General features: G+C 67.7%; 50 protein-coding genes and 1 pseudogene (1 of these 51 running past the window's edge). 34 read left to right on the top strand and 17 right to left on the bottom strand.

What is annotated here, in order from left to right:
* The 4 genes from AC1DO7_RS18990 to AC1DO7_RS18975 all read left to right on the top strand — a co-directional run.
* Positions 1–693: the final stretch of a caspase family protein gene (locus AC1DO7_RS18990; protein ID WP_441612201.1), read on the top strand. It extends 1,101 nt beyond the left edge of the window; 693 of the gene's 1,794 nt are visible here — the last part of the coding sequence; its start codon lies beyond the left edge, outside the window; the stop codon is at positions 691–693.
* A gap of 277 nt (positions 694–970) precedes the next feature.
* The gene (locus AC1DO7_RS18985) at positions 971–1,480 is read left to right on the top strand and encodes a helix-turn-helix domain-containing protein (protein ID WP_441612202.1); all 510 of its coding nucleotides are present in this window, start codon (positions 971–973) and stop codon (positions 1,478–1,480) included.
* Between the two features lie 217 nt (positions 1,481–1,697).
* Positions 1,698–3,296, top strand: a complete 1,599-nt coding sequence (locus AC1DO7_RS18980; RefSeq protein ID WP_441612203.1) for an MFS transporter — start codon at positions 1,698–1,700, stop codon at positions 3,294–3,296.
* A 118-nt stretch (positions 3,297–3,414) separates the two neighbouring features.
* Positions 3,415–3,879, top strand: coding sequence for a MarR family winged helix-turn-helix transcriptional regulator (locus tag AC1DO7_RS18975; RefSeq protein WP_441612204.1), 465 nt, complete (start codon positions 3,415–3,417; stop codon positions 3,877–3,879).
* Positions 3,880–3,885: 6 nt separating this feature from the next.
* Here the strand turns inward: AC1DO7_RS18975 and AC1DO7_RS18970 are convergent, their stop codons facing one another.
* The 3 genes from AC1DO7_RS18970 to AC1DO7_RS18960 all read right to left on the bottom strand — a co-directional run bounded on the left by AC1DO7_RS18970 (position 3,886) and on the right by AC1DO7_RS18960 (position 7,147).
* Positions 3,886–5,235, bottom strand: coding sequence for a cobyrinic acid a,c-diamide synthase CobB (locus tag AC1DO7_RS18970; RefSeq protein ID WP_441612206.1), 1,350 nt, complete (start codon positions 5,233–5,235; stop codon positions 3,886–3,888).
* Positions 5,236–5,314: 79 nt separating this feature from the next.
* The gene (locus AC1DO7_RS18965) at positions 5,315–6,007 is read right to left on the bottom strand and encodes a response regulator (protein ID WP_441612207.1); all 693 of its coding nucleotides are present in this window, start codon (positions 6,005–6,007) and stop codon (positions 5,315–5,317) included.
* A 183-nt stretch (positions 6,008–6,190) separates the two neighbouring features.
* Entirely contained in the window at positions 6,191–7,147 is a 957-nt protein-coding gene (locus AC1DO7_RS18960; protein ID WP_441612281.1) for a LysR substrate-binding domain-containing protein, read from the bottom strand.
* A gap of 902 nt (positions 7,148–8,049) precedes the next feature.
* Here AC1DO7_RS18960 and AC1DO7_RS18955 point away from each other — a divergent pair.
* Together AC1DO7_RS18955 and AC1DO7_RS18950 are read left to right on the top strand one after the other, a co-directional pair.
* Positions 8,050–8,343: a transposase gene (locus AC1DO7_RS18955; protein WP_441612208.1), complete on the top strand. Its 294-nt coding sequence runs from the start codon at positions 8,050–8,052 to the stop codon at positions 8,341–8,343.
* A 105-nt stretch (positions 8,344–8,448) separates the two neighbouring features.
* Positions 8,449–8,814 carry a hypothetical protein gene (locus AC1DO7_RS18950; protein ID WP_441612209.1) on the top strand — a complete coding sequence of 122 codons (366 nt, stop codon included), beginning with the start codon at positions 8,449–8,451 and terminating at the stop codon, positions 8,812–8,814.
* Positions 8,815–8,844: 30 nt separating this feature from the next.
* Here the strand turns inward: AC1DO7_RS18950 and AC1DO7_RS18945 are convergent, their stop codons facing one another.
* Positions 8,845–9,369, bottom strand: coding sequence for a hypothetical protein (locus tag AC1DO7_RS18945; RefSeq protein ID WP_441612210.1), 525 nt, complete (start codon positions 9,367–9,369; stop codon positions 8,845–8,847).
* 571 nt (positions 9,370–9,940) lie between these two features.
* Between AC1DO7_RS18945 and AC1DO7_RS18940 the strand changes: the two genes are divergently transcribed.
* On the top strand, positions 9,941–11,098 hold the full coding sequence (locus AC1DO7_RS18940; RefSeq protein WP_477116442.1) for an extracellular catalytic domain type 1 short-chain-length polyhydroxyalkanoate depolymerase: 1,158 nt from the start codon (positions 9,941–9,943) through the stop codon (positions 11,096–11,098).
* 79 nt (positions 11,099–11,177) lie between these two features.
* Here AC1DO7_RS18940 and AC1DO7_RS18935 read toward each other — a convergent pair whose 3' ends face one another.
* A complete protein-coding gene (locus AC1DO7_RS18935) occupies positions 11,178–12,488 on the bottom strand; it encodes an MFS transporter (RefSeq protein WP_441612212.1) in 1,311 nt (436 codons plus the stop codon).
* A 456-nt stretch (positions 12,489–12,944) separates the two neighbouring features.
* Between AC1DO7_RS18935 and AC1DO7_RS18930 the strand changes: the two are divergent.
* Positions 12,945–16,777 (top strand): annotated as a pseudogene (locus AC1DO7_RS18930) (DUF748 domain-containing protein).
* Positions 16,778–16,882: 105 nt separating this feature from the next.
* Positions 16,883–17,068: a rubredoxin gene (locus AC1DO7_RS18925; protein WP_441612214.1), complete on the top strand. Its 186-nt coding sequence runs from the start codon at positions 16,883–16,885 to the stop codon at positions 17,066–17,068.
* Positions 17,069–17,171: 103 nt separating this feature from the next.
* Here AC1DO7_RS18925 and AC1DO7_RS18920 read toward each other — a convergent pair whose 3' ends face one another.
* Together AC1DO7_RS18920 and AC1DO7_RS18915 are read right to left on the bottom strand one after the other, a co-directional pair.
* Positions 17,172–17,330, bottom strand: a complete 159-nt coding sequence (locus AC1DO7_RS18920; protein WP_441612215.1) for a hypothetical protein — start codon at positions 17,328–17,330, stop codon at positions 17,172–17,174.
* A gap of 62 nt (positions 17,331–17,392) precedes the next feature.
* On the bottom strand, positions 17,393–17,575 hold the full coding sequence (locus tag AC1DO7_RS18915; RefSeq protein WP_006163669.1) for a hypothetical protein: 183 nt from the start codon (positions 17,573–17,575) through the stop codon (positions 17,393–17,395).
* 307 nt (positions 17,576–17,882) lie between these two features.
* On the opposite strand from AC1DO7_RS18915, the gene AC1DO7_RS18910 reads away from it, so the two are divergent.
* The 17 genes from AC1DO7_RS18910 (at position 17,883) to AC1DO7_RS18830 (ending at position 36,390) form a co-directional block, all read left to right on the top strand.
* Positions 17,883–18,653 (top strand): FadR/GntR family transcriptional regulator, encoded by a 771-nt coding sequence (locus AC1DO7_RS18910; protein WP_477116441.1) that lies wholly within the window; start codon positions 17,883–17,885, stop codon positions 18,651–18,653.
* The gene (locus AC1DO7_RS18905) at positions 18,653–19,696 is read left to right on the top strand and encodes an L-idonate 5-dehydrogenase (protein WP_441612217.1); all 1,044 of its coding nucleotides are present in this window, start codon (positions 18,653–18,655) and stop codon (positions 19,694–19,696) included. The genes AC1DO7_RS18910 and AC1DO7_RS18905 overlap by 1 nt, the downstream gene beginning before the upstream one ends.
* Before the next feature lie 89 nt (positions 19,697–19,785).
* Positions 19,786–20,787: a sialic acid TRAP transporter substrate-binding protein SiaP gene (locus tag AC1DO7_RS18900; protein ID WP_441612218.1), complete on the top strand. Its 1,002-nt coding sequence runs from the start codon at positions 19,786–19,788 to the stop codon at positions 20,785–20,787.
* 211 nt (positions 20,788–20,998) lie between these two features.
* The gene (locus tag AC1DO7_RS18895; RefSeq protein WP_441612220.1) at positions 20,999–21,622 is read left to right on the top strand and encodes a TRAP transporter small permease; all 624 of its coding nucleotides are present in this window, start codon (positions 20,999–21,001) and stop codon (positions 21,620–21,622) included.
* 16 nt (positions 21,623–21,638) lie between these two features.
* On the top strand, positions 21,639–23,042 hold the full coding sequence (locus tag AC1DO7_RS18890; protein ID WP_441612221.1) for a TRAP transporter large permease: 1,404 nt from the start codon (positions 21,639–21,641) through the stop codon (positions 23,040–23,042).
* Positions 23,039–24,148 carry a mandelate racemase/muconate lactonizing enzyme family protein gene (locus tag AC1DO7_RS18885; RefSeq protein WP_441612222.1) on the top strand — a complete coding sequence of 370 codons (1,110 nt, stop codon included), beginning with the start codon at positions 23,039–23,041 and terminating at the stop codon, positions 24,146–24,148. Before AC1DO7_RS18890 ends, AC1DO7_RS18885 begins: the two co-directional genes overlap by 4 nt.
* A 46-nt stretch (positions 24,149–24,194) precedes the next feature.
* Positions 24,195–24,950, top strand: coding sequence for an SDR family oxidoreductase (locus tag AC1DO7_RS18880; protein WP_477116440.1), 756 nt, complete (start codon positions 24,195–24,197; stop codon positions 24,948–24,950).
* Between the two features lie 12 nt (positions 24,951–24,962).
* Entirely contained in the window at positions 24,963–26,522 is a 1,560-nt protein-coding gene (locus tag AC1DO7_RS18875) for a UxaA family hydrolase (protein ID WP_441612224.1), read from the top strand.
* Positions 26,523–26,581: 59 nt separating this feature from the next.
* On the top strand, positions 26,582–27,673 hold the full coding sequence (locus tag AC1DO7_RS18870; protein ID WP_477116439.1) for a D-galactonate dehydratase family protein: 1,092 nt from the start codon (positions 26,582–26,584) through the stop codon (positions 27,671–27,673).
* A 17-nt stretch (positions 27,674–27,690) separates the two neighbouring features.
* Positions 27,691–29,247, top strand: coding sequence for a mannitol dehydrogenase family protein (locus tag AC1DO7_RS18865; protein WP_441612226.1), 1,557 nt, complete (start codon positions 27,691–27,693; stop codon positions 29,245–29,247).
* Between the two features lie 258 nt (positions 29,248–29,505).
* Positions 29,506–30,009, top strand: a complete 504-nt coding sequence (locus AC1DO7_RS18860) for a hypothetical protein (RefSeq protein WP_477116438.1) — start codon at positions 29,506–29,508, stop codon at positions 30,007–30,009.
* 344 nt (positions 30,010–30,353) lie between these two features.
* Positions 30,354–31,550 carry a c-type cytochrome gene (locus AC1DO7_RS18855; protein WP_441612228.1) on the top strand — a complete coding sequence of 399 codons (1,197 nt, stop codon included), beginning with the start codon at positions 30,354–30,356 and terminating at the stop codon, positions 31,548–31,550.
* A gap of 17 nt (positions 31,551–31,567) precedes the next feature.
* Entirely contained in the window at positions 31,568–33,322 is a 1,755-nt protein-coding gene (gene ctaD / locus AC1DO7_RS18850) for a cytochrome c oxidase subunit I (protein WP_477116437.1), read from the top strand.
* Positions 33,319–33,966 carry a cytochrome c oxidase subunit 3 family protein gene (locus tag AC1DO7_RS18845; protein WP_441612230.1) on the top strand — a complete coding sequence of 216 codons (648 nt, stop codon included), beginning with the start codon at positions 33,319–33,321 and terminating at the stop codon, positions 33,964–33,966. The genes ctaD and AC1DO7_RS18845 overlap by 4 nt, the downstream gene beginning before the upstream one ends.
* A 33-nt stretch (positions 33,967–33,999) precedes the next feature.
* Entirely contained in the window at positions 34,000–34,707 is a 708-nt protein-coding gene (locus tag AC1DO7_RS18840) for a heme-copper oxidase subunit III family protein (RefSeq protein ID WP_441612231.1), read from the top strand.
* 8 nt (positions 34,708–34,715) lie between these two features.
* Entirely contained in the window at positions 34,716–35,075 is a 360-nt protein-coding gene (locus tag AC1DO7_RS18835) for a cytochrome C oxidase subunit IV family protein (protein ID WP_441612232.1), read from the top strand.
* A 61-nt stretch (positions 35,076–35,136) separates the two neighbouring features.
* Positions 35,137–36,390, top strand: a complete 1,254-nt coding sequence (locus AC1DO7_RS18830) for a DUF2252 family protein (protein WP_441612233.1) — start codon at positions 35,137–35,139, stop codon at positions 36,388–36,390.
* 46 nt (positions 36,391–36,436) lie between these two features.
* Here AC1DO7_RS18830 and AC1DO7_RS18825 read toward each other — a convergent pair whose 3' ends face one another.
* Positions 36,437–37,864, bottom strand: a complete 1,428-nt coding sequence (locus AC1DO7_RS18825; RefSeq protein WP_477116436.1) for an NAD-dependent succinate-semialdehyde dehydrogenase — start codon at positions 37,862–37,864, stop codon at positions 36,437–36,439.
* Positions 37,865–38,198: 334 nt separating this feature from the next.
* On the opposite strand from AC1DO7_RS18825, the gene AC1DO7_RS18820 reads away from it, so the two are divergent.
* The 3 genes from AC1DO7_RS18820 to AC1DO7_RS18810 are packed head-to-tail and all read left to right on the top strand — an operon-like array spanning position 38,199 to position 40,770.
* Complete coding sequence (locus tag AC1DO7_RS18820) at positions 38,199–39,377, top strand: CaiB/BaiF CoA transferase family protein (protein ID WP_441612236.1); 1,179 nt, start codon at positions 38,199–38,201, stop codon at positions 39,375–39,377.
* Between the two features lie 20 nt (positions 39,378–39,397).
* Positions 39,398–40,003, top strand: a complete 606-nt coding sequence (locus AC1DO7_RS18815; RefSeq protein WP_441612237.1) for a cysteine dioxygenase family protein — start codon at positions 39,398–39,400, stop codon at positions 40,001–40,003.
* A gap of 2 nt (positions 40,004–40,005) precedes the next feature.
* A complete protein-coding gene (locus AC1DO7_RS18810; protein ID WP_441612238.1) occupies positions 40,006–40,770 on the top strand; it encodes an enoyl-CoA hydratase/isomerase family protein in 765 nt (254 codons plus the stop codon).
* A gap of 135 nt (positions 40,771–40,905) precedes the next feature.
* On the opposite strand, the gene AC1DO7_RS18805 is transcribed toward AC1DO7_RS18810, so the two are convergent.
* The gene (locus AC1DO7_RS18805; protein ID WP_441612239.1) at positions 40,906–41,223 is read right to left on the bottom strand and encodes a hypothetical protein; all 318 of its coding nucleotides are present in this window, start codon (positions 41,221–41,223) and stop codon (positions 40,906–40,908) included.
* Between the two features lie 339 nt (positions 41,224–41,562).
* Between AC1DO7_RS18805 and AC1DO7_RS18800 the strand changes: the two genes are divergently transcribed.
* The 4 genes from AC1DO7_RS18800 (at position 41,563) to AC1DO7_RS18785 (ending at position 46,191) form a co-directional block, all read left to right on the top strand.
* A complete protein-coding gene (locus tag AC1DO7_RS18800; RefSeq protein WP_441612240.1) occupies positions 41,563–43,098 on the top strand; it encodes an MATE family efflux transporter in 1,536 nt (511 codons plus the stop codon).
* A gap of 600 nt (positions 43,099–43,698) precedes the next feature.
* Positions 43,699–44,160: a tripartite tricarboxylate transporter TctB family protein gene (locus AC1DO7_RS18795; RefSeq protein ID WP_441612241.1), complete on the top strand. Its 462-nt coding sequence runs from the start codon at positions 43,699–43,701 to the stop codon at positions 44,158–44,160.
* Positions 44,161–44,172: 12 nt separating this feature from the next.
* A complete protein-coding gene (locus tag AC1DO7_RS18790; RefSeq protein WP_477116435.1) occupies positions 44,173–45,675 on the top strand; it encodes a tripartite tricarboxylate transporter permease in 1,503 nt (500 codons plus the stop codon).
* A 219-nt stretch (positions 45,676–45,894) separates the two neighbouring features.
* A complete protein-coding gene (locus AC1DO7_RS18785) occupies positions 45,895–46,191 on the top strand; it encodes a transcriptional regulator (RefSeq protein WP_441612243.1) in 297 nt (98 codons plus the stop codon).
* A 197-nt stretch (positions 46,192–46,388) separates the two neighbouring features.
* Here the strand turns inward: AC1DO7_RS18785 and AC1DO7_RS18780 are convergent, their stop codons facing one another.
* The 8 genes from AC1DO7_RS18780 to AC1DO7_RS18745 form a co-directional block, all read right to left on the bottom strand.
* Complete coding sequence (locus AC1DO7_RS18780; protein ID WP_441612244.1) at positions 46,389–47,171, bottom strand: DUF4397 domain-containing protein; 783 nt, start codon at positions 47,169–47,171, stop codon at positions 46,389–46,391.
* A 388-nt stretch (positions 47,172–47,559) separates the two neighbouring features.
* Positions 47,560–48,570 (bottom strand): diguanylate cyclase, encoded by a 1,011-nt coding sequence (locus tag AC1DO7_RS18775; RefSeq protein ID WP_441612245.1) that lies wholly within the window; start codon positions 48,568–48,570, stop codon positions 47,560–47,562.
* Positions 48,571–48,600: 30 nt separating this feature from the next.
* Positions 48,601–49,629 carry a chemotaxis-specific protein-glutamate methyltransferase CheB gene (gene cheB / locus AC1DO7_RS18770; protein WP_477116434.1) on the bottom strand — a complete coding sequence of 343 codons (1,029 nt, stop codon included), beginning with the start codon at positions 49,627–49,629 and terminating at the stop codon, positions 48,601–48,603.
* Positions 49,626–52,064 (bottom strand): hybrid sensor histidine kinase/response regulator, encoded by a 2,439-nt coding sequence (locus AC1DO7_RS18765; protein WP_441612247.1) that lies wholly within the window; start codon positions 52,062–52,064, stop codon positions 49,626–49,628. The genes cheB and AC1DO7_RS18765 overlap by 4 nt, the downstream gene beginning before the upstream one ends.
* Positions 52,061–52,822, bottom strand: coding sequence for a chemotaxis protein CheW (locus tag AC1DO7_RS18760; protein WP_441612248.1), 762 nt, complete (start codon positions 52,820–52,822; stop codon positions 52,061–52,063). The genes AC1DO7_RS18765 and AC1DO7_RS18760 overlap by 4 nt, the downstream gene beginning before the upstream one ends.
* Positions 52,815–54,119, bottom strand: a complete 1,305-nt coding sequence (locus AC1DO7_RS18755) for a CheR family methyltransferase (RefSeq protein ID WP_441612249.1) — start codon at positions 54,117–54,119, stop codon at positions 52,815–52,817. The genes AC1DO7_RS18760 and AC1DO7_RS18755 overlap by 8 nt, the downstream gene beginning before the upstream one ends.
* Entirely contained in the window at positions 54,116–54,583 is a 468-nt protein-coding gene (locus AC1DO7_RS18750; protein WP_441612250.1) for a chemotaxis protein CheW, read from the bottom strand. The genes AC1DO7_RS18755 and AC1DO7_RS18750 overlap by 4 nt, the downstream gene beginning before the upstream one ends.
* A gap of 25 nt (positions 54,584–54,608) precedes the next feature.
* On the bottom strand, positions 54,609–56,240 hold the full coding sequence (locus tag AC1DO7_RS18745; RefSeq protein WP_441612251.1) for a methyl-accepting chemotaxis protein: 1,632 nt from the start codon (positions 56,238–56,240) through the stop codon (positions 54,609–54,611).
* Positions 56,241–56,567: 327 nt separating this feature from the next.
* On the opposite strand from AC1DO7_RS18745, the gene AC1DO7_RS18740 reads away from it, so the two are divergent.
* A partial coding sequence (locus tag AC1DO7_RS18740; protein WP_477116433.1) for a putative bifunctional diguanylate cyclase/phosphodiesterase occupies positions 56,568–57,671 on the top strand: 1,104 nt, incomplete at its 3' end.

Here is a 57,671-nt window from a genome sequence, read left to right as displayed (position 1 = left end):
GAATGCCTGGTTCCCTACGATTTCGACTGGACCCCCCAGCACGCCGTCACCGACAAGCAGTTCGCGGAGCTCTACAGCCAGATTCCTTACGATGCCTACTTCGCCGCCATCTTCGACTGCTGCCACGCCGGCGGCATGACCCGCGAAGGCGGACGCCGGGTGCGAGGCCTCACGCCGCCCGACGACATCCGCCACCGTGCGCTGCGCTGGAACCCCAGTCTTCAGGTGTGGGAGGACCGTCCGTTGCCAAGTCCAAATCCGTCGCTGACGGACAGCAGGCAGGGGGTCGACTTCCTCGGCTCCGACGGCGCCACCTATCGGATGGGGCGGGCGATCCGCCTGCGCACGCTGCCCCAGAAGACCTATGACAGCGTGCGCAGCAAGCTCAAACACCACGGCCCATACCTTCCCGTCCTCATGGAAGCTTGCCAGGAGAGCCAGCTCTCCTACGAGTATCGCGACGGCGCGCAATCCTATGGCGCATTTACCTTCTGCCTTGCGGCCAGCCTCCGGGCTGCCCGCGCCAAGAACAAGAATCCGACTTTCACGCAACTCATGGACGATGTGAGTACCCGGCTCGCCGTCATGAAATATGACCAGACGCCAAATCTGCTTGGTGCGAAAGATATCCTGGGGAGCAAGGTGCCATGGACCAGGCCGGCCAGCCCGCCGCGCGGAAAGAGAAAGCCGTAGGGCTGTGCCGGGCCGGGGATTTGTGGATTCGCAGATGGGGAGCGCGCCGGCATGAAGGCACTGTCAACCTCCGCGTTCGGCGCCCACGCAAAAAAAAGGACCGCGGCCGCGGTCCCCGGGAAAAAGCTGATCCCAAAGGGGGTCAGAAGGATCAGTTCCTCCAATATCGACTTCTTTGATCGAGATGACCAGGTGGTGATTTGCTTGAGGTCAAGAATGTGTCGAGTCTGGCCGGACGGCCTCAATATGCACTCAATGCTCCGCGTGTGGCCGGGACGTGGAAGACCGAGACGGCGTCGCTCATCCGCTCCGCCTGTTCCTCCAGCGATTGCGCTGCGGCTGCGGATTCTTCCACCAATGCAGCGTTCTGCTGGGTAACACGCTGTGTCGCATCAATGTGCCGGCACTGCGGGCCCTTGCCAGTAACCTGCCGTCGCTGCACAACAATATCCTGCGCCTGCTCTCCACCGAGGTGCAGCGCGACCACCGGATGCTCTCGACGCTTGGCGTGATGAGCGCGGAGGAGCGGCTGATCTGCTTCCTGCTTGATTTGTCGGTCCGCCTGTCGGCGCGCGGCTTTGCGTCGAGCGAGTTCCGGCTGCGCATGACGCGCGAGGAGATCGGGCGCTATCTCGGCCTGCAGCTGGAAACCGTCAGTCGACTGTTCTCGCGGCTCTCCGATGCCGGCCTGATCGAAATTCGCCATCGCAGCGTGAAGTTGCTCGACGCCACGGCGCTGCACGCGATCTATGCCCGGACAATCGCGGAGGCTCCGGCCGAGCGCTGAGGGAACGCCGCCCAGGCGCAGCAATGGCTGGACGACGCGCACCGCGCCACTCGGCTGTTTGATATCCGCTCCGCGCAGGAATTTGCCCATCGCGCATCGTGTTCGACGACGACGGTGAAATCTCGGCCTCTCTCTTGTCGCCGCACCAACCCGGCCCCCATTTCCCCGGTGCTGTCCTATAATGGTTGACACTACAATCATTGATTGGGCAACAAAAATGATATCGCAGCCTCACCCGCCGCATAGCAGCGGGCAAGTGCTACCGTTCCGGGAGTCCCTCCTGGCGATGCTGGGCATCGCGTTCGTGGTGATGCTGGTGGCGCTCGACCAGACCGTGGTCGGTACCGCGCTGCCTACCGTGGTGGCGGAACTGCAGGGATTCGAGTACTACGCCTGGGTGGCTACGGCTTACCTGCTGTTCTCGGTGATCACGGTGCCGATCTTCGGGCGGCTGGGTGACTACTACGGCCGCAAGCCATTCGTCATGGCGTCGATCGTGGTGTTCACGGCGGCCTCGGTGCTGTGCGGGATGGCGCCGAGCATGCTGTTCCTGGTGCTGGCGCGCGGCCTGCAGGGCATCGGCGGAGGCATGCTGGTGGGCACGGCCTTTGCGTGCATTCCCGATCTGTTTCCCGATTCCCATGTGCGCCTGCGCTGGCAGGTAATGATGAGCGCGGCGTTCGGCATTGCCAACGCGGTGGGGCCGTCGCTCGGCGGCTTGCTGACCGAGGCCTACGGCTGGCGCGCGGTGTTTTATGTGAACCTGCCGGTGGGCGTGCTGGGCTTGCTGTTTGCCTGGCGCTATCTGCCGCACCTGCGCCAGCAGGCGCATGCGGGTGCGATCAAGGTGGACTGGCTGGGCGCGGCGCTGATCGGCGCGGGCCTTGGCGGCCTGCAACTGTGCGTGGAACTGATGCCGGAGCGCGGCTTTGGCTGGTTGACAGGGGGGCTGCTGGTGGCGTCGGTGTGCGCGCTGGTGGGACTGTGGCAATGGGAGCGCCGTGCGCCGAACCCGATCCTGCCGCTGGAGATGTTCCGCAATCCTGGCCTGGCGCCCTTGTTCGTGCTCGCGGTGTTCGTGGGTTTCACGATGTTCTCGCTGCTGCTCTACGCGCCGCTGCTGTTCCAGGGGGGCTTCGGCTATTCGCCGAAGGAGGCGGGCGTGCTGGTGACGCCGCTGGTCGTGTGCATCACCCTGGGCAGTATCCTGAATGGCCGTATCATCACGCGCATCCGCCAGCCCAACAATATGCTGTATGCCGGCTTCGCGATGCTGGCGCTGGCCTGCCTCGGGCTGTCGCAGGCCACGCGCGGGATGCCGCACCAGCTGTTGCTCGGCATCATGCTGGTGGGCGGATTCGGGCTGGGCTTCATCATGCCGAATCTGACCGTGTTCGCGCAGCAGACGGCGGGGCGCGAGCATCTAGGCATCGCCACGGCCATGCTGCAGTCGCTGCGCATGGTGGGTGGCATGGTGGGCACGGCCATCGTCGGGACGCTGGTCACGCGCAGCTACATCAGCGGTGTGCGCGATGCGCTGCAAGGCGCCGGTGCCGGCGAATGGCAGGCGCGCATGGCGGACCCGCAGATCCTGATCGACCGCGCCGGGCAGTCCAGCCTCGTGGCGCAATTGCAGGCGGCCGGCCACAATGGCGCCTTGCTGCTGGAGCAGGCCAGGCTGTCGCTGGTCGGCGCGATCCATATCGGGCTGGCGCTGGCGGCGGTGATTGCCGTGGTTGGCCTGTGGCGCTCGCGCCGCGTGCCGCCCGTGAAGCTGGAGCGCGCCGTGAAGCAGCAGGTCATGGCCGCGGAATGATTTTGCCCTGGGCCGTCCGGGGAACGCCCCGGATCATGCCGGGGTGCCGGACAGGTCCGATGGTTTGTGAAGCCGCCGTGCGCACGCAACGCGCGGCGGGCCCAGACGGGAGAGTGGATTGGAACTGGAGCGACAAAGCCTGGCTGTGCTACAGCAGTTCGGGCGGACTTACCGGGCCTATGCGGCCGCGTTCGAGCAACGCATCGGGCACCCCTTGCCGCGCTGGCGCATTCTCTACGCCTTGCACGGCCATGCCGGTCCGATCGCGCAGAAGCCGCTGGCCGATCGCGTGGGCATGGATCCGGGCGCGCTCACGCGCCAGCTCAAGGCCCTGCAGGAGCTGGGCTGGGTGGAGCGCAACACTAGCGAACGCGACAACCGCGTGACCAACGTCACGCTGTCGGCATTGGGCCTGAGCATCGTGGAGCAGGCGCTGCCGCAGCGCGCGTCCTTCCTGCAGGACGTGCTGGAGAACGTTTCCGAGACCACCATGCGCAATCTGTCCAAAGGCCTCGAGCAACTCGAGTCGGGCATCGCCCTTGCCGTGCAGCGCGGCGCCCAGGACAAGGCCGACGCGGCCTGACGACGGCTACCCCGCCGTGGCGCCGAACAGTCGCGCCACCGCCTGCGGGTTGGACGGAAAGTAGATGTGCGTATAAGAAGCGGTCAGCGCGCCATGCCGGAACACCGGCTCGCCACGCGAGCCATCGCGTGGCACGGTCGCATGACAGTACGGCGCCAGCGGCGTCTGCGCGCTGGAGTAATGGAAGGTATGGCCGCGCACCGTGCCTTCCGGGAGCGCCAGCCACTGGTGCCCCAGCGCGGCCAGCCGCGCTTGCATGGCGACCGTGCCGGGCAGCAGGCCCGCCAGGCTGTGCGCTTGCCCGGCCTTGTCCACCAGCGTGTCGAACAACATCATCATGCCGCCGCACTCGGCCAGCATCGGCAACCCGTTTGCGTGGGCGGCGCGCAGCGAGGCCAGCATGCCGCCGTTGGCCGCGAGGCGCGCCGCGTGCAGTTCGGGATAGCCGCCGGGCAGCCAAAGCGCGTCGCAGGCAGGCAGGGCTTCATCCGCCAGCGGCGAGAAGAAGACCAGGCGGGCGCCCAGCCCCTGCAAGGTGTCGAGATTGGCGGGATAGAGGAAGCGGCAGGCTGCGTCGCGGGCCACGGCGATGGTCCTGCCAGCCAGCAAGGGCGGCAGCGGTGGCAGCGGTGGTGCGGCTGCAATCCCGACGGCCGCCGGCAAGGCGGCGATCGGCTGCCCGGCCAGTGCGTCGGCCAGCCGGTCGAGGCGGGCGGGAAGATCGGGAAGCTCGTCGGCGGCATGCAAGCCGAGGTGACGTTCCGGCAACGAGGCATCCTTGTCGCGCGCCAGCCCGCCAGCCCAGCCGATATGCGCCGGCAGGCTCTCGCGCAGCATCTCGGCATGCCGTGCGGAGGCCACGCCATTGGCCAGCACCTGCATGGAAACCAGCGGCTGGCCATAGCCCGCCAGCCCGAAGGCCAGCGCGCCGAAGGTCTGCGCCATCGCGCCGGCCTGGATCACGCTGAGCACAGGCAGCCCGAAATGACGCGCAATATCCGCGCTGCTCGGCGTACCGTCGTGCAAGCCCATCACGCCTTCCACGAGTATCAGGTCCGCCTCTCGCGCAGCCTGCGCCAGGCGCGCCGCGGCGTCCTCGGCGCCGGTCATCCACAGGTCGAGCGAGTGAACCGGCGCGCCGCTTGCAGCCGCCAGTATCGACGGGTCCAGGTAGTCGGGGCCACTCTTGAAGACGCGGACCTTGCGGCCCTGGCGGCGGTGCAGCCACGCCAGCGCGGCGGTGACCGTGGTCTTGCCTTGCCCCGAGGCCGGCGCCGCGACCAGCAGGGCTGGCACGCGCAGGCTGCCGGCGTCGGGGGATGGTTTGCCAGCGAAGGCGGGTGAGGGGGCAGACATGACGAGGGCCGTGAGGAAAATCGAAGGGCGGAGCGCGCATGCCGGGCACGTGCGTGGCCGGCATGCCGCGGCGCTGCGATTATAGCCACTCGGTATGGCTGGGCCCGTCGGCGTCGGCGTGCAGCGGCAGCACCAGGCCCTGCTGCGCGGCGAAGTCGAACAGCTCGCGCTCGTTGCTGGCTCCCAGCTTGTGCATGGCACTGTTCTTCTGGCGGCTGATGGTCTTCACGCTGCGGCACAGCTGTTCGGCGATGCCGGTGACGGAGTTGCCGCTGAGATAGAGGCGCAGGACCTCGGATTCCCGTACCGACAGATTGACGGCGCCGGCGCGGCCCGGCGCGTAGTGCGCGCCAGACTGATCCAGCACGCGCGCGGCGGATTCGCCGATGAAGCGCAGCCCGCGCTCGACGCGGATGATAGCGGTGACCAGTTCGTCCAGCTGGGAATCCTTGAGCAACAGGCCGTGGGCGCCGGTGTTGAGGATTGCGCGCAACACGAGCGGGTTGGTGATCATGGTGAGGACGACCACGCCCAGCGCCGGGTGATGGCGCCGCAGGCTGGCGAGCAGGCGGATGCCGTCACCCGCGTTGGCACAGGGCATGTGGTAATCGGTGACCACGATATCGGGGCGGAATACACGGGTGGCCTGAAGCAACTCGGCGGCGCCGCGCACGTCGGCGCAGATCTCCCATCCGGTCTGGCCCCGCAATTGGCACCTGACCGCCAGCGCGATGGCAGGATGGTCATCGGCAATCAGGATTTTCAATGGCATGGCAACGCTCCTGGGCGGGCGCGCGGTTTCCGCGCTGCGGGTGCCCAGGCAGAATAAGCGTCGCTTTCGGCATATGGCCTGAGACTATTCTCAATTTGGAGCCGAAAAGTCCGGGCTTGACGCTGGCCGGCCGCCAGCCGCCGGGGCATCCGGGGATGGCTTGCCAGGCGGCTTGCGCGCGTGTCAGGCCGCGTACGCGGTGCGGCTTTCCTGGGCCCGGTGGCGGCGGTCGATGGCGACGACCGGATCGTGGAGGACCGCGCTGCCAATCTCGAGGATGCCGCGCAAGGCGTTGCCTGTGCTGGCCCGCGCCGGCGCCCAGAAATGCAGGGCGGCCCATTCGGGAAAGCTGCTCGGCGGCGCCAGCAAGCGCGTCTTCTGGTTGCGGGTGACCAGCGGCACATTGAAGTCCAGCAGCGGACAGGTGCCGCCCGCCGCGAGCAGCAGCGCTACCTGGGTATGCCAGGATGGCACCACGGTTTCCCGGTAAGCCGGATCGTGGGCAAGCCGGTTCAGGAAACCGTGCAACGGGCTGCCCGGCTCGGTGTCTTCCTGCAGCAGGATCCATTCGTTCCTGCCTTCCGCTTCCTCGGGGCTGCCGGGCCGGATCACGCTGACCAGGCGGCGCGGCGTGGCCATGATGCTGTGCAATGCCACCTGGTCGGGCACGAAATGGCTGTCCACCACGAATGCGCAATCCAGTTCGCCGCTGTCCAGCTGGGCGGCAAGCGCGGCGTCGGCAAAGACCGGCCGCGTCATGAAGCGGTCTTCGGGAAACTGCTCGCACAGCGCGGTGAGGATTTCGGTGATGACCGGATCGCCGATCGAAGGCGAAAACCCGATCGAGATGCGCCGTTGCGGGCTGGCTGCTTCGGCGGCTGGCGTGGCGGGGCGCACCAGGTGGGACCATTTCGACAGGATCTGCCGTGCGGTCTGTTCCAGCCGCAGGGCGTGYGCGGTCGGTTCCAGCGTGCCGTTGCGGCGGATGAAGAGGGGGTCGCCGGTGATCTCGCGCAGCCGCGCGAGGCTGTAGGCAATGGTCGGAACCCGGCCTTGCGTGCAGGCGGCGACGGCGCTGAGGTCTCGATATTCCATCAGCAGAACGAAGACGTGCAAAAGCTTGGTGCTGACGTGCCGCATGGTAGCTTCTCCCGATTTGAAACTTGGTTTTTCTTTTTTAGTTTTTTCTTGTTCGTGATGTTGCCGTGGCCGGTCATGGCCCCGAGCCAGTACCGGGATGAAGCGGAGCCTGGGCCATATACGTTGCCTCTCCAGATGTCCCGGCGCATGCGGGATCCATGAAGAAGTGTTTCTCCAGAATGATGGCCCGGTATAAAGACCCGTTCGCTGAAAAAACTGCAGCCGACCCGGCTTGGCGAAGGGATCCTGTCGCCTGTTTTGCACGGGGCATGGAGCCCGGCAACCGGCGATCGAAATTTAGTTAATGCCAGACAAGATTAATACATAACTTTGAAACTTGCCAGGGGTCCTTTCGTTGGGATTATAAAAAATACATCATCTAATTCATGTTGTTCGGACATAGAGACAATAAAGAATGCATGTGTTCTGCGAATCATAACTGCGGGTCTCCTGGGTGCCGGTGGCGGCATAAAATAGCGCAAGGCTTTCATTATCCGGTTGTTTTTCATGCGCTTTCAGTGGCGATGGCGATGTCACTCCCGGTTCACTCCGCAATTCGGGAAAATAATTCGTCAATTAAGTTGAGATCGATTTTGTCATCGGATATTCACGCGTCCAGCCGCGAAGGGTGGATCTAAAAAGAACTGAATTCACTCGTGGAAAATGTTTAATTGCCTTCCGTTTCCGTAGTGTTATTCTTAAAGGTTTGCCCGGGTCAGGTGGGGCTGGGGCGATAGGGATGTGCCGGCGTCACGCCGGCGTGGTTCTCCAAATTGCTTAACTCGCGTCATGAACACACTGAATTGCCTTTTGCGGTGCGGGTGGTAACTTTGCGGCAGGGGTAGAACTGGCCACGCACGCGCCTGCCGGGCGCGAGCGGCCTTTGCTAGCGGAGGCAGGCAGTGAACAGACGATTCTCGGAGGAGCAGATCCGCGGCTACCTTGCGGAAGCGGCGACCGGCGTGCCGGTGCGCGAACTGTGCGCGCGCTATGGCTTCAGTGATGCGTCCTTCTACGGCTGGCGTATCAAGTACGCGCACGGCGCGGGAGGGGAAGCGCGGGGCGAAAGCCGCAAGCTGCGTGAGTTGCAGGAGGAAAACACCCGTCTTAAGAGTATGCTTGCCGATGCGCTGCTCAAGCTCGAGCTGCTGCGCAACCCCAATAACCGTGGCGGCAACAGCAAGGAACGAAGCTAAGTCCGGATCTTCCCGCCATGCACGATTGACGGCGCTGAGTGCTGGCGACCCATGAGCCAGGATCGTCAGGGATGGCGCGTAGCGCCCCCACTGTGGAGATGAGAAATGAGACGGGCTTCGATAGTCATGGCTGGCCTGCTGGGACTCTGGCTGCCTGGCAGCCAGCTTGCCACCGCCGCCGCGCTGGAGGTTCCCGCGCCGATGGTCGCGCCACCGCCGCCGCTGATGCTCGACCCCGCCACCGACAATGCCGGCCCGGCCGCCGACGGTACCCTGACGCCGGCCCAGCGCACGCACTGCCAGGCCTTGCTCGACCGGATCAACGGATTGCCCTCGGGCACGCAATGGTCCGCCGGCAAGTCCACGGTGACTTCCGCCGATGGCAGCACCCACCAGATGATCGAACGCCAGGCCGACCGCAAGAAGCTCAACGAAGCGTACCGGCAGGAATGTGCCCAGGAAAAACGCTGAGCGCCTTGCCTGTGCCTCCCTTGCCGTGCCTCATTTGCTGTCGCAGCGCTCCGGCGGAATCGTGACTTCCCCTACCGGCTGGTTGCCCTTGCCCTGGTAGCGGTAGTTCAGCGTGACACCCATGCGGCCGAGCACCGGCACGTCCGGGTTACGGCAGATGCCCTTTACCAGCACCGGCCCCGCACTGGCCATGAAGGCCACGGTGCCCTCGCGCGAGGCGTCGACCCCTACCAGGCTCAGGCGGAATACCACCCGCTTGCCGGGCGAAACGCTGCAGCCCTCCAGGCGGGTCGCGTTGTCGAGCGTGAAAGGTCCGGCACGCGTCAGTTCCTGGCATGCCGCGACGAGTTCGGCGTCCGCGCCACCGCCTGTCAGCCGCGTGACCCCGCTCATGCCGGTGCCTTTGCCCTCGACTGTGCCGAGCAAGAGCCTGGCCAGCTTGGAGAGCGATGCCGGCGTGTTCGCTTGCGCAGCGACTGCCGGTGCGAGTCCGGTGATCATCAGGAAGGCAAGTGGCGCCGCGCGGATGCGCGCGGCAAAAGGGGAGTCCCGCATACAGATAGATACCGGAAACCAGGTCGGGCGCCGTCGCGCGCAGAGGACCAGCGCTGGCTGGCGTCTTCTGCGTGCACTGAGGCATGGGCTGACCATAACCGCGATTGCGCGGGCAAGCTGTCGGTCTTTGTCCTACGCCGCCGGCGCGCGCACGGCCCCGCCACGCTGGTGCGGCGGCAGTGAAGCCTTGGCCGGCGAGGCATTCCGCCCGGCACCCGGCCCGGCGCCTTCCCAGGTGGGCGGATCGTCACGCGCTCGGGGTCTTCGTCAAGCACAGCGAGCAGCTCGACATAGCTTCTTCGGACGTGGCCATGCGTTCTCCAATTCCCCGGAATTGACACCAATGCAGTATAACCACGGCCCTTCTGCCGCTAACTCGGGTGTATCTGTGTTCTTTTGCGCTCCGGATCAAATTTTTTCGATGCGGTAGCGCGGCGCCCCATGCGCGCGTTGCTGCACGCAGCGGGGCGCAATGTCTGCCTTGCATGACATGTGGCTGGAAAGCGACGGCGGGCGCGCCCTGGCGGCTGTGTTATGCTGCATCGCAACAATGCAGACAGCAGGAGTCTTCATGGCCAAGAGCCTTTCGGCGGACTGGCATGCGCAACTCCGGCACATCAGCCGGGCGCAGCCGCAGTCCGTGCGCCAACTCAAGACATGGTTCGACCGTATCGCAACTCTTAACCCGGCGTCCCCCCGCCTGCGGGCGCGCTCGCCCGCTCCCTTGCGCCTGCCGTCGCGGCAGCCTCTGCCCGGCGAATGGACCGCTCACCACCACGACCTGGCGCCATTGCCGGGCGAACTGGTGCCGCACCTGCCGTACTGGCTTTATGTGCCTTCGCGCGGGGCACGCCGCCCCATGCCGCTGGTCGTGATGCTGCATGGCTGCCGGCAGACGCCGGAAGACCTGGCCGCCGGAACCCGCATGAACGCGCTGGCCGAGCGCGAGGGCTTCATCGTGGCCTATCCGCAGCAGCCGCTGCGGCGCCAGATGCAGCGCTGCTGGCAATGGTTCGACCTGGGCGCCACGGAAGGCGGCCGCGAGGCGCAGGCGCTGTCGGTGCTGATCGATGCACTGGTGACGCGGCCCGACGTGCGCGCCGACCAGGTCTACCTGGCCGGCTTGTCCGCTGGCGCCAGCATGGCGGCGGTCRTGGCGTTGCGCTATCCCGGCAAGATCGCCGCCGTGGGCCTGCACTCCGGGGTGGTAGTCGGCGCCGGGCATACCCCGCACGACGGCCTGCGTGCCATGCTGCATGGCAGCAGCGTCGACCCGGCGATGCTGCTGGATGCCGCCGGCGCCATGCCGGGCGGACCCAGGATGCCCGCCATCATCCTGCACGGCATGGCCGACGATGCGGTGAATCCGGTCAACGCACGTCTGCTGGCGCGGCAATTCCTGGCCTACAACGGCATGACCGAACGCGTGGACGACCGCATGAACGGCGACGCGAAGCGGCACCCGGACCATGCCGGAGTGCCGCCCGCCGATGCGGCGGGTACCGGCGCCGCCGTTGCGCGCGTCGATCCGCCTTCCGCGGCCCTGCCTGCCGGCGACTACCTCGAGGCCAGCTTCGGCGTGTGGAACCGCGAGATGGTGGAAGTGTGCGAGATTGCCGGTCTCAGTCACGCGTGGAGCGGCGGTGACGGCGACTTTGCCTATCACTCGCCGGTCGGGCCCGACGCCAGCGCGCTGATGTGGAAATTCTTCAGGCAGCATCGCCGCTGAGGTGGCGGCCGCAAGGCAAATAAAAAGGGCCGCACAGCCAAGTGCGGCCCTTTTGCCTTTCCGGAGCGGGACAGCTGGTTCAGGCCAGCGAGCGATCCTTGACGAACAGCGCCGTCACCATGCCCAGTGCGCACAGCGCCACCACGTAGTAGGCGGGCGCGAGCGGGTCGTTCTTGAGCATCAGCGTGACGATCATCGGAGTCAGGCCGCCGAAGATCGCGTACGACAGGTTGTACGAAAACGACAGGCCCGAGAAGCGCACCTGCGCCGGGAAGGCCTTGACCAGCACGAACGGCACCGCGCCGATGGTGCCGACGAAGAAGCCGGCCACGGCATACAGCGGGATCAGCAGGTCGGGGCGCGTGTGCAGGACGCTATAGAAGATATAGGAGCTGACCGCCAGCAGCAGTCCGCCGACGAACAGCGTCACGCGGGCGCCGATCTTGTCTGCCATCAGCCCTGCCACCACGCAGCCCACGGTCAGGCACAGCGTGGCCACGCTGTTGGCCACCAGCGCGGTGCGCGCGTCGAAGCCGTAGATCTTCTGCAGGAAGGTCGGGGTCATCAGGATCACCACCACGATGCCGGCCGACAGCATCCACGTCAGCAGCATCGATACAGCAACCGCGCCACGGTGGTCGCGCACCACCGCCTTGAGCGGCATTTCCGCGGCAAGCGCCTTGCGCTTCTGCAGTTCGGCGAACACCGGCGTCTCGTGCAGCCAGCGGCGCAGGTACATCGAGCCGATGCCGAACACGCCGCCGAGCAGGAACGGCACGCGCCAGCCCCAGTCGGTGAGTTCAGCCGGCGTGAAGATGCTGTTGATGGCGGTGGCCACCAGCGAACCCAGCAGGATGCCGGCGGTCAGCCCGGCGGTCAGCGTGCCGCAGGCGTAGCCGGTGCGGCGCGCCGGTACGTGCTCGGAGACGAAGACCCAGGCGCCGGGCACTTCGCCGCCCACGGCCGCGCCCTGCATCACGCGCAGCAGCAGCAGCGCCACGGGCGCCAGCAGGCCGATCGCGTGGTAGGTCGGCAGCAGGCCCATCAGCAGCGTCGGCACCGACATCAGCAGGATGGAAAGCGTGAACATCTTCTTGCGGCCGAGCAGGTCGCCGAAGTGCGCCATGATGATGCCGCCCAGCGGGCGGGCCAGGTACCCCGCGGCGAAAATGCCGAAGGTCTGCAGCTGGCGCAGCCAGTCCGGCACCGAGGGCGGGAAGAACAGCTGCCCGATGACGGTGGCGAAGAAGACGAAGATGATGAAGTCGTAGAACTCGAGCGCGCCCCCGAGGGCGGCGAGGGCAAGCGTCTTGTAATCCTGTCCGGTCAGGGGGCGCGCCGGGATGCTGCGCGCGTCGTCTGCTCCGGCAGTACTGCTGATGGTCGACATGAGGAGACTCGCATGGAAAAAGTTCGCATGCGAAGCGCACAACACGGTTGACGTGGAGGGATCTGGCCGGAGGGTTACAGCGCGGGAGAAGCAGGCACGAAGTGGCGGATAAGCCGCTGGCTTGCGACAAGACGCTTCGCAAAGACGGAACAATACCAGATTGGCGCGGGCCCGGCCGGCACCAGCCCAGTTGAATGGATTATTTGCAGTCCTGAAATCGCCTTGAGATTAGTTTGAATGCCTTTGCTTTGCCCCGAACCGTTGCCATAATGTGGGTAAAAAGTGAAATCAGGGCCACAAAGTGGCCGATTCGCCGGATAGCCGCATAATAAAAGCGCATCTTCTTGCGTTGGCGGCAGGCGAATTCCGCGTGCGCAGCGTGCGCGGCTTTTCGGCAGCCCGGAAATAACGGGATTTCGGGTGAGGGTGTTTCGGGGTCGAATTCTTCAGGATCACATGGCAATCAAGTTCTCCATGCAGGCGGCAACCGCCACGCCGCGCCGCCGGGCTGGCGTGCGGGTAGCCGGCGGCATCGTGGCCGCGCTGGCGGTGTTCGGCCTGGCCGGGTATTTCGGCGGGCCACCGCTGATCAAGTCGTTCGTGGCCGGAAAGGCCAGCGAAGCGCTCGGCCGCAAGGTCACCTTCGGCGGCGCCCAGGTCCGGCCGTTCTCGCTGGCGGTCACCGTTTCCGACGTCACCATCTACGAGCCCGACGGCACCACGCCGATGCTCACGCTGGGCGAAGCGGAAATCGACGGCGCCATCGCCTCGCTGTGGCACATGGCGCCGGTAGTGGACGCCGTGCATATCGACAGGCCCGCGCTGCACCTCGCGCGCGATGCCAGCGGCCGCATGAATTACGCGGACATCCAGGAGCGCTTCGCCGCCAGGCCGGCCCCGCCCAAGTCCGAGCCGGCGCGCTTCTCCGTCAACAATATCGCCCTGACCGGTGGCAGCCTGGTGTTCGATGACAAGCTGCTCCAGCAGACGCAGCGCGTGGACGACCTCACCATCACGCTGCCGTTCCTGTCCAACCTGCCGCACGACGTAGAGATCGTCACGCGGCCCACGCTGAGCGCGCGCATCAACGGCGCTTTATCCAGGACAAGGACAAGCAGGACATCTTCCTGGCGGGCACGGCGGCGCTGCGCGAGGCCGATATCCGCAAGCACGACGGCTCGCCGCTGCTGAAGGCGGGCCGCCTGGCCGTCGATATCACCCGCATCGAGCCGCTGGGCCACAAGGCGCACCTGCGCAGCGTGACGGTGGAAGGACTGGCTGCTAACGCCACGCGCCATGCCGATGGCACGCTCGACCTGGCCCAGGCCTTCCTGCCGCAGGCCACCGCCACGGCGCCAGCCAGGCCGGCAAGGCCTGCTCCCGCACCCGGCGCCGCGGCGCCGGCCTCCGCGCCGGCCGCGAAAGCCGCGCCCGCTTCGGCGCCCGCGGCGGCGGGCATCGCGCAGCCGCAGCCGGCCGAGGCACCGTGGACCTATGCGGTCGACCAGATCAGCATCAAGCAAGCCAGTCTCGCGCTGCGCGACGAGCTTGCCGCTTCCGGGCCAGGCACGCTGGCGCTCGGACCGCTGGACGCCGAAGTCGCGGGCCTGTCCGGCGACAGCGACAAGCCTGCCAAGGTACAGGCCAAGCTGGCGCTGGGCGAGGGGCAAAGCCTCAGCCACGAAGGTGAACTGACGCTGCGTTCCGGCACCATGGCCGGCACGCTGCAGGCCAGCGGCGTCAGGCCGCAAGGATTTGCCGCGTGGTGGCCGCCCGAGCTGCGCACCAAGCTCGGCGATACCGCCGTCAACGCCGAACTGCACTACAAGATGGCCTGGGGCGGCCCCGCCTTTGCGTTCTCGCTGGACAAGTCCCGCGTGGAGCTGGCGCCGCTTTACCTGAGCACGCGCGAACCGGTCACGGTACCTGCATTGGCCACCGGCGGCGCTGCGGCCGGCAATGCCGCGGCCAACAATGCCGCAGCCAGCAATGCCGCCAGCAATGCCGCCGACAATGCCCGCCGGCGCGATGCGCGCCGCGCCCGTGGACGCGACAGTGACAGCGACACTGCCAACCTGCCGGTCATGCGTGCCGAGCGCGTGGCGCTCGACGACATCGCGTTCGATCTCGCCGGCCATACCTTCCAGGCCGRCCAATTGGTGGTGGCCAAGCCGCAGGTGGCGCTCACGCGCGATTACCGCGGCCAGCTGCTCGAGAGCGCGCGCCTGTGGGCGGCGCAGTCCGAACAGAAGGCAAGCCAGCGCACGGCCGTCGCCACGGCCAAGACCGTCCAGCCGGAGAGCGCGCCGGCGGCCAGGTCACTGCCGTGGAAGGCGCAGCTCGGCAAGTTCTCGCTCGATGGGGGCGAGGTGCGCGTGACGGACTACGAGCCGGCCGTCGCCAACCGCGACCGACCTGTCATCCACCAGTACCGCAACGTGAGCCTGGCCACCGGCATGCTGCAGTGGCCCATGGCCGGCGGCGCGATTCCGCTCAAGCTCAAGGCCGAGACCGGCCGCCGCGGCGTGCTGGCCCTGGATGGCACCATGCTGCCCACGGTGCCGGCCGTGCAGCTGCAACTGGACCTGCGCGAGATCGACCTGGCACCGATGCAGCCCTACCTGGCCGACCGCTTCAACGCCGCGCTGCGCGGCGGCACCGCGACCGTGAAGGGCCGCCTGGGCGTGGATGCGCCAAGCGGCAAGCCGATTGCCGCGCGCTTCGCCGGCAATGCGCTGCTCGGCAATGTGCGCAGCGTGGACCGCGTGACCGGCGACGATTTCCTGCGCTGGCGCTCGCTGGCGGTCAACGGCATCGACTTCGCCATGGACGAGTCGAAGGGGCCGGTGAAGGTGGGCGTGGGCAGCGTGGCGCTGTCCGACTTTTACGCGCGCGTGATCCTCAACGCCAATGGCCGGCTGAACCTGCAGGATGTCCTGGCCGGCGGCGCCGCCAAAGGCGAAGCCGCGCCGAGCACCAGCCTGACGCAGGCCAGCCCGGCCTCTGCGCCTGCCGCCGCTCCCGCTCCGGCGCCCGCCGCCGCCAGGGCGGCTGCCAAGCCGCAGGTCCGCATCGGTGGCGTGACGGTGGAGAAGGGCAACATCAATTTCTCGGACTTCTTCGTCAAGCCCAACTACTCGGCCAACCTGACCGATATGAAGGGCTCGGTCTCCAAGGTCACATCGACCGATCCGGCCCCCGCCGACCTGACCCTGGCCGGGCGCATCGATGACGATGYCCCGGTCACGATCGACGGCAAGCTCAACCCGCTGGCCGACCAGCTCTACCTCGACATCGCCGCCAAGGCCGCCGGCGTGGAACTGACGCGCCTCACCCCGTACGCGACCAAGTACGCCGGCTATCCGATCACCAAGGGCAAGCTCACGGTGGATGTGGCGTACAAGATCGAGAACGGCAAGCTGGACGCGCGCAACCATCTCTACCTGGACCAGCTCACCTTCGGCGACAAGGTCGACAGCCCCACCGCGACCAAGCTGCCGGTGCTGCTGGCGGTTTCGCTGCTGAAGGACCGCAACGGYGTGATCGACATCAACCTGCCGGTGTCGGGCTCGCTGTCCGATCCGCAGTTCAGCATCGGCGGGGTGATCGCGCGGGTCATCGTCAACCTGCTGACCAAGGCCATCACCTCGCCGTTTTCGCTGATCGCCTCGGCCTTCGGTGGCGGCGGCGGCGACGAACTGGGCTACGTGGAATTCCCACCTGGCACCGCCACGCTGACGCCGGCGGCCAAGGAGAAGATCGCCACGCTCGGCAAGGCGCTGGCCGACCGCCCCGCGCTACGGCTGGAGATCAGCGGCCGCATCGATCCGGCCACCGACATGGCCGGCGCTCGCCGGGCCTGGCTCGACGCGCGCGTGGCCGAGCAGAAGGCACGCGACCTGCGCACCAGTGCCCGCGAGGGAGCGGTGGCCGAAGAGAATGAGGAGGGCGAGCAGGGTGCCAAGGTGACGGTGTCGGCGCAGGAATATCCGAAGTACCTGGAGGCGGTCTACAAGCGCGAATCGTTCAAGAAGCCGCGCAACATGATCGGCCTGTCCAAGTCGCTGCCGCCTCAGGAGATGGAAAAGCTGCTGCTCGACAATGCACCGGTGACCGATGTGGAACTGCGGCAACTCGCCGAGCAGCGTGCGCTGGCGGTCAAGCAGGCGCTGGAACGCGATGCCAAGGTACCGGACAGCCACCTGTTCCTGACCGCCCCCAAGCTCAGCGCCGAGGGCATCAAGGACAAAGGCGCGCCCAACCGGGTCGACTTCGCCATCCGCCAGTAGGGCCGGCAAGGCAGCAGCGCACCCGGCGCCACGGGCCGGCGGCGCAAGCCGCTGCCGGCCAAAAGCTTGTATGATCTGGCCCGGAATGGAAAACAGGAGTGCGTTTTGCTGCAGGAAGTCGTTGCCTACAAGACCTGGGTTTGCCTGATTTGCGGCTGGGTCTATGACGAAGAACAGGGATGGCCGGAAGACGGCATTGCCCCCGGCACGCGCTGGGAAGAGATTCCGGAAGACTGGCGCTGCCCCGAATGTGACGTGGGCAAGGGCGAGTTCGCGATGATCGAGATCTGAGCCGGAAGGCTCAGGCAAGGCCGTGGAGCGTAGCGCCTGACGCCTGGCATTGGTGTCCGGCGTGCGGCGCCCGGCCGCCGGCGGGCGGCTCAGTGACGCTGCCTCAGTGACGCTGCAATTCCTTGCAGATACCGCCGCGCCGCCTGCGTCCGGCACAGCGGCGATAGCGCATGCGATACGGATGGCTGCAGCGCCAGATCGCGGCGCCGACGGTGACCAGCAACAAAGTCACCATGATGGTGGCCAGCAGCCCAAGCGTCATCGCGGCCTCCTTTCCACAGTCAGCCCGCAGTTCCCTCGAACGCGCAATGCGTCGGGCAGTGCTCAGATGAGCAGTGGCAGCGCCTCGAGCAGGGCCACCGCCAGCAGGGCTCCGAAGATCGCGCCGGCCGCGCGGCAACTGATGCGCAAAGCCCGGGCCGTGAACGGAATCCCGCCGAAGGCGATCATGCCAACCAGCGCCATCGGGATCAGAAATACAAGATCATGTGACGTGAAGTGCAGCACGGCTGTCTCCTGTCTCTCTCCTTGTTGTTCCAGTATAGAAAGTGTCGGCGGTACGCCAAGCCCGATCGCGTCGGGGTTGTCACCTAAGCGGCACGCGGCACCCGCGCGCACGGTTGGCGCGGCAATTCATTGTGCGCTCCGCAATTCTTCCTTTTCGCGCCGCAGAAGGGCGCCAGGGCAATGGAAGGCGCGGCCTTGCTGCGCTGCCTCATAACTTGTCCTTGTCGTCCGCGTAAAAAACACCTAAAAATTGGTCAGGCCACTTTACCTTCAGGCCTGAACGGATTCCCGGGAGTTGCGCGCCGACATGCCCCTGCAGCAGATCGAACCCCGCCGCCTGTACCGCCAGATCGCCGACCAGCTGCGCCGGCTGATCGAGAACGGCGAATTCCCGGTCGGCTCGCGCCTGCCGCCCGAGCGTGACCTTGCCGCCCAGCTCGGCGTGTCGCGCCCGTCGGTGCGCGAAGCGCTGATCGCGCTCGAGGTGGAGGGGCTGGTCGAAGTGCGCATGGGCTCGGGTATCTATGCCTGCCCACCCGAGCGCGCGCGCGCCGCCAGCGTGGTGGCCGAGCCGCCGCTGGACGTGATCCGCGCGCGCCAGACCATCGAGGGCGAGATGGCGGCCAACGCCGCGCGCCACGCCACGCCGGCGCTGCTGGCCGCGCTCGAAGAGGCCATCGCCATCATGGAAGACGAAGCCGGCAGCGGACACATCCCGGCCAAGGGTGACCGCCTGTTCCACCTGCGCATCGCCGAAGTCTCCGGCAATGCCGTGCTGCAGCGCATGGTGGCCGAGCTGTTCGACGAGCGCCATAACCCGCTCTTCGCCCGCTTCGGCAGTCATTTCGAGAACGAAGCGAGCTGGCGCGCGGCCATCGCCGAACACCGCGCGGTGGTTGCCGCGATCGCCGCGRCATCGCCCGACGCCGCGCGCGACGCCATGTGCGAGCACCTCGAAGCCTCGCACGGGCGCTTCTATGCGGCATGGCCCGGCGCCGCGCCCGTCGCCGGCGATGCCGCGCCGGCGCCCTCCCCCAATTCGCGGCGCAAGCCGCGCAAGCCTGCCAAGGAGTCGTGATGTCGCTGGTCTGCCATATCCACGGAAGCGAAGACCTGCGCTTCTCCCATGTCGATCCCGCCGCCCCCGGCCCACACGAAGTGGAAGTGCGCCTTGGCGCAGCCGGCATCTGTGGCTCCGACCTGCACTACTATTTCCACGGCAAGGTCGGGGCCTTCGTGATCCGCGAGCCGCTGACGCCGGGCCATGAGGCCGCCGGCACCGTCGCCCGCGTCGGCAGCGCCGTCACGCGCGTGGCGCCCGGCGACAAGGTGGCGATCAATCCCTCGCACGCCTGCGGCCAGTGCGACTACTGCCGCCTCGGGAGCGACAACCTCTGCCGCGGCATGCGCTTTCTCGGCAGCGCCAGCGTCTACCCGCACGTGCAGGGCATGTTCCGCGAGCACTTCCTGATGCACGAGCGGCAACTCACGCCGGTGGATGCCGATATCTCGCTGGGCGAACTGGCCTTCGCCGAACCGCTCTCCGTCGCGCTGCACGGTGTCAACCGTGCCGGCGAACTGCTCGGCAAGACCGTGCTCGTGACCGGCGGCGGCACCATCGGCAGCCTGGTGGTGATGGCCGCGCGCCTGGCCGGCGCGGCGCGCATCATCGCCTGCGATATCGCCGACCGCCCGCTCGAGGTGGCGCGCAGCGTGGGCGCGGACGAGGGCATCCGCACCGACCAGGCCGACCCGCAAGCGCTGCGCGAACTCGCCGACGTCTGCCTCGAAGCCGCCGGCAGCGCCGCCGCGCTAGGCACCTGCCTCGCCGCCGCGCGGCGCGGCGCGCGCATCGTGCAGATCGGCACCCTGAGCGCCGAGGGCCTGCACTTTCCCGCCAACGACATCATGGCGCGCGAGCTGGACTATGTCGGCGCGTTCCGCTTCGGGCGCGAGTTCGACTGGGCGGTGCGCTATCTCACGCAGCGCCGGGTCGACGTGCGGCCGCTGCTGTCGGCGCAGCTGCCGCTGGCGCAGGCCGTCGAAGCATTCAGGCTGGCCGCCGACAAGACCCGCAGCACCAAGGTGCAACTCACCACCGCATCGATGCAGCAAACCTGAGCAGACCCGAGCAGACCTGAGCAGACCCGAGTGCCGCAGCGCATCCGCAAGAGAGCGCGCGGCCATACCCAACGAAAAGGAGACCGAGCATGAAGCCATTTTCCCTGCGCCTGCCTTCCACCCTGCTGCCCGCGGCCATGCTGCTGGCGGCCTGCGCGGCCACGCTCGCATGCGGCAGCGCGCTGGCCCAGACCAAGCTCAAGTGGGCGCACGTCTATGAAACCTCCGAGCCCTTCCACAAGTGGTCGGTGTGGGCCGCCGAGGAAATCAGGAAACGCAGCAACGGCCGGTACCAGATCGATGTCTTCCCCGCCTCGCAGCTCGGCAAGGAGAACGACATCAACCAGGGCCTGGCGATGGGCACGGTGGACATCATCATCTCGGGCTCCAGCTTCGCCGCCAAGTCGTTCCCGCGCATCGGCGTGACCTACTACCCCTACACCTTCCGCGACGCCAGCCACCTGCTGGCCTATACCAGGAGCGACATCTACAAGGAACTCACGCGCGGCTACGAGGAGAAGTCCGGTAACCATATCGTCGCCACCACCTACTACGGCACGCGCGAGTCCACCTCCAACAAGCCCTTCTCGCACTGCACCGAGATGAAGGGCCTGAAGATGCGCGTGCCCGATGTGCCGGCCTACCTGGCCATGCCGCGCGCGTGCGGCGTCAATACCTCGCCGATCGCCTTCGCCGAGGTCTACCTTGCCCTGCAGAACGGCACGGTCGAGGCGCAGGAGAACCCGCTCACCACGATCGAAGCGAAGAAGTTCTACGAGGTACAGAAGTACATCGTGATGACGGGCCACATCGTGGACCACCTCAACACCGTGATCTCCGGCGGCCTGTGGAAGAAGCTCCCCGAGGCCGACCGCAAGATGTTCACCGACGTCGCGCAGGAAGCCGCCACGCGCGCCACCGCCGACGTGGTCGCGCGCGAGAAGGAGCTGGTGTCGGTGTTCAAGCAGAAGGGCCTGAGCGTGACGGAGATCAGCGTGCCGGAGTACCGCGAGGCGGTGCTCAAGAACGTGAGCTTCGAATCGCAGGGCTATCGCAAGGCCGACTGGGAAAAGATCCAGGCGGTGCATTGAGGCTGGCATGCGCCGGAGCGCCGCGGCAAGGAACGCGGCGGGAAACGCGGCAGGAAACGCGGAAGAGGGCGCCCGGGCTGCCGCGTGTCGTCGCCCCTCTCCCGCACAGTGGGAGCGGGGCGACGACACATCGCCCGCGAGTCATCCGGGCAGAAGTCGATTGATCGCACACCAGACGCAGGCCAGCACCAATCATTCGCGGAGCACACCGATGGAAATGCAATCCAGGATCACGGCCGATGCGCCGGCGCAGCCCGCGCCGCCGGACGGCACGCCGCACATGGCTTCGGTCGAGGAGCTTGTGCACAGCTTCGAGGAGGCCGACGGGCAGCCGGTGGACCTGAGCGGCTACGCCGCCGAGGACTGGTTCACGCTCGGCCTGTTCTGGCTGATGACGGTCCTGGTCTTCCTGCAGTTCTTCACGCGCTACGTGATGAACGATTCGCTGGCCTGGACCGAAGAACTGGCCACCTACTGCCTGATCGGCGTGGTATTCGCCGGCGCCGCGATGTGCGTGCGCAAGAGCCGGCATATCCAGGTGGACCTGCTGTACCGCTACCTGCCGCAGCGCCTGGCGCGCGTGCTGTCGACCCTGGTCGATCTCGTGCGCACCGCTTTTCTCGCCTACGCCGGCTGGCTGGTCTGGCGCTACATCCTGGTGGTGGGCGACGAGCCGATGACCACCATCGAGTGGAGCAAGAGCTGGGTCTATTACCTCGTCCTGGCCGGCTTCATGCTGATGTTCCTGCGCTCCTGCCAGGTGTGCTGGCAGAACTGGACGCAGGGCTATTCCATCCTGGAGCGCCCCGAGGCGTTCGAGACCATCGACGACTAACCGGGAGCGCGCCTCCATGTGGATCCTGATAGTTTCCTTCCTGCTGCTGATGCTGCTGGGCCTGCCGGTCGCGATCTCGATGGCGGTGGCGTCGCTGCTCTACATCTGGGCTTCCGGCACCGCGCCGGACGTCATACTGGCGCAGCGCATGATCGCCGGCGTGGAGAGCTTCCCGCTGCTGGCCGTACCCTTCTTCATCCTGGCCGGCAACCTGATGAACGTGGCCGGCATCACCGGGCGCATCTACAACTTCGCCGTGGCGCTGGTGGGGTGGATGCGCGGCGGCCTGGGCCATGTCAACATCATCGGTTCGGTGATCTTCTCCGGCATGTCGGGCACCGCCATCGCCGATGCGGCCGGCCTCGGCACCATCGAGATCAAGGCCATGAAGGACCACGGCTACGAGACCGAGTTCGCGGTCGGCGTGACGGCCGCGTCGGCCACGCTCGGGCCCATCATCCCGCCGTCGCTGCCGTTCGTGATCTACGGCATGATGGCCAATGTCTCGATCGGCTCGCTGTTCCTGGCCGGCATCGTGCCCGGGCTGGTGCTGACGCTGTTCATGATGGGCACGGTGGCTTGGTTCGCCCACCGCCGCGGCTGGGGCAGCGACACGCCGTTCTCGTGGAAGCTGCTGGCCAATGCCAGCATCGAAGTGGCGGTGGTGCTGGCGTTCCCGCTGGCGATCTGGCTGATGACGCGCTTCGGCGTCTCCACCAACGTGGCGGCGATGAGCGCGCTGGTTGTGCTGCTGGCGCTCGACTGGTACTTCGATTTCTCCGCCGTGATGGCGCTGATGGCGCCGGTGATCCTGATCGGCGGCATGACGCTGGGCTGGTTCACGCCGACCGAGGCCGCGGTGGCGGCGGTGATCTGGGCGCTCTTCCTCGGGCTCGTGCGCTACCGTTCCATGACGCTGCGCTCGCTCGCCAAGGCCACGCTCGATACCATCGAGACCACCGCCTCGGTGCTGTTCATCGTCACCGCGGCGTCGATCTTCGCCTGGCTGCTGACGACCAGCCAGGCGGCGCAGATGCTGACCGACGCCATCCTCGGCTTCACCCACAACAAATGGGTGTTCCTGCTGCTCGCCAACGTGCTGATCCTGCTGGTGGGCTGCTTTATCGACACCACCGCCGCCATCACCATCCTGGTGCCGATCCTGCTGCCCATCGTGCTCAAGCTCGGCATCGACCCGATCCACTTCGGGCTGGTGATGACGCTCAACCTGATGATCGGCCTGCTGCACCCGCCGCTGGGCATGGTGCTGTTCGTGCTCGCGCGCGTGGCCAAGCTCTCGGTGGAGCGCACCACGGTGGCCATCCTGCCGTGGCTGGTGCCACTGTTCCTGACGCTGATCGCCATCACCTACGTGCCTGAGATCACCCTGTGGCTGCCCAACCTGGTGGGCAGCAAATGAGCGCCGCCACGATCGTCCAGGTAGAGCTGCTGCAGGTGGACCTGCCGCCGCGCGTGCCGCGCTCCGACGCCATCCAGTCCTTCGTCACGCAGGAAACGCCGATGGTGCGCATCCGCTGCGACGACGGCTCCGAAGGCACCGGCTACGCCTACACCATCGGCACCGGCGGCTCGTCGGTCATGGCGCTGCTGCGCGATCACCTGGCGCCGCGCCTGATCGGCCGCGATCCCGCCCATATCGAGGCGATCTGGCGCGATCTCCTGTTCGCCACCCACGCGACCTCGGTGGGCGCCATCACCAGCCTGGCGCTGGCGGCCATCGACACCGCGCTGTGGGACTGGCGCTGCCGCCGCGATGCGCAGCCGCTCTGGCTCGCCGCCGGGGGCGCGCAGCAGCGCGTGCCGGTCTACACCACCGAAGGCGGCTGGCTGCACCTTGACGCCGGCACGCTGGTCAGCGAAGCCGTGGCCGCCCGCGAGGCGGGCTTTCGCGGTGCCAAGCTGAAGGTAGGCCACGCGCGCGCCAGCGACGACGTGGCGCGGCTGGCCGCCGTGCGCGAAGCGGTGGGCGACAGCTTCGAGCTGATGGTGGATGCCAACCAGTGCTTCACCGCGGCGGAAGCCATCCGGCGCGCGCCGCATTTCGAGGCCATCGGCATCGCCTGGTTCGAGGAGCCGCTGCCGGCCGAGGATGTCGGCGGCCATGCGCGCCTGGCCGCCGCCACCACGGTGCCGGTGGCGGTGGGAGAGTCGCTGTACTCGCCCGGCCAGTTTGCCGAGTACGTCCGCCAGGGCGCCTGCGGCATCGTGCAGGCCGATGTGGCGCGCATCGGCGGCATCACGCCGTGGCTCAAGGTGGCGCACCTGGCCGAAGCCCACAACATGGCGATCTGCCCGCATTTCCTCATGGAGCTGCACGTGTCGCTGTGCGCCGCGGTGCCGAACGCGGCCTGGGTGGAGTACATCCCGCAACTGGACGACATCGCCGCCAGCCGCGTGCGCATCGAAGCGGGCCATGCCATGGCGCCAGACACGCCGGGGCTGGGCATCGAGTGGGACTGGGGCGAGATCGCGCGCCGCACGGTGGCGCGGGCGCTGGTTTCCTGATTGTCTTTGCCGGCCGCCGGCCGGAAACCTGGATGGAGAACGACAGATGAGCCAACGACTCGCGGGCAAGCTTGCCCTGGTGACTGCAGCGGGGCAGGGCATCGGCCGCGCCACCGCCGAAGCCTTCCTGCGCGAAGGCGCGCGCGTGATTGCCGCTGACATCGACGAGGCCGCGGTCGAAGCCTTGTCGGTGCTGCCGGGATGCACCGCGCTGCGACTGGACGTGACCGACGCCGCTGCCGTGCGGGCCGTGGCCAGCCAGGCCGGCGCGCTCGACATCCTGTTCAACGGCGCGGGCTTCGTGCACCACGGCACCATCCTCGAGTGCGACGAGGCCGCCTTCGATTTCTCGGTGAACCTGAACGTGCGCGCCATGTACAGCATGATGCGCGCCTTCCTGCCGGCCATGGTGGCGCGGCGGCACGGCTCCATCATCAACATGGCGTCGGTGGCCGGCAGCATCAAGGGCGCGCCCAGCCGCTTTGTCTACGGCGCCACCAAGGCGGCGGTGATCGGCATGACCAAGGCGGTGGCGGCGGACTACGTCGGGCACGGCATCCGCTGCAACGCGATCTGCCCCGGCACCGTGGAATCGCCCTCGCTGCGCCAGCGCATCGCGGACCAGGCCGCCGCCGGCGGCAAGAGCCTGGCCGAGGTGGAAGCCGCCTTCGTGGCGCGCCAGCCAATGGGGCGCATCGGCAGCGCGGCCGAGATCGCCGCGCTGGCGGTGTACCTCGGCTCGGACGAGTCCGCCTTCACCACCGGCAYGGCGCAGGTGATCGATGGCGGCTGGTCGAACTGAGACGGGGCCCACATGCCTTCTGCAAGCCAATCCAGTCTTCCCGCCGCACCCACGGTCATCCGCATCCATCCCGCCGACGATATCGTGATCGCCTGCCGGCAGCTGGTGCCCGGCACCGTCATCGCCTCCGAAGGCGTGACCGTGGCGGCGCTGGTGCCGCCCGGCCACAAGCTTGCCGTGCGCGCCATCGGCACCGGCGAGCCGGTGCGCCGCTATAACCAGATCATCGGCTTTGCGCGCCAGCCCATCGCGCCGGGGCAGCATGTGCATACTCACAACCTGGCGATGGGCGAGTTCGCGCGTGATCATGCCGCGGGCGCCGACGCGCATGCGACCGCCTACGTCGACACGCCGGCCAGTTTCGACGGCATCGTGCGCGCCGATGGCAGCGTGGCCACGCGCAACTACATCGGCATCCTGACCTCGGTGAACTGCTCGGCCACGGTAGCGCGCGCGATTGCCGATCATTTCCGCCGCGACATCCGTCCCGGGGCGCTGGCGCCGTTTCCCAACGTAGACGGCGTGGTGGCGCTGACACATGGCGCAGGATGCGCCACGGACAGCGAGGGCGAGAACCTGCGCGTGCTGCGCCGCACGCTGGCAGGCTATGCGCGCCATCCCAACTTCGCCGCGGTGCTGGTGGTGGGGCTGGGCTGCGAGACCAACCAGATCGACGGCCTGCTGGCCGAAGAAAGCCTGGCCGGCGCCGGCGCGCGCCTGCATGCCTTCAATATCCAGGACAGCGGCGGCACCGTCGGCGCGGTGGCGCGCGGCGTGTCCATCGTGCAGGAGCTGCTCGCGGATGTCGACCGCGTGCACAGGCAAGCCGTCTGCGCCAGCCACCTCACCGTGGGCCTGCAATGCGGAGGCTCGGACGGCTACTCCGGCCTGACCGCCAACCCCGCGCTGGGCGCGGCGGTGGACCTGCTGGTGCGCCACGGCGGCGCGGCGATCCTGTCGGAGACGCCCGAGATCTATGGCGCCGAGCACCTGCTGACGCGCCGCGCCGTGTCGCCGGCGGTGGCCGGGCGCCTGCTCGCGCGCATCCGCTGGTGGGAGGACTACTGCGCGCGCAACCAGGGCAGCATGGACAACAACCCGTCGGCCGGCAACAAGGCCGGCGGGCTCACCACCATCCTGGAAAAGTCGCTCGGCGCGGTGGCCAAGAGCGGTACCACCAACCTGGTGGAGGTCTACGAGTTCGCGCAGGCGGTCACGGCGCGGGGCCTGGTGTTCATGGATACGCCGGGCTACGACCCGGTCTCGGCCACCGGGCAGGTGGCCGGTGGCGCCAACCTGATCTGCTTCACCACCGGGCGCGGCTCGGCGTACGGCTGCGCGCCGTCGCCTTCGCTCAAGCTGGCCACCAACAGCGCACTGTGGCAGCGGCAGGCCGCCGATATCGATATCAACTGCGGCGATATCGTCGACGGCGGCGCCACCATCGCCGGCAAGGGCGAGGAGATCTTCCGGCTGATGCTGGCCACGGCGTCGGGGCGCAAGACCAAGAGCGAGCTGCACGGCTACGGGCAGAACGAGTTCGTGCCATGGTCGCTCGGCGCGGTCATGTAGGGCAGCAAGCCCAGGGCAGGGACGAAACGAGGAAGGCAGCACCGACACCAGGAGACAGCATGAAGATCACCGCCGCGCGCGTCATCGTATGCAGCCCGGGACGCAATTTCGTGACGCTGAAGATCGAGACCGACGACGGCCTCACCGGCATCGGCGATGCCACGCTCAACGGCCGGGAACTGGCCGTGGCGAGCTATCTGGAAGAACACGTCATCCCGTGCCTGATCGGGCGCGACCCGCATCAGGTGGAAGACATCTGGCAGTACCTGTATCGCGGTGCGTACTGGCGGCGCGGGCCGGTCACCATGAGCGCGATCGCGGCGGTGGACACCGCGCTGTGGGACATCAAGGCCAAGGCCGCGGGCCTGCCGCTGTACCAGTTGCTGGGCGGCAAGAGCCGCACCGGCGTGATGGTGTACGGCCACGCCAACGGCAGCGATATCGAAGCGACCGTGGACGAGGTGCTGCGCTACAAGGAAATGGGCTACCGCGCGGTGCGCGCGCAATCCGGCGTGCCGGGGCTGAACAAGGTGTACGGCGTATCGGGCGACCGCCTGTTCTACGAGCCGGCCGATGGCTCGCTGCCGTCCGAACACGACTGGAGCACCGAGCGCTACCTGGACCACACCCCGCGCCTGTTCGAGAAGGTGCGCGACGCGGTGGGCTGGGACCTGCACCTGCTGCACGACGTGCACCACCCCACCACGCCRCTGGCSGTGGGCGAGGTWTTCAAYWCSATCTGGGACTGCAAGMMGCTGATCSAGGARCAGCTGATCGACTACATCCGCGCCACCGTGGTCCATGCGGGCGGCATCACGCACCTGCGCCGCATCGCTGACTTCGCGGCCCTGCATCAGGTGCGTACCGGCTCGCACGGCGCCACCGACTTGTCGCCGGTGTGCATGGGCGCCGCGCTGCATTTCGACCTGTGGGTGCCCAACTTCGGCATCCAGGAATACATGCGCCACAGCGAGGAGACCGACGCCGTGTTTCCCCACGCGTACACCTTCGCCAAGGGCATGCTCTATCCCGGCGACGTGCCGGGCCACGGCGTGGAGATCGACGAGGCGCTCGCCGCGAAGTATCCGTACCAGCGCGCCTACCTGCCGGTCAACCGGCTTGCCCATGACGGCACGCTATGGCACTGGTAGACAGGAGCAGGCCGATCATGAGCACGCCGCGGCTTCATCCCGCCACGCTCGCGCAATTGCCGCCGGAGGTGGTGCGCCCGGGCTATCCTCGCGAGCGCCTGCGCGGCGGCATCGTCCATCTCGGCATCGGCGCGTTTCATCGCGCCCACCAGGCGGTGGTGAACGAGGCCGCGCTGCAGGCCGGCACGGCGGACCCGGACCCGGACCCGGACCCGGACGCGCTCGCCTGGGGCATCGTCGGCGTATCGCTGCGCCAGCCAGATACGCATGACGCGCTCGCGCCGCAGCAGGGCCTGTACACGCTGGCCTTGCGCGGCGTCGACGAACGCGGCGATGCCTTCGAGCGGCTGCAGGTCATCGGCGGCGTGATCGCGGTGCTGGTGGCCCCGGCCGATCCCGGCGCGGTGCTGGAGCGCATTGCCCATCCCGATGCGCGCATCGTCACGCTGACGGTGACGGAAAAAGGCTACTGCCACGCGCCCGCCAGCGGCATGCTGAACTTCGACGACCCCGGCATCACGCACGATCTGCAGCACGCGGACGCGCCGGTCACCGCCATCGGCTATCTCGCGCGCGGCCTGCAGCGGCGCATGGCGCGCGGGTTGCCGCCGCTGACGCTGCTCTCGTGCGACAACATTGCCGCCAACGGTGACACGCTGCGCAGCTTGTTGCTGGCCTTCTGCGCACGCGTGGACGGCGCGCTGCACGACTGGGTGGCGCGGCGCTGCGGGTTCCCCAATGCGATGGTCGACCGCATCGTGCCGCGGACCACGCCGCGCGACGCCGCGCGCATCAGCGCGGCGCTCGGCGTGGCGGATGCATGGCCGGTGGTGGGCGAGCCGTTCCTGCAATGGGTGATGGAAGACCGCTTCGTGGCGGGCCGGCCGCGCTGGGAAGCCGGCGGCGCTCAGTTCGTCGAGCGTGCCCGGCCGTTCGAGACGCTCAAGCACCGGCTCGTCAACGGCAGCCATTCCACCATGGCTTATCTCGGCATGGTGGCGGGGTGGCCGACCATCGACCGTGTCGTCGCCGAGCCTGCCATGCGGGCGCTGGTGCGCGAGACGATGGCGCAGGAGATGCTGCCGACCCTGCCGCCGCTGCCCGGGCTCGATACCGCCGCTTACCGGCGCGAATTGCTGGTCCGCTTCGCCAATCCCGCGTTGCAGCACAGGACTGGCCAGATCGCCATGGACGGCTCGCAGAAGATCCCGCAGCGCCTGCTCGCGCCGATCCGCGACCGCTTGCTGGCCGGCGCGCCGTTCGCGCGGCTGGCGCTCGGCGTGGCGGCCTGGCTGCATTTCCTCGACGGCCGCGACGAGCACGGCGCGACCTACGCGATCGACGATCCGCTGGCGCCCGCGCTGCGCGCGCTGCTGGCGGGGGCGCACGCGCGGGCCGCGCAGGTCGACGGCGCCGCGGCGCGCGAACGCGCCCGTATCGAGGCCATCACGGCGTTCGCCCCGGTCTTCGGCGAGCTTGCCGGCTCGGAAGTCTTCGTCGAGGCACTTGCACGGCATACGCGCAGTCTGCGCGAACTTGGCGTGCTCGCCACCGTCGAGGCGATCAACGGCTGAACGCCCCCGCCAAGTATCTGCCTTGCCACATGCGTACGGGGCCGCTCACATCGCCACACCCGTGCGCGTTGCGCGTAGTCCACCACACGCACATTTTTGCGCGCTTGCAGTCTAACTAACAGGCCCGCGTATCCTATGCTGAGCAAATATGCAGGCCAGGCCGGCAAGCGGGCCGCGGCACTGGCGGCAGCGCTACTGAGGCGCAACTGCAGCGCAAACTGCAGCGCAAATGCAGCAAACCAGTATCCGGAGGTGGCTATGGAACTTCACATGCAATCGCACCACTACGTGCGCCGTTTGCCTGACTGGATGGCGGCGGCGGTGTCCGGGCTGGCGGCCGGGGCGCTGCTGATGGTCGTCGAGCTGTTCTGGTCCACCATGGTGGCCGGCGTCAACCCGTGGGGCACCACGCGCATGATCGCTGCCATCGTCATGGGTCCGGAAGTGCTGCAGACCTCGCTGTTCAGCGTAAGCACGGTGACGGCGGCACTGGTGATCCACTTCGTGCTGGGCGCGGTGCTCGGCATGATCCTGGCGGCCATCATCGCGCCGTTCCACCTGGACTCCAGCATCGGCATGGTGCTGCTGACCGGGGCGGCCTTCGGGCTGGTGGTCTACCTGCTGAACTTCTACGGCATGACGCGCTTCTTCGCCTGGTTTGCCGATGCGCGCGGCTGGCACACGCTGGTGGGCCACATGATCTTCRGGATGACCGCGGCCATCGCCTACTGGAAGCTCGAAAACAAGGATGTATCGCACTAGACACGCATTCGACAACAGCACCTGGCGCGCGATGTAGCGCGCCCACCATCACGCCCTGCGCTGCAGCAAACGCTGCGTGGCTCGCGGGGTACGCTTTGGGGTTGCGCATTGCTACTACACGGGCGGCGCGCGCCAACGGCGGCGAAGGCAGGCCCTGGCTCTCCTTCGCCGCTTTTTGTTTGCGCTTGTGGCGCACGGCGCGCAGCACGTCGGTGTGGTGGCGCACCCAAAGCGCTTTGCACGACGCCTTGCCGGTGACGGACCACATGCACTAGGCTTATCTCAGCCTTGCGCTGAGTTCGTCCTTTAGCCGTTGGCCGTGCGCAAAGGGGGGGAGGGTCGGTATGGCGCTTGCCATTGCACTCGTCGTCATCGTCGTCGCTTCGGTGCTCTTCCATTTCATGAGCCCGTGGTGGGCGACCCCGCTTGCTTCGAACTGGAAGCAGATGGACGACACGCTGACCATCACCCTGGTCATTACCGGCCTCTTCTTCGTCGTCATCAATCTCTTCGTCGGCTACATCATCTGGCGCTTCCGCCATCGCGCCGGCTCCCGCGCTGCCTACCAGCCGGAGAACCGCAAGCTCGAACTGTGGCTCACCGCGGGGACCACGCTCGGCGTGATCGCGTTGCTGGCGCCCGGGCTGTTCGTCTATGCCGAGTACGTGCGCCCGCCCGCCGACGCCATGGTGCTGGAGGTGGTGGGGCAGCAATGGCAATGGGGCTTCCGCTTCCCGGGGCAGGGCGGCCAGCTCGGTACTTCCGATGCGCGCTTCGTCTCCGGCGCCAATCCGCTGGGCGTGAACCCGGACGATCCGCGCGGGCAGGACGACATCATCGTCGCCGGCCCCGAGGTGCATCTGCCGCTGAACCGCCCGGTCAAGGTGCTGCTGCGCTCGAAGGATGTGCTGCACGACTTCTATGTGCCGCCGTTCCGCGCCCGCATGAACATGGTGCCCGGCATGGTGACGTCGTTCTGGTTTACGCCCACCAAGGTCGGTACGTTCGAGATCCTGTGCGCGCAGTTGTGCGGCGTGGGCCACTACAACATGCGCGGCAAGGTGGTGGTGGAGGAAGATGCCGCGTTCCAGGCCTGGCTGGCGCGCCAGCCCACCTTTGCCCTGACCATGCTGAAGACACCCGCGCCGGCCGCCACGGCGGGCGCGGCGGGCGTGGCCGGCGCACCTGCCGACACGCTTGCGGAGCAGGGCCGCGCGCTGGCGCAGAGCAAGGGCTGCATCGGCTGCCACAGCGTGGACGGCACCAATGGCGTGGGCCCGAGCTGGAAGGGCCTGTACGGGCGCACGGAAACGTTCGCCGACGGCAGCAGCGCCAAGGTGGACGACGGCTATCTCAAGACCGAGATCACCGAGCCGCAGGCGCGCCTCGTCAAGGGCTTCGGGCCGGTGATGCCGAAGATGCCCCTGAGCGAAGAGGAACTGAACGCGCTGATTGCCTACATCCGCGCCAATGGCGCGCAGGCCGGCGCAACGCAGGCGGGCGCTCCTTCGGGCGCCGCATCGGGCGCGGCCGCCAAGTAGCCGCGAGGAGAAACGCAATGGCATACGCCGACCACGACACCCACGGCCCCAGCAGCTTCTTCACGCGCTATATCTGGAGCCARGACCACAAGGTGATCGCGGTGCAGTACACGCTGGTCGCCATCTTTGTCGGCCTGATCGGCGTGTTGCTGTCCAACCTGATGCGGCTGCAGCTGGGTTTCCCGGGACGTTTCAGCTTCATCGAYGCCAACCGCTACTATCAGTTCGTCACCATGCACGGCATGATCATGGTGATCTACCTGCTTACGGCGCTGTTCCTCGGCGGATTCGGCAACTACCTGATCCCGCTCATGGTCGGCGCGCGCGACATGGTGTTCCCTTTCCTCAACATGCTGAGCTTCTGGGTCTACCTGGTTTCCGTGCTGGTGCTGCTGGCGAGCTTCTTCGTGCCGGGCGGGCCCACCGGGGCGGGCTGGACGCTCTATCCGCCGCAGGCCATCCTGCCGGGCACGCCGGGCTATGAGTGGGGCATCATCCTGATGCTGGTGTCGCTGCTGATCTTTATCGTGGCGGCCACCATGGGCGGCCTCAACTWCGTCACCACCGTGCTGCAGGCGCGTACCGAGGGCATGACGCTGATGCGCATGCCGCTGTCGGTGTGGGGCATCTTCATGGCTACCATCCTCGCGCTGCTGGCCTTCCCGGCGCTGTTCGTGTCCGGCGTGATGATGCTGCTCGACCGCACGCTCGGCACCAGTTTCTTCATGCCGGCCATGGTGTCGATGGGCCAGCAGCTCAACTACAAGGGCGGCAGCCCGCTGCTGTTCCAGCACCTGTTCTGGTTCTTCGGCCATCCCGAGGTGTACATCGTGGCGCTGCCGGCGTTCGGCATCGTCTCCGACCTGGTCAGCGTCCATTCGCGCAAGAGCATCTTCGGCTACCGCACCATGGTCTGGGCCATCCTGGCCATCGGCGTGCTGTCGGTGGTGGTGTGGGCGCACCATATGTTCGTCAGCGGCATGAACCCGTATTTCGGTTTCTTCTTCGCCACCACCACGCTGATCATCGCCATTCCCACCGCCATCAAGGTCTATAACTGGGTGCTCACGCTGTGGCGCGCCGACATCCATTTCACGGTGCCGATGCTGTTCGCCATCGCCTTCATCAGCACCTTCGTCATTGGCGGGCTGACCGGCCTGTTCCTGGGCAATGTCAGCGTGGACATACCGCTGTCCAATACCTATTTCGTGGTCGCGCATTTCCACATGGTGATGGGCGTGTCGCCCATCCTGGTGGTGTTCGGCGGCCTCTACCACTGGTATCCCAAGGTGACCGGCCGCATGCTCAACGACACGCTGGGCCGGCTGCATTTCTGGGTGACCTTCGTCGGCACCTACGCCATCTTCTTCCCCATGCACTATCTCGGCATCCTCGGCATGCCGCGGCGCTACTACGCCTACGACAATTACGCTTTCATTCCCGAGTCGGCGCACATCATGAACGCCTATATCTCGGTCGCGGCCTTTGTCGTGGCCGCGGCGCAGCTGGTGTTCGTCTTCAACCTGGCATGGAGCGTGCGGCACGGCAGGTCGGCGGGCGCTAATCCGTGGCGCGCCGCCTCGCTCGAATGGCAGACGCCGCAGACGCCGCCCGTGCACGGCAACTGGGGGCCTGAGCTTCCGGTGGTGCATCGCTGGGCCTACGCCTACAGCGTGCCCGGCGCGAGCGAGGATTTCATCGCGCAGAACGCGCCGCCCGAGGCGGGCGGCAACGAACCCGAGCCGCATCCGAGTCACGGAGCCGTGGCATGAACGCGAACCTGATTTTCCGCAGCGATGGCGGCGGCGAGCGCGGCGGCGGCCCCGGCCCCGGCGATGTGGGCCGGCAGCGCACCGGCCCGGCTCCGGCCAGTATCGGCCTGTGGCTGTTCATGGGGGTGGTGACTTCGCTGTTCGCGCTGTTCATCACCGCATACGCCATGCGCATGGATTCACCGGACTGGCACCCGGTTGCGCTGCCCTGGCAGGTGTGGATGTCCACCGCGCTGCTGGCGGCGGGCAGCGCGGCCATGCTGGTGGCGGCGCGTGCCGCGCGCGCGGGGCGCTTCTCGCTGGCGCATCGCGCGCTGCGCTGGGGCGGCCTAGCGGCGGCCGCCTTTGTCTGCTCGCAGCTATGGGCGTGGCAGGCCTTGCTCGCCATCCACGTGATGCCGGCCAACAATCCGGCCGGCAGCTTCTTCTACCTGCTCACCGCGATGCACGGGCTGCATGTGCTGGGCGGGCTGGCCGGGTGGGCCCTGGCGATGCACGCGGCGCCGGGCGGGGCGCGCATGACGCTGCGCATCTCGCTGTGCGCGCGCTACTGGCATTTCCTGCTGGCGGTGTGGCTGGTGCTGCTGGCCGCGCTYGGCTGGCTCACGCCGGAGCTCGTGCGCTTCATCTGCGGCCGCGGCTGAGTGGTCATGGCCAACACCGAAGGAGGTGAGCCGATGTCATCGCAACCCGTTTCCTCCGCACCCGCGCAGGCGGCCATGGCTGCCCCCGCGGCGGCCGGCTTGCGCGGGCTGGTGGCAGACTGGTCGTCGGACCAGCAGGCCTTCAAGGTGTCGTGGGGCAAGGCCATGATGTGGATTTTCCTGCTGTCCGACACCTTTATCTTCAGTTGCTTCCTGACCGGCTACATGACGGTGCGGATCGCCAACACGGCGCCGTGGCCGAACCCGAGCGAGGTCTTTGGCCTGAGCATCGGCGGCACCGAAGTGCCGTTGCTGCTGATTGCSATCATGACGTTCGTGCTCATCAGCAGCAGCGGCACCATGGCGATGGCGGTGAACTTCGCCTACCGGCGCGACCGCGTCAGATGCGCGACGCTGATGTTCCTCACCGCGCTGTTCGGCGTGGCCTTCGTCTCCATGCAGGCCTTCGAATGGACCAAGCTGATCGTGCAGGAAGGCGTGCGTCCCTGGGGCAATCCGATGGGCGCGGCGCARTTCGGCTCGACCTTCTTCATGATCACCGGCTTCCACGGCCTGCACGTGAGCTGTGGCGTGATCTACCTGCTGGTGGTGGCCACCAAGGTCCTGCGTGGGCGCTACGAGGCCAGCGGCAACTACCAGATCGTGGAGATCGCCGGGCTCTACTGGCACTTCGTGGACCTGGTGTGGGTGTTCATCTTCGCGCTGTTCTATCTCTGGTAAGGCATGTCATGGCTACGTCGACGCCGTCTTCCGCCAATCCCGCGCCCGCGGGCCATGGCGCCCAGCATGGGCAGCAGCATCCCATCGGCCTGTACCTGAAGATCTGGGGCTTGCTGTTCGTGCTGTCCACGCTGTCCTACCTGGTGGACTATTTCCATTTCGAGGGCTACCTGCGCTGGACCCTCATCCTGCTGTTCATGGCGATGAAGGCGGGCCTGATCGTGGCGGTCTTCATGCATATGGCGTGGGAGCGCATGGCGCTGATCTGCGCCATTCTGGTGCCACCGCTGTGCCTGCTGGTGCTGGTCGGCCTGATGGCCACCGAGGCGGACTACACCTTCCTGCTACGGGGCATGTTCTTCCGCTAGGGGGCCCGGCGCGGCGCGCCGGCGGTACACTTGGCGGGTTGCCGGTCACCAAGAGGACGTCATGCACCCAGCCACGGAAGCCATCCTGATCTACAACCACGGCCGCGATCCCGAGCGGCTCACGCGCAAGCTGGCCGCCATTGCCGCCGATCCCTTCGCCTTCCTGCGCGGCACCAACCATCTGTATGCCGCCGCCGTGGGCGGCGAGGCCGCCTTGATCGAAGCGCCTGTCACCTACGTCTGCGGTGACCTCCACCTGGAAAACCTCGGCAGCTTCAAGGGCGATAACGGCCTGGTCTACTTCGATCTCAACGACTTCGACGATGCGCTGGTGGCGCCGCTCACGGTGGACCTGGTGCGCCTGCTTTCCAGCCTGATGATCGCTGCGCCCCAGCTTGGCCTGTCGGACGCCGACGCGCGCGCCGGCGCTGAAGGCATGCTCGACGCCTACGCCGGCGTACTGGCCGCCGGCAAGCCGCGCTGGGTCGAGCGCGCCACCGCCACCGGCATGGTCGCCACGCTGCTGCGCCGGGTCCGGCGCCGGCGCCGCGGCGAACTGCTGGCCGAGCGCACCGTGCGCAGCGGCGGCAAGCGCCGCCTGCTGGTCGACGGCAGGCGCGCCCTGGCGCCGCTCAAAGGCGAGCGCAAGCGCGCGGCCGCCATCCTTGGCGAATTCGACCGGCAATCCGTGCATGGGCGGCTGGTTGCCGACGACACCGCGCGCCGTATCGCGGGCGTGGGCAGCCTCGGCCTGGAGCGCTACGTGGTGCTTGCCCATGCGGACGGCAACCTCGGTGCCCAGCGCCTGGTCGATATCAAGCGGGCCGCCCCCAGCGCGTGGAAGAGCATGCCGCTGCGGGCACAGCCGGGCTGGCACAGCGAAGCCGCGCGCGTGGTGCAGATCCAGCATGCCATGCAGGCGGCGTCGCCGGCGTTGCTGTCGGCCGTGGCCATGGAGTCCGCCTCCTACATCGTCAAGGGCCTCCAGCCCACCGCGGACCGCGTCAACATCGGGCCGCGCACCGCACGCGCCGATCTGCGCGAGGTGTTGCTGACGATGGCGCGCGTTGCCGCCTGGGCGCACCTGCGCGGCTGCGGGCACGAGGCCGCGGACCGCATCGAGCAGCTGCAGGAATTCGCCGCGGCCGCGCGCTGGCGGGCGCCGGTGCTGCGCCTGGCACGGCATGGGTGCGAGGTGGCGCAGGCGCAATGGAAGGCGTTTGCGCAGGACTACCGGCAAGCGCGGGGCGCCAGCGAGACGAGGGGGGCGAAGGGGACGAAGGGGGCGGGGAAGAAGGACAGCCCGGCGCGCTGACGGCGCCGGGCGGGGGAGGCGCCCGCGTGGCCGYGGGCCGCCTGGCTCAGATCTGCGTGATGAACTTGGTCACGAGATAGCCATCGAAGGTTTCCTGGCCGCCTTCGCTGCCGATGCCGGAATCCTTGATGCCGCCGAACGGCGTTTCGGCCAGGGCCATGCCGAAATGGTTGATGTTGACCATGCCGGCTTCCAGGCCGTTGGACACCAGCGTGGCGGTCTTCAGCGAGTTGGTGAACACATACGAGGCCAGGCCGAACGGCAGGCTGTTGGCGCGGCGCAGCACTTCCTCGGCGTCCTTGAAGCGGGTGACCGGCGCGACCGGGCCGAACGGCTCGTCCACCATCAGCTTGGCGTCGTCGGGCAGGTCGGTGACCACGGTGGGGGCAAAGAAGAAGCCCTTGTCGCCGATGCGCGAGCCGCCGGCGACGACCTTGCCGCCGCGCTGGCTGGCGTCGTCCAGGAACTGCTCCATCGAGGCAATGCGGCGCTCATGTGCGAGTGGGCCCATCTGGGTGCCRTCGTCSAGGCCGTYGCCGACCTTGATCGARCCGATSACTTCGGTGAAGCGCGCCAGGAACTTGTCATAGGCCTTTTCCTGTACGTAGAAGCGCGTGGGCGATACGCACACCTGGCCGGCATTGCGCAGCTTGAAGCGGGCCAGCATCTCGGCCGCCGGCTCGATGTCGGCGTCGTCGAACACCAGCACCGGCGAGTGGCCGCCCAGCTCCATCGTCACGCGCTTCATGTGCGCGCCAGCCAGCGCGGCCAGCTGCTTGCCCACCGGCACCGAGCCGGTGAAGGAAATCTTGCGCACGATCGGCGATTCGATCAGGTAGGTGGAAATCTCGCCCGGCACGCCCCACACGATGTTCAGCACGCCCGGGGGCAGGCCTGCGTCGTGGAACAGCTGAGCCAGCGCGACCACCGCGCTGGGCGAGTCTTCCGGACCCTTGAGGATCAGCGTGCAGCCGGCGCCGACGGCCGAGACGATCTTGCGGATGGCCTGGTTGAAGGGGAAGTTCCACGGCGTGAAGGCGGCGCACACGCCGATCGGCTCGCGCACCACGATCTGGCGCACGTTGGGCTGGCGCGGGGGGATCACGCGGCCGTAGATGCGGCGGCATTCCTCGGCGTGCCATTCGGCATGCTCGGCACAGATCATGACCTCGCCCACCGCCTCGGCCAGCGGCTTGCCCTGGTCCAGCGTGATATTGCGGCCGATGTCCTTGGCGCGCTCGCGGGTCAGCTCGGCCACGCGGCGCAGTATCTTCGAGCGCTCCAGCGGCGAGGTCTTCTTCCAGCTTTCGAAGGCACGCTGCGCGGCGGCCAGCGCGCGGTCCAGGTCGGCACGGCTGGCGTGCGGCAGCTTGCCCAGCAGTTCCTGGGTGGCCGGGTTGATGACGTCCTGCTCGCGCCGGTCCCCTCCCTTGACGAATTCTCCATCGATATAGAGGGCGAGATCCTGGTACATGCCTTTCTCCTGATTGTTGTGAGCGCGGCACTTCGGGGCTGCCTGTGCCGCAGATAGGCCAGGGCGATTGCTTCCCGGGCCAGGAATTCTTGGACGAAGCCGCAAGCTTAACGCGTCGGGCGGTTATCTGCAGCACCCGGCGCGCTCCGGGCGCGGCGTGGCTGCGCCGCGCAGGCTGTCCCCGCAAGCTGGCCGATGCCACGGTGGTTCGTCCCGCTTTGCCTGGTGCTGCTGTTCTCAAATGTGGAACAGTAGTATCGTATTTGGCAACCTTTCTATAATTCCAGCAACGCGCCCCCGCCGCCAACGCTTTGCCTTTTCCGTGGATTTTCCGATGAGTGATCTCGCACAACACGACCTGCCGCTGCAAGGCGTCAGGGTGGTGGAATTCTGTACCGTCGCAGCCGGGCCCTTCTGCGGCATGCTGCTGGCCGACATGGGCGCCGAGGTGGTCAAGGTGGAGGCGCCCGACGGCGACACCTTGCGGCAATGGCCGCCACTGTCGGATGGCTACTCGGAGAACTTTGCCTCGCTCAACCGCAACAAGCAGTCAGTGGCGCTGAATCTCAAGGATCCGGCGGACCTGGCGCTGGCGCGCAGCCTGGTCCTCGACGCCGATGTGCTGATCGAGAACAACCGTCCCGGGGTGATGGAGCGGCTCGGCCTCGGCTACGCCAGCTTCCGCGAGGCAAAGCCAGGGCTGGTGTACTGCTCGGTGTCGGCCTACGGGCAGAGCGGCCCGCGCGCGGGCGAGGGCGGTTTCGACCTGACCATCCAGGCCGCCGCCGGCGTGATGAGCGTGACCGGCGAGCCCGACGGCGCGCCCGTGAAATGCGGCGTGCCGCTCGCCGATTTCGCCTCGGGCCTCTATGGCGCCTTTGCCATCTCCAGCGCGCTGGCGCGCGTGCGCGCCGGCGGGCCGGGTGCGCATATCGACGTGCCCATGTACGGCTGTACGCTGGGCATCGCCGCGCTGCAGACCAGCGAGTACTTCGGTAACGGCAAGAGCCCGGCCAAGCTCGGCTCGGCCCATCCGCGCAACGCGCCCTACCAGGCGTTCCGCGCGGCCGACGGCTACTTCGCCATTGCCGCCGGCAACCAGAAGCTGTGGCTGGAGGTGGTGCGCGTGGTGGCATTGCCGGCACTGGCGCAGGACGGCCGCTTCGCCACCACGCGCGACCGCGCCGCCAACCAGTCGGCGCTCAAGGTATTGCTGGAAGAACGCTTCGCCGAAGCCGGCGTGGACCACTGGATCGCTGCCTTCAATGCGGCCGGCGTGCCCCACGCCCGCATCAACGACTATGCCGCCGCGCTGGACGACCCGCAGGTCGAGCATATGGAGTGGGTCCGCCCGCTGACGCTGCCGGGTGGCCACCAGACGCGCACCTTTGCTTCGCCACTGCGCTTCGACGGGCATGGCCTGCCGATCCGCCGCGATCCGCCGGCGCTGGGCGAGCATAACGCCGCGGTGCGGGCGCGCTACGCCGCGCCCGCCGCCGGCACGGACGCATGAAGCGCCGAGAGGACACGAATATGAGCGACAAGATAGAACGGCTGCGCGAGTTCGTCGCCACCATCAGCAGGGTGGTCACGCAGGCGGAGCGCGACGGCAGCGACGAGGCGGCCGTGCTGGCGCAGGCCTCGCCCGCGCTTGCCCGGCTGGTGGCGCAGGATGACTGGCTGCCCGAAGAGATGGCGCGGCCGCACCCGGTCTACTACCAGCAGCACCTGCTCTATGGCGATCCGCTGGACCGCTTCTCGCTGGTCAGCTTCGTCTGGGGGCCGGGCCAGCAGACGCCGGTGCACGATCACACGGTGTGGGGGCTGATCGGCATGCTGCGCGGCGCGGAAATCGACCAGCACTATCGCGTGGAAGGCGGACAGCTGGTGGCCGATGGCGACGAAGTCCTGCTGCACGCCGGCCAGGTGGCGGCCGTGTCGCCGTCGCTTGGCGATGTACACCGCGTGCGCAATGCATACGATGACCGTGTCTCGGTCAGCGTGCACTTGTACGGCGGCAATATCGGCCGCATCCAGCGGCATGTCTATGATCCCGCGAGCGGCGCCACCAAGCCGTTCGTGTCGGGATACTCGAATGCGCTGGTGCCCAACCTGTGGGCTGCGGCGGCGAAGGAGTGAGCGTGGACCAGGACATCATCCTGCTGGTGCGCAAGGAGGGCGACGTCACCCGGCTCACGCTCAACCGGCCCGCGCGCGGCAACGCGCTGTCGCGCGAACTGGTGACGGCGCTGACGGAAGCAGTCGACGATTGCCATCGTGACGGTACGCGCCTGCTTGTCATCGAAGGCGCAGGCAAGCACTTCTGCACCGGCTTCGACCTGGGCGACCTCGATGCCGAGAGCGACGATTCCCTGCTCGCGCGCTTCGTGCGCGTGGAGTTGCTGCTGCAGAGCGTATATGCGGCGCCGTTCGCCACGGCGGCCCTGGTGCAAGGGCGGGCGATGGGCGCGGGGGCCGATCTCGTCGCCGCGTGCGAGCAGCGCTGGGTGGAGGCAGGCAGCAGCTTCGCTTTCCCCGGCGCGGCTTTCGGGCTGGTGCTTGGAAGCGCCCGCCTGGCGCAACTGGCAGGTATTTCGCGGGCACGCGAATGGATCACCGGCGGGCGCTCGTTCGACGCCGGCGCGGCGATAGCGGGCGGCCTTGCCTCGGGCCTGCTGGAGGCCGACCCGCAGAGCGATGCCACGGCGGCGCGCGACGCCGTCGTGGCATCGCTTGCCGGGCGTGCGCGGCGCCTGGACATGCGCACGCTGGCGGCCATTCACGATGCCACCCGCGACGGCGGCGCCGAGGCAGCATCACGGCAGCTCGCCGACCTGGTCCGCTCCGCGGCGCGGCCGGGGATCAAGGCCCGGATTGCGGCCTATCGCGCTGCGGCCGCAAGCTGAGCTTCGCGCAGCGCCTCAATCGACAGAACCGCCAGAATCGCCAGAGCGGATACGCCCCGGGCCGGCACCATCGATCGACGGTGCCGGCCCGGGGCGTATCCATTGGCGGATGTATGGCGAGATCCTTTGCGCGGATCAGTTCGGCGCCGTGCCGGCGGAAGACATCTCCTGCTTCATCGCCTCGTTGTTGGCTTTCTTGTCCGCCTTCTTGTCCTGCTTGGCGGCCTTCACATCGTGCTTGTACTCGCTCTGGGCGGCCTTCTTCCTGGTCTTGTATTCGTCCGACGCCTGCTTGTTGGCGTCGCGGCGCTGCACCAGGGGATCCTTCGGCGGCTCGACCTGGGTCATGCCGGCGGGTACGGCGGTGTTGCCGGCATCGGCGGGCGCGGCCGGGGTTTGCGCGAAGGCAGCGGCACAAAGCAGGCCGGCGGCCAGGGCGGTGGAAGCTTGCAAGAAGTGAACGGGCTTGTTCTGCGACATATCGGACCTCACTGTTGATGGATCGGTACGGCCCTTCGGATCCCGCGCGGCGGCGTTGCGACGGCTGGACTGCGGGGTGCCGAGGGCCACTTGTGTTGCGCATTGGCGTTGCGCATTTCGCCATTGTTTGACCGGCCCGCTTTGCGCCGCGTGCCCCGATCCAGACAACTGCTTACAATTGGCTTTCTGTCTGACAGACGGCTACCGACATGACCCGTCGGCGGGTTGTGGGATAGTGGCTCCCGGGGGAGTTCCGCCCCGCCTGCGCAAGCTGCTTCGGGCGCAATGAGAAGAACCAGACAAGCACTCGACATGCCAACGAAATCCAAAGCGCAGCTGACCACCGGCCCGATCGGGCGCACCTTGCTGACGTTCTCGCTGCCTGTGCTGGGCAGTAACATCCTGCAGTCGCTCAACGCCTCGGTGAACTCGGTGTGGGTGGGCCACTTCCTCGGCGAGGCGGCGCTCACGGCAACCTCCAACGCCAACATCATCTTGTTCTTCCTGCTTGGGGTGGTGTTCGGCATCAGCATGGCCAACACCATCATGATCGGGCAGGCGGTGGGCGCGCGCGACCTGGGCGAAGCACGCCGCGTGGTGGGGACCAGCACGACGTTCTTCGTCCTGCTTTCGGTGCTGGCGGCGGCGCTGGGCTACGCCTTCACCCCGGCCATCCTCGCCGCCATGGATACGCCGGCCGACGCCAGGCCGCTGGCAATCAGCTACCTGCGCATCATTTTCCTGGCGCTGCCTTTCATGTATTTCTACAACTTCGTGATGATGACGCTGCGCGGCGCGGGGGATTCGCGCACGCCGTTCTATTTCATGCTGTTGTCGGTGGGCCTGGATGTGGCGCTCAACCCGCTGCTGATCTTCGGCATCGGGCCGTTCCCCGAACTCGGCATCGCGGGCTCGGCGCTGTCGACGCTGATCGCGCAGCTCGCAAGCCTGGCGGCGATGCTGGCGCTGCTCTACCGCCGCCGCCATTTCCTCGCGCTGCGCCGGCGCCAGCTCGGCTACCTGCGTCCTAATGCCGCCATCCTGCGCGCGCTGGTGGCCAAGGGCCTGCCGATGGGCCTGCAGATGGTGGTGATCTCGTCGTCGGCRATCGTGATGATGTCGCTGGTCAATCGCCATGGCTCGCAGACCACGGCCGCTTACGGCGTGGCGTCGCAGTTGTGGACCTACGTGCAGATGCCCGCGCTGGCGGTCGGCGCGAGCGTGTCGTCGATGGTCGCGCAGAACGTTGGCGCGGGACTGTGGGAGCGGGTGACGCGCATCACGCGCGTGGGGCTGCTGTTCAACCTGCTGATGACCGGGGCCCTGGTGGGCCTGATCTACCTGTTCAACCGTCATTCGCTGGGCCTGTTCCTGCCCGACGATGGCACGGCGATCGGCATTGCGCAGCATATCAATGCCATCGTGCTGTGGTCCTTCATCCTGTTCGGCTTCACCATCGTGCTGTTCGGCACCGTGCGCGCCACCGGCGCGGTGATGGCGCCGCTGGTGATCCTGTTCCTGTCGATGTGGGTGGTGCGGCTGCCATTTGCCTGGGTGCTGGAACGTACCCTCGGCGCCGATGCGATCTGGTGGAGCTTTCCGCTGGGCTCGGTGGTATCGGTGACGCTGGCGGTGGCCTACTACCGCCTCGGCAACTGGCGCACCAGCCATATCCTGCCGGCCACCCCCGCGGGGGCGCCTCCGGAGCAGGAGTTCGCGCCGCAGGCGCCGGACACCAGCATGGGCACGCCATGCGAAGAGGCCCTGACCACGGCGGGTGCCGCGGTCGAAGAAGACATGCTGGCGGAGGCCACCGCCGGCGCACCCGCGCGCCCGCGCGAGCCCTGAGCGTCGCGGCCGCGGGTGGCGGTGTCGTGGCACCCGGTGCGCGCGGCGTGCCCTGGGATGCCGGCCTGAAAGGCAATCGAAAGATCCGTCTGGCATCGTGCGGTCCGTGGCCAAGGCAGCGATTCCAGGCGTTGCCTTTCAATTGCCTTTCGGTGCCCCTCTGGGTGCCTTGGGTGCCTCCTTCTGTGTTCCTTCGGGGCCGGCGCCGATGCCGTCCCGCGATGCGTTCCCGCCGATGCTGCGCTGTCTGCCGCGCGGCGTTCTTGCGCGCCCGCATTTCCTGCCTCACAGCCAGATGCGCTGTCGGCGACGCGCACGCGTTCCTCGTACCTCCGGTCATTCCCTGCTGTTTTCGCGGGTGTTTTTGCCTGTTTTTCGCAAATACATCACAACATGATATTTATTCGATTCGACACAATCCGATGCGTATCGGTGATTACCCCTAAGTCAGGACAAATGAAAGCAAGCTGAAAGATCGCCTCTCTAAGGTTGCATCCATCCTGCAGGAGATGCCGTTCAAACCTGCCGATCCAACCGTCTTCGCAAGCGAGAGCCTGCCTGCGAAGCCGAATGCTTTCACGTACTTTGAGGAGAATCGTTTTGCGCATACGCAGCCAAAAGGACTTTGCCTCCGGCCTGATGTTCGTTCTGGTCGGTCTGGGCTTTTCCTGGGTCGCTCGCGGCTATTCCATGGGAACTGCCGCAAAGATGGGCCCCGGATATTTTCCGTTCCTGCTAGGCCTGGTACTCGCCTTGCTTGGAGCATTCGTGTTGATCGGTTCGGTGTCGAAAAAGGGTGAAGCGGACCAGCTCGCCCGCTGGGACCTGAAGACGCTGTTGTGGATCCTGGGTTCGGTGGTGCTGTTCGGCCTGCTGCTCAAGCCGCTCGGCATGGTGCTGTCGGTGTTCGTGCTGGTGCTGGTGTCGTCGATGGCCAGCCACGAGTTCAGCTGGAAGGGTGCCTTGGCCAACGCCGTGGTGCTCGTGCTGATCAGCATGGGCGCCTTCGTCTACGGTATCAATCTGCAGATGCCGGTCTGGCCTGCTTTCATTACTGGTTAAGGAGTCGGCCAGATGGAATTGTTTGAACACTTGTCGCTGGGTTTCTCCACGGCACTGACACTGCAGAACCTCGCATACGCCTTCCTGGGCTGCGTGCTGGGTACCCTGATCGGCGTGCTGCCGGGCCTGGGGCCTCTGGCCACCATCGCCATGCTGCTGCCGGTCACCTACACGCTGCCCCCGGTGGCCGCGCTGATCATGCTGGCCGGTATCTACTACGGCGCGCAGTACGGTGGCTCGACCACCGCCATCCTGGTCAACCTGCCTGGTGAATCGTCGTCGGTGGTGACCACCATCGACGGCTACCAGATGGCGCGGCGAGGGCGAGCGGGGGTGGCGCTKGCCACMKCCGGCCTGGGCTCGTTCTTCGCCGGCTGCGTGGCKACCCTGATCCTGGCTGCGTTCGCCACGCCGCTGTCGGAACTGGCGTTCAAGTTCGGCCCCGCCGAGTACTTCTCGCTGATGGTGCTGGGCCTGATCGGCGCCGTRGTGCTGGCKTCGGGYTCRCTGSCGAARGCSGTKGCGATGATCGTGCTGGGCCTGCTGCTSGGCCTGATCGGCACCGACGTGAACTCTGGCGCCGCGCGCTTCTCGTTCGACATCCCCGAACTGACCGACGGCATCGACTTCGTCGCGCTGGCCATGGGTATGTTCGGCTTCGCCGAGATCGTGGCGAACCTGGAGCAGAAGGAAGACCGCGAGACCTTCACCGACCGCGTGACCAACCTCTGGCCGACCAAGGAAGACTTCAGGCGCATGGCACCCGCGGTGCTGCGCGGCACGCTGCTGGGTTCGGCACTGGGTATCCTGCCGGGCGGCGGTGCGGCGCTGGCTTCGTTCGCAGCGTACTCGCTGGAAAAGAAGACCTCGAAGTACTCGCATGAGTTCGGCAAGGGCGCCATCGAAGGCGTGGCAGGTCCGGAATCGGCCAACAACGCCGCGGCACAGACCTCCTTCATCCCGCTGCTGACGCTGGGCATTCCGCCCAACGCCGTGATGGCGCTGATGGTGGGTGCGATGACCATCCACAACATCCAGCCGGGCCCGCAGGTCATGACCAGCAACCCCGCGCTGTTCTGGGGCCTGATCGCCTCGATGTGGATCGGCAACCTGATGCTCATCATCCTGAACCTGCCGATGATCGGCATCTGGGTGAAGCTGCTGACCGTGCCTTACCGCTTCCTGTACCCGGCCATCCTGGTGTTCTGCGGTATCGGCGTGTACTCGGTCAACAACCAGACCTTCGACGTGTTCATGGCAGCCGGCTTCGGCATCATCGGCTACCTGTTCCTGAAGCTCAAGTGCGAGCCGGCGCCGCTGCTGCTGGGCTTCGTGCTCGGACCGATGATGGAAGAAAACTTCCGCCGCTCCCTGCTGCTGTCGCGTGGCGAGTTCACCGTGTTCGTGACGCGTCCGCTGTCGATGGGCCTGCTGATCGCCGCTGCCGCACTGGTCGCCGTCGTTGCACTGCCGTCGATCAAGGCCAAGCGCGAAGAAGCGTTCCAGGAAGAGTAGTACCGAAGAAGCCCCCGTGCCGGCGCGGCCATGTGCCGGCACGCACAATGCAAGACGCAAGATCCGGGGTGCCTCGCGCACCCCGTTTTCTTTGGCAAGACGCGTTCCGGTCCAGGCTGGCACGCACGCAGTGAACCCCGCCCGGCTGTGCTCGCAGCGCAGGGCTGCGCATGATGATCAGCTCTATCGCGCCACCCGCTGGCGCGTCACAGGAGCCGCATGAGAACTCCAACGCTGGACCGCTTCGTTTCGCGGCTATACATCCTCAAGTTCGTCCAGTCGAGCCCGTCGACGGTACTGACCCTGGTCGAGCGCCTGCGCGACCACGGAGTCGAGAACAATATCCGCTCGCTGCGGCCGATCCTGCGCAGCCTGATGATCGCGCGCGCGATCACGGCGGAACTGGTCGAGGGCAGTGGCCGCGTCTACTGCATCACCGACAGCGGCAAGGACGAGTTGGATAAATACCTCTCCCACCTGGATGTCCTGCAAAGCGATATCGCACAGACGCCATAGTCCCCGGCATCCCCGCGCGCCGGATGACCCGGCGCACGCATCGAAGTGGCTCCCTGGCCCAAAGGCCAAGGCAAGGCAAAGCAAAGCAAAGGCAAAGCAACGGCGAGAAGACCCGCCTGCCGGATCTTCCCGCCGCATGGGCCCTCGCACGAGTCCGCCATTGCGCCCTGGGCGCGCAAGCCTGTCGCCGGCTGCCGTTACTGCGTGACCAGCTCCTGTGCGTTGCCGGTACCCGTGCTCGACTGCGCCACCAGCACCTTGATCTTGTTCGGTACCAGCGCGCCGATGCCGTCGACCGGGATCGTCGTGATGAGCCAGTCGGCATTGTTGCCCAGCGTCAGCGTGCCCGAGTCGAAGATCACGGTCTTGGTGCCGGCGGTGGTGATACGCAGGCGATAGGTGCCGCCGTCGAGATAGAGCGAGTCCTGGCCGGAGGCCGGGTTCGCCGTCTTGTAGCCGATCGCCGCCATCGTCGGCGTGGCCACGGTGAGATCGGCGGCCGGCACGGTAATGTAAATATCGATGTTCTGCGCGTTGAACGAGGCATTCAGGCCGCGCACGCGGGCCTTGTCCGACAGCAGGCCCTTGCCATACGGGTCGTCGATGGTGAGCACGTCGGCAGCGGTGGAGCCGGGCAGCGCGACCACGGTGTACTTGTGGCCGGTGTGGGCATCGACGGTGGCGCTGCCGATCTGCGTTGCGGTGCCGGCCACGTTGAAGGCAAACAGCTGCGCCCCGGTTCCGACGTCGAAATAGTTCGAGACGAACTTGTAGGGCTCGTTGAGGAACGACGTCTTGGTGCCGTTCTGCAGCACGTCGACATTGGGTCCGCCCGGGATGGCATGGATCACGCGCACGGAAGGCTTGCTGATGCCGATGCGGTCATCGATGCCGTCGTCGCCGCCGCCGCCACATGCCGAGAGTACGGCCGCCGCGGCCAGTGCAAGGCCTAATACCAGGCCTGATTTGGAAAGCTTCATGAGTGCCCTCTTCTTGCCGGTGAGTGAATCATCCGGTGGCCGGCGCGTGCCGTCCCGCGACGGGATGGCCATCCTTTGCCACGCTCGTTGTCAGGCTTGCTGCCGCTCGGACCGCGGCCCTGTGAGGGGATGCGCAACGGCGCCTGCCGTAATGCAACGATAGGCAGGGCATGCGGGCCGGCAAATTGACCCGTCTCCGAAACGCGTGTCGGACAATTCCCACAGGACGAATTCTCCACATGCGGCCGGCATCGCGACGACGGCGCGACGACGGCGCGGCGGCAGGCCGGGCCATGCCGCGGCGTGCGGGAGAGCTGGGGAGGGGGAGGTGGAGGGGGAGGGAAAGCGGGAGCGGGCGCGGCCGCCGGCAGCGCCCGGAGCGGTACGCTCAGGCGGTCATCACGGCCTGGTTGCGGCCGTTGCGCTTGGCCTGGTAGAGCCCGGCGTCGGCGATCTCCACCAGGCGGCTGAACGGCGTGTTCTCGTCGGGCACGACGGACGCGCCCCCGATGCTCACCGTCACGCACTGTCCTACCGGCGAGCCACTGTGCGGCACCTGCATGGACTCGATGGCGCGGCGGACCTTCTCGGCCAGCAGGCGGGCGCCGCCGGGCGAGGTGGATGGCAGGATCATGGCGAACTCTTCGCCGCCGAAGCGCGCGGGCAGGTCGGCCGGGCGCGCACAGTTCTCGCGGATCACGCCGGCGACGCGGCGCAGCACCTCGTCGCCGGCCACGTGGCCGTACGTGTCGTTGTAGGCCTTGAAGACGTCCACGTCGATCATCAGCAATGCCAGCTGGCTCTGCTCGCGCCCGGCGCGCCTCCATTCCGCGCCGAGATACTCGTCGAAATAGCGCCGGTTGGACAGCCCGGTGAGCCCGTCGGAGTTGGTCAGCCGCTGCAACTCCAGGTTGGTCTCCAGCAGTTGCTGCTGGCTCTGGCGCAGCGCGCGGTAGGCTTCGTCGCGCTGCTGCAGGTTGAGGTACGAGCGCGAGTGATAGCGGATGCGCGCCACCAGTTCGATGGTGTCGGGCAGCTTGACCAGGTAGTCGTTGGCGCCGGCGGCGAAAGCCGCGCTCTTCATGATCGGCTCTTCCTTGGTGGACAGCACGATGATGGGGATATCGCGCGTGGCGGGGTTGGCGCGGTAGCGGCGCACCAGCGTCAGGCCGTCGATGCCGGGCATCACCAGGTCCTGCAGGATGACCGTGGGGCGCGTGCGCTCGGCCACCGCCACGGCTTCGTCGGGCTTGGAGCAGTAGTGGAAATCGATGTCCTGCTCGGGCTCGAGTTCGCGCCGCACGGCTTCGCCGACCATGGCCTGGTCATCCACCAGCAGCACCATGGCCAGGTATTCCTCGGGGCGCTGACTGTAGTTCTGTTCTGTATCTGTCGACATTGTGTTCCTCGTGCGCTGCGGCCCTGTTCCCTAACCCTGCTTGTTGCCGGGATTGGTGTTGCAGGCCCGTACGATGCGGGCCGCGATCTGCCGCAATGGCAGGATTTCGCCGGCTGCGCCGATGGCGGCGGCAGCCTTGGGCATGCCGTAGACGGCGCTGGTGGCCTGGTCCTGGGCAATGGTCAGGTAGCCACGCTCGCGCATGGCCTTGAGGCCCAGCGCGCCGTCGCGGCCCATGCCGGTGAGCAGCACGCCCACCGCATCGCCGCGCCAGTGCTGGGCCACGCTTTCAAAAAAAACGTCGATCGACGGCCGGTAAAGGTAGTCGCTCGGCTCCTCGGTATAGACCATTTTCGCGGGACTGAGCAGGCGCAGGTGGTCGTTGCTGCCGGCGAGCAGCACGGTGCCGGGCTGGGGCGCCTCGCCTTCGCGGGCCAGCCGCACCGGCAGCGGGCATTGCGCGTCGAGCCAGTCCGCCATGCCGGCGGCAAAGGCTTCGTCCACGTGCTGGACGGCGATCRCGGCGGCATTGAAGCCGTCCGGCAGCGCGCCCAGCACCGCGGCCAGTGCGGCCGGGCCCCCGGCCGACGCACCCAGCGCCACCAGCCGTTCGGCGCCGGCCCTGCGCGCAAGCGTCGCGTTCGCGCGCGCGGGCGCGACGCGCCCTTCGATCAGGCGGCCGATATTGCGGATCTTGCGCAGCAGCGGCCCGCTGGCCAGTTGCGAATCCGGCTGCGCMAGCGTGGGTGTGTCGACCGCGTCGATCGCGCCGTGGCCCATGGCATCGAACACCTGGCTGGCGTTGCGGCCCAGGTCCATGGTCACCACCACGATGGCGCATGGCGTGGCGGCCATGATGCGGCGGGTGGCCTCGACGCCGTCGATCCCCGGCATCAGCAGGTCCATCAGGATCAGGTCCGGCGTGCGTGCGGCGGCCATGCGCACGGCGCTCTCGCCGTCCTCGGCCACCCACGCCACTTCCAGTTCGGGATCCAGTGCGATGACACGTCGCAGCGCCACCACGGCCAGCTGCGAGTCGTTGACGATGCCGATCTTCATGCGCGCGCCTCTCCGATCAGGTCCTGTACCGCATCGAGCAACGCGGCATCCTGGAAGCTTCCCTTGGCCAGATAGTAGTCCGCGCCGGCCTCCAGGCCGCGCTGGCGATCCTGCTCCCTGTCCTTGTACGAGACCACCATCACCGGCACCTGCTGCAGGCGCGGCTCGCGCTTGATGCGCGTGACCAGCTCGATGCCGTCCATGCGCGGCATGTCGATGTCGGTGATGACCAGGTCGAAGGATTCCGCGCGCAGCACGTTCCAGGCGTCCATGCCGTCCACCGCCACGGTGACATCGTAGCCTCGGTTGGCCAGCAGCTTGCGCTCCAGTTCACGCACCGTGAGCGAATCGTCCACCACCAGCACGCGCTTGCGCCGTACCGGGGCGGCTACGGCGCCGCCGCGGCGGATGCGGTCGATCTTGCCTTCGGACAGCAGTTTCTCCACCGACCGGATCATGTCTTCCACGTCGAAGATCAGCACCGGCGTGCCGTCCTCGGTGATGCTGCCGGCGGCAATATCCTTGATCTTCCCGAGGCAGGCCGCCAGCGGCTGGACCACCAGGATACGCTCTCCCAGCAGGCGGTCCACCGCCACGCCGTATGTGCGCTCGTGATCGCCCAGCACCACCACCGGCACGGTGTCCTCGTCGCGCCGGGCCTCCGGTCGCTGCAACACCTGGGCCGTGCTGACCAGGCCCACCTGGCGATTGCCGAAGCGGAAGTGCTGGCGGTTCTGCAATTGCTCGATGTCGCGGCGCTCGAGGTGGAGGGCCTGCATCACGTAGGCCAGCGGGAAGGCATAGGCTTCGCCCGACACCTCCACCAGCAACGCGCGCACCACCGACAGCGTGAGCGGCAGCTCGAGGTGGAACTGCATGCCGCGCCCGCTTTCCTGCACCAGGCGGATGCTGCCGCGCACCTGGCGGATCATGTCCTGCACGGCATCGAGCCCGACCCCGCGCCCGGATACTTCGCTCACGGTCTCGCGCATGCTGAAGCCGGGCAGCAGCAGGAAGTCGAGCAACTCCGCCTGCGACAGCCGGGCGACGGTTTCCTCGGGCGCCAGATTGCGCCGCACGATGGCGCGGCGCAGGGCATCCAGGTCCACGCCGGCGCCGTCGTCGGAGATCACGATGACCAGCCGCCCGGCGTTGTGGCGCGCATTGAGCGTGATGCGGCCTTCGACGGGCTTGCCGGCGGCGCGGCGCACGTCGGGCATCTCGATGCCGTGGTCCACCGCATTGCGCAGCAGGTGCGCCAGCGGGGCCTCGAGCTGTTCGAGGATGTCGCGATCGACCTTGGTGCTCTCGCCGATCAGCTCGAGGTGCACCGCCTTGCCAAGCGCGCGGCCGAGGTCGCGCACCATGCGGGAGTAGCCGGCGAGGCCGTCGGCCAGCGGCCGCATGCGGCTTGCCAGCGCGCGGTCGTAGAGCTGGCGCGACAGGCGGCCGGTGCGGTGGTCGTATTGTTCGAGGTCGCTGACGCGCTGCGAGAGCTGCCGGTGGCTTTCGGCAAGCAGGTGCTGCGCGTCGGCCAGCCGGGCCTGGGCGGCGCCTTCGGCTGCGTTGCCGCCCTGGCCGCCGGCCAGCGCCGCCTGCAGGGCGTCCAGCGCCTGCAGCGCGCGCATCTGCAGGCGCCGGGTCTGCTGCAGGGCGTTGCCGAAGGGCTTGAGCCAGTTGGCCTCGATCATCGCCGCGCCGGACAATGCCAGCAACTGGTCTAGCGTGTCGGCGCTCACGCGCAGCATGCGCTCCTGGGTCTCCGGCAGCGCGCCGGCCTCGCCGGCCGGGTCGGCGGGCCGGACGTGGGCGGGCAAGATGCCGGGGGGCGCATCGGCGGGCCTGTCCATGGGCGCATCGGCCGGCGGCACGGCCGGCGCGTCCGCGCTGGCGGCCGTTGTCACCGGCATGGCTTCGGCCGTGGCTTGCGCCGGCGCCGCGGGCGGCTCGGCCGCGCTGGCGGCCTGCTCCGGCATCGTCTGTTGCAGGACGTGCGCGCTTGCCCACGGCGCGGCGTCGACCGCCTTGCCGGCCAGCAGCGCCTCCAGGCGCGCCACCAGTGCATCGATCTCGGCCTTGCCGGCGTGATCGGCCCAGCCGAGATCGCCGCCGGGCGGGCTGCCCAGGCGCAGCAGCAGGTCGGTGCCGTGCAGCAGGGCATCGATATGCACGGGCCGCAACAGCAGTTCGTCGTGCTGGGCCGCGACCAGGCAGTCTTCCATCACATGGGCCACGCGCACGCCGCCGTCGAGGCCGACGATGCGCGCCGCGCCCTTGAGCGAATGGGCGGCGCGCATGCACGCCTCGAGCTGCTCGCTGGCGGCGGGATTGCGCTCCAGCGCGAGCAGGCCGGCATTGAGGACATCCGCCTGCGATTGCGCTTCGAGCGCGAACAGTTCGAGCAGGGAGGCGTCGCGCAACTGGTCGGGATTCATGCCAGGCTCCGCGTCAGGGCTTGCTGCAGCGAGGCCGCGTCGAGCAGCCCCACGGTGCGCCCGCCGCTTTGCAGCAGCGCGCGGGCATAGCGCGAGGACGTGCGCGACAACGTGGTCGGCAGCGGCTGCAGGGCGGATTCGGCAATGCGCTCGATGCCGGCAATCTCCTCGACCGGCAGCGCGAAGGCGTTGCGGCCCTGGCCCAGCACCAGCAGGCGTGCGCCATGTCCTGCGCTGCTGGTCGTGTCGTGCGCCGCGTCGAACGCAGCATCGCTGCGCGCGCCGGCGCCCTGGGCGGGCGCGGGCGAGTCCTGCCCGAGCAGGCGTGCCAGCGAGATGCACACCAGCAGGTTGCCGCGCACGCTGACCAGGCCCAGCACCGCGGCGTGCCGCCGGTGCGGCAGCGAGTGCAGGGGGCAGGGCGCGGTGACCTCGGCCAGCGCCTCGGCCGGCAGCGCCAGCCACTCCTCGCCGATGCGGAACACCAGGCAGGAAACGGCCGGGCCCTGCGCGGCGGTGCCGGCCCGGGCGGCATCGGCCGCGGGCAGGCTCACCTCGCCCGTGGGCAGGTTGTCGAGCAGCGTCAGCGCGGCGCGCGAGTAGGTCGGGCAGTTGCGGCAGTGGATATGCGTGGGCAGCAGCGGGCAGCTGCCGTCGCCCAGTACGCCGATGCGGCGCCAGCAGTCGTCGACGACGACGCCATGCGTGCCGTGGCTGGCGCCGGGGTGGGATGTCGCGAGCGGTGCGGGCTCAGCCATGGCGGGTCGGTTGATTGCGCTGGGCGCGGTTTCTCAGGCGGGCCGCGGCCGCGCCGTCGCCTTGCGCCTCGAGGATGGCAGCCATATGGTAAAGCGCCTCCTGGTGGCCCGGGTCGAGGTATAGCGCGCGGCGATAGGCCTCGCGTGCGTCGGCGGGGCGGCCGGTGGCATCGTACAGCACGCCCAGCAGGCAGTAGCCGGCGGCCGACGGCGCCTGCGCATCGAGGTATGCCTCGCACGACGCGATGGCCGCGGCCAGGTCGCCGCGATCTGCCAGCCGCGAGATCTTCGCCAGCGGGTCGGCGCTGCCCGGCGCCTTGGTGGCGGGCGCCGGCCGCGGCTGGGCCGCCCGCTCGGGGGCCGGCGTCAGCGAGGCCTGGTAGGTGCGGAAGGACGGCGCCGGAGGCGGCGCATGCGGCAGGCGGGGCGCCGGGGCGGCATGGACTGCGCCACCGTCCGAGGGTTCATTGGGCGGGGCCGCCTGGCGCGGGGCGCGCCGCGTGAACGCAAAGGCGAGCGGCACGCCGGCCGAGACAAAGCCGTGCCGTGTCAGCAGGCTGGCTTCGGCCGGCCCCACGAAGAGCGTGGCGTCGGGCCGGCTCACCCGCTCCAGCACACGCAGCGAGCGCTGCTGCGTGGGCGCATCGAAATAGATCAGCAGGTTGCGGCAGAACACGAAATGGTAAGGCGCCTCGCCCGCCATCAGCATGGGGTCCAGCAGGTTGCCGCGCAGTAGCCGCACCTTGGCGCGCACATTGGCGTTGAGCGCATAGCCGCCCGGCGCGGCGGTGAAATGCCGGTCGCGGAAATCCAGCGGGCTGCCGCGGAACGAATTGCTGCCGTAGTGGCCGATACGCGCGCGCTCCAGGGCGCGCGCGCTGATATCGATGGCGTCGACCTGGAAACGGTTCTCGGGCACCCCGGCATCGAGCAGCGCCATGACGATCGAATACGGTTCCTCGCCCGTGGAGCAGGGCACGCTGAGGATGCGCAGCGGGCCCTCGCCGTCATGCAGGCGTGCGCCGCCGAACACGCGCATGGCGGCGAAGCGGCCAAGCGCCAGCAGCGCCTCGCGGTGGCGGAAGAACCAGGTTTCCGGCACCACCACGGCCTCGATCAGGGCCTGCAGCTCTTCCGGGTGCGAGTGCAGCAGGTTCCAGTAGGCATCGTGGTCGGGCACCGCGGCCGTCGCCAGGCGCTCGCGCACCGCGCGCTCGATCATGCCGGCGCCCACCGTGCAGGCGTCCAGGCCGATGCGCTCCTTGAGCAGCGCTTCGATATGGCTGGCCGTGGTCATGGTGCCGCGAGGCCGGGGAACAGGCGGGCGTGCACCTCGTCGGGCAGCAGCGCGTCGACCTTGACCCACTGCACCAGTCCCTGCGCGCCGCCGCGCACCGGGCCCAGGTAGCGCGCCGGCGCGGAGTCCACGCCACTGTCGGTGAACTCGCCGGGGGCGCAGCGCAAGGTTTCGGTGGCGTATTCCAGGCGCAGCCCGAGCAGGCGCGCCGGCGCATCCGCGCCACGGCGGTAGTGCACAAGGACCGTGCGCGTACTGGTGCGGTGGGCGACGGGCGTGCCGGTGGCCAGTGCGTTGACGTCGATGACCGGCACCACCTCGCCGCCGCGCGCCAGCAGCCCGCTCACCCAGGGCGGCGCCTCGGGCAGTTGCTTGAGCGTGGTCAGCGGCAGCACTTCCTCGATCTCGCTGGCGTCGAGCGCGTAGTGGTCAGGGCCGATGCGGAACAGCAGGAAGAGCTTCATGGGAAGTGGTCCGGGCCCGCAAGGCTCAGACCTTGAAGCGGGACACGCCGGTGCGCAGGTCGTTGGCGACCAGCGTCAGCTCGTCGATGGCCTGGCTGGACTGGCGCAGCGATTCCACCGTCTGCTGGGCCGCCTCGGAGAGCTGCATCAGCGCCTGGTTGATCTGCTCCGCGCCGCCAGCCTGGGCCTGCATGCCCTCGTTGACCATCTGCACGCGCGGCGCCAGCGACTGCACCTGGCCGATGATCTGGGACAGCTGGTCGCCCACCTGGGTCACCTCGGACATGCCGCGCCGCACTTCCTCGGCGAACTTGTCCATGCCCATCACCCCGGCGGCCACCGCCGACTGGATCTCCCGCACCATCTGCTCGATGTCGTACGTGGCGACCGCGGTCTGGTCGGCCAGGCGGCGGATCTCGGTGGCCACCACCGAGAAGCCGCGACCGTACTCGCCGGCTTTCTCGGCCTCGATCGCCGCGTTGAGCGAGAGCAGGTTGGTCTGGTCCGCCACCTTGGCGATGGTGGTGACCACCTGGTTGATATTGCCGGCCTTCTCGTTCAGGGTGGCCAGCTTGGCGTTGACCGAGCCGGCGGCTTCCATCACATGGTGCATGGTGGTTTCCATGCGCGACAGGCCGACCTGGCCGGTGCCGGCCAGTCCGGCGGTCTGCTCGGCGGCGCTCGACACCTCGATCATGGTGCGCACCAGGTCGCGCGAGGTGGCGGAGATCTCGCGCGAGGTGGCGCCGATCTCGGTGGTGGTGGCCGCCGTCTCGGTCGCGGTGGCCTGCTGCTGGCGGGCGGTGGCCGCGATCTCGTTGACCGAGGTGGTGACCTGGATGGCCGAGCGCTGGGCCTGGCCGACCAGCCCGGTCAGCTCGCCGGTCATCTGGTTGAAGCCTTGCTCGACCTCGAGGAATTCGTCCTGGCGTTCAAGCGACAGGCGCTGGCGCAGGTCGCCGCCGCGCATGCCGGACAGCAGTGTCACGATCGAGCGCATCGGCACGGTGATGGAGCGGAACAGCAGGTAGCCGGCCACCAGCGATCCCAGCAAGGCAGCGATCAGCGAGACTTCGATACTGATCTTGGCGGTCTCTACGGCGTTGCTGATGCTGGTGGCGCCGGTTTCCGACACCTTGTTGTTGTCTTCCAGCAGGGCCTGCAGGGCCGCGCGGCCGTCATCCCAAACGGCATGGATCGGGCCGCGCAGCCGGGCCTCCATGGCGCCGGCCTCGGCGCTGCCGGCGGCGAACACCATGGCCGAGACTTCGTCATAGTTGCGGCGAAGTTCCTTGTATTTCTCGAAGCGCTGGCGGTCGTCCGGGCGGACGATCGAGTCGGCGTATTTATGCTCGAGCGTATCCAGCCGCTTGCGCAGGGCTGTGTTGGCCTCGGCATAGGTGCGGCGCTCCGCGTCGCTGCCCGCGGTAATGCTCTGCCAGGCCAGCACGTAGGTTTCACCCCATGCGCCGCGCATCGCGGTGCTGTAGTAGAGTCCGGGCAGCGAATCGTCGCGTAACGCGACGGTGTGGGATTCAATCGTCGACAGCCGGCCGTAGGCGACCACGAAGGTCAGCAATATGACAGCCAGGATCATGGCAAAGCTTGCCAGGATGCGCGTGCGGATGGTCCAGAGGGTCGCGGTGCGGTTGCCCATTCGATGTTCTTGTATTTTCTTGCAGGAAGGGTGGCGGGCGGCGTCCGGACGCGGTGAACCTGGCACGGCGACGCCATGAGCGGCGGGTCCGCAGGCGGAGACTGGCGCCCCGGGGTGCCCGCCCGCCTTATAGCGGCGTAGGGTACTGGAAGGTTTCTGTCATTTCAATGGCGCGGGCGCGGGCTAGCGTTTTGTGATTATGTTATTTGCCGTCCCGCAACATATCGCAATATCATGGTTTGACGCGGCTTGATTTTTTCCTGGTTTTAGTCACACTTGCCAAATTGACAGATCGGATCGATGTCGACAATCACAAACAGGGCAGGGATGGTGGCTAGGTCAGAGGCGAAGGCCGGCGCCTCGCCGAACGCGGACCTCGACCCGCTGACCGGCGTTGCTTCGCGCCAGGCATTCTTGAGTATGCTGGAAGGCCGCCTGCGCACGGAGGCTGCCCCGCGCTGCGCGCTATTGCTGCTCGGCATCGACGATTTCCGGGCCTTCAACGATATGCACGGCCATGCCGAAGGCGACGAGATCCTGCGCCGGGTGGCCCGTCGCCTGCGCGACGCCTCGCCGCGCGATGCCGTGCTCGGGCGGATCGGCGGCGACGAGTTCGCCGTGCTGCTGCCCTCCATCGCCGATCCCACCCTGGTGCGCCACGTCAGCGCCGCCATCCTGTCGCTGCAGTCCGAGCCGCACGAGTACGGCAGCCGGCGCCATCATGTGCTGGCAAGCCTGGGCGCCTGCGTCATGCCCGCCGGCGGCGACAATGCCTCCGACGCGCTGGCTTCGGCCAGCCTGGCACTGGGCCGGGCCAAGCGTGACGGCGGCCGTACCATCCGCTTCTTCAAGCCGCAGATGCGCACCGACGTGACGACCCGCCTGTCGCTGGTGCAGGCGCTGCGCGACGCCTACGCGCAACGCCAGTTCGAATTGCTCTACCAGCCGCAGATCGACCTGAGCGACGGCCGCGTGGTCGGTGCCGAGGCGCTCATGCGCTGGCGCCATCCCACCCAGGGCCTGCTCACGCCGGCGAGCTTCATCGACGCACTGGCCGCCAGCAGCGTGGCGGCCGACGTGGGCGTGTGGCTGCTCCATACCGCCTGCGCGCAGGCGCGCATGTGGTCGCTGGCGTTTCCCGACGCGCCGCGCGTGGCCATCAACCTGTTCGCCGCGCAGCTCAGCGAAAGCCGGCTGCTGACCGAGGTGCGCCACGTGCTGCGCGAACTGGCGCTGGCGCCCGAGCGGCTGGAGCTGGAAATCACCGAGACCATCGCCCTGCAGCAGGGCGACGACTTCTCCGGCCAGCTGCAGACCCTGCGCCGCGACGGCGTGACCCTGACCTGCGACGACTTCGGCACCGGCTATGCATCGCTGAGCTTCCTCAAGACCTTCCCGGTCGACCGCATCAAGATCGACCAGTCCTTTATC

The sequence above is a fragment of the Cupriavidus sp. 05N40 genome, from assembly GCF_056397305.1.
This window is presented reverse-complemented; position numbering and strand designations above follow the sequence as displayed.

Coding starts and splice junctions, on each gene's coding strand:
- AC1DO7_RS18980 (WP_441612203.1), top strand. CDS start 1,698: ATGATATCGCAGCCTCACCCGCCGCATAGCAGCGGGCAAGTGCTACCG.
- AC1DO7_RS18970 (WP_441612206.1), bottom strand. CDS start 5,235: ATGTCTGCCCCCTCACCCGCCTTCGCTGGCAAACCATCCCCCGACGCC.
- AC1DO7_RS18965 (WP_441612207.1), bottom strand. CDS start 6,007: ATGCCATTGAAAATCCTGATTGCCGATGACCATCCTGCCATCGCGCTG.
- AC1DO7_RS18950 (WP_441612209.1), top strand. CDS start 8,449: ATGAGACGGGCTTCGATAGTCATGGCTGGCCTGCTGGGACTCTGGCTG.
- AC1DO7_RS18945 (WP_441612210.1), bottom strand. CDS start 9,369: ATGCGGGACTCCCCTTTTGCCGCGCGCATCCGCGCGGCGCCACTTGCC.
- AC1DO7_RS18935 (WP_441612212.1), bottom strand. CDS start 12,488: ATGTCGACCATCAGCAGTACTGCCGGAGCAGACGACGCGCGCAGCATC.
- AC1DO7_RS18920 (WP_441612215.1), bottom strand. CDS start 17,330: ATGACGCTTGGGCTGCTGGCCACCATCATGGTGACTTTGTTGCTGGTC.
- AC1DO7_RS18905 (WP_441612217.1), top strand. CDS start 18,653: ATGTCGCTGGTCTGCCATATCCACGGAAGCGAAGACCTGCGCTTCTCC.
- AC1DO7_RS18900 (WP_441612218.1), top strand. CDS start 19,786: ATGAAGCCATTTTCCCTGCGCCTGCCTTCCACCCTGCTGCCCGCGGCC.
- AC1DO7_RS18895 (WP_441612220.1), top strand. CDS start 20,999: ATGGAAATGCAATCCAGGATCACGGCCGATGCGCCGGCGCAGCCCGCG.
- AC1DO7_RS18890 (WP_441612221.1), top strand. CDS start 21,639: ATGTGGATCCTGATAGTTTCCTTCCTGCTGCTGATGCTGCTGGGCCTG.
- AC1DO7_RS18885 (WP_441612222.1), top strand. CDS start 23,039: ATGAGCGCCGCCACGATCGTCCAGGTAGAGCTGCTGCAGGTGGACCTG.
- AC1DO7_RS18875 (WP_441612224.1), top strand. CDS start 24,963: ATGCCTTCTGCAAGCCAATCCAGTCTTCCCGCCGCACCCACGGTCATC.
- AC1DO7_RS18865 (WP_441612226.1), top strand. CDS start 27,691: ATGAGCACGCCGCGGCTTCATCCCGCCACGCTCGCGCAATTGCCGCCG.
- AC1DO7_RS18855 (WP_441612228.1), top strand. CDS start 30,354: ATGGCGCTTGCCATTGCACTCGTCGTCATCGTCGTCGCTTCGGTGCTC.
- AC1DO7_RS18835 (WP_441612232.1), top strand. CDS start 34,716: ATGGCTACGTCGACGCCGTCTTCCGCCAATCCCGCGCCCGCGGGCCAT.
- AC1DO7_RS18830 (WP_441612233.1), top strand. CDS start 35,137: ATGCACCCAGCCACGGAAGCCATCCTGATCTACAACCACGGCCGCGAT.
- AC1DO7_RS18820 (WP_441612236.1), top strand. CDS start 38,199: ATGAGTGATCTCGCACAACACGACCTGCCGCTGCAAGGCGTCAGGGTG.
- AC1DO7_RS18815 (WP_441612237.1), top strand. CDS start 39,398: ATGAGCGACAAGATAGAACGGCTGCGCGAGTTCGTCGCCACCATCAGC.
- AC1DO7_RS18785 (WP_441612243.1), top strand. CDS start 45,895: ATGAGAACTCCAACGCTGGACCGCTTCGTTTCGCGGCTATACATCCTC.
- AC1DO7_RS18780 (WP_441612244.1), bottom strand. CDS start 47,171: ATGAAGCTTTCCAAATCAGGCCTGGTATTAGGCCTTGCACTGGCCGCG.
- AC1DO7_RS18775 (WP_441612245.1), bottom strand. CDS start 48,570: ATGTCGACAGATACAGAACAGAACTACAGTCAGCGCCCCGAGGAATAC.
- AC1DO7_RS18765 (WP_441612247.1), bottom strand. CDS start 52,064: ATGAATCCCGACCAGTTGCGCGACGCCTCCCTGCTCGAACTGTTCGCG.
- AC1DO7_RS18760 (WP_441612248.1), bottom strand. CDS start 52,822: ATGGCTGAGCCCGCACCGCTCGCGACATCCCACCCCGGCGCCAGCCAC.
- AC1DO7_RS18755 (WP_441612249.1), bottom strand. CDS start 54,119: ATGACCACGGCCAGCCATATCGAAGCGCTGCTCAAGGAGCGCATCGGC.
- AC1DO7_RS18750 (WP_441612250.1), bottom strand. CDS start 54,583: ATGAAGCTCTTCCTGCTGTTCCGCATCGGCCCTGACCACTACGCGCTC.
- AC1DO7_RS18745 (WP_441612251.1), bottom strand. CDS start 56,240: ATGGGCAACCGCACCGCGACCCTCTGGACCATCCGCACGCGCATCCTG.